Source organism: Achromobacter sp. 10T422 (assembly GCF_056394065.1).
Window position 1 is genome coordinate 112,459 of the sequence record NZ_JBFTHD010000006.1, and the last position, 55,443, is coordinate 167,901.

Annotated in this window: 55 protein-coding genes and 1 tRNA gene (2 of these 56 cut by a window edge); 25 read left to right on the forward strand and 31 right to left on the reverse strand. The window is 64.6% G+C overall.

Annotated elements, in window-relative coordinates; all coding sequences use genetic code 11:
• On the reverse strand, positions 1-848 hold the 5' portion of the coding sequence (locus AC1DB0_RS16945; protein ID WP_054422469.1) for an MFS transporter. It extends 364 nt beyond the left edge of the window; the window shows 848 of its 1,212 coding nt (coding positions 1-848); it begins with the start codon at positions 846-848; its stop codon lies beyond the left edge, outside the window.
• A gap of 280 nt (positions 849-1,128) precedes the next feature.
• Here AC1DB0_RS16945 and AC1DB0_RS16950 point away from each other — a divergent pair, with 280 nt between their 5' ends.
• From AC1DB0_RS16950 to AC1DB0_RS16965, 4 genes are read left to right on the forward strand one after another with little or no spacing between them, the layout of a single operon-like run.
• The gene (locus tag AC1DB0_RS16950; RefSeq protein WP_054422470.1) at positions 1,129-1,440 is read left to right on the forward strand and encodes a DUF485 domain-containing protein; all 312 of its coding nucleotides are present in this window, start codon (positions 1,129-1,131) and stop codon (positions 1,438-1,440) included.
• Positions 1,437-3,113 carry a cation/acetate symporter ActP gene (gene actP / locus AC1DB0_RS16955; protein ID WP_054422471.1) on the forward strand — a complete coding sequence of 559 codons (1,677 nt, stop codon included), beginning with the start codon at positions 1,437-1,439 and terminating at the stop codon, positions 3,111-3,113. The genes AC1DB0_RS16950 and actP overlap by 4 nt, the downstream gene beginning before the upstream one ends.
• A gap of 18 nt (positions 3,114-3,131) precedes the next feature.
• A complete protein-coding gene (gene acs, locus AC1DB0_RS16960) occupies positions 3,132-5,087 on the forward strand; it encodes an acetate--CoA ligase (RefSeq protein WP_476758021.1) in 1,956 nt (651 codons plus the stop codon).
• Between the two features lie 7 nt (positions 5,088-5,094).
• Positions 5,095-5,769: a response regulator gene (locus AC1DB0_RS16965; protein WP_476758020.1), complete on the forward strand. Its 675-nt coding sequence runs from the start codon at positions 5,095-5,097 to the stop codon at positions 5,767-5,769.
• On the opposite strand, the gene AC1DB0_RS16970 is transcribed toward AC1DB0_RS16965, so the two are convergent.
• A complete protein-coding gene (locus AC1DB0_RS16970) occupies positions 5,751-7,340 on the reverse strand; it encodes a hybrid sensor histidine kinase/response regulator (protein ID WP_054422473.1) in 1,590 nt (529 codons plus the stop codon). The genes AC1DB0_RS16965 and AC1DB0_RS16970 overlap by 19 nt on opposite strands.
• Positions 7,341-7,622: 282 nt before the next feature.
• Between AC1DB0_RS16970 and AC1DB0_RS16975 the strand changes: the two genes are divergently transcribed.
• Positions 7,623-7,697 (forward strand) — tRNA-Arg (locus AC1DB0_RS16975).
• 310 nt (positions 7,698-8,007) lie between these two features.
• Positions 8,008-9,210 carry a D-alanyl-D-alanine endopeptidase gene (gene pbpG / locus AC1DB0_RS16980; protein ID WP_476758710.1) on the forward strand — a complete coding sequence of 401 codons (1,203 nt, stop codon included), beginning with the start codon at positions 8,008-8,010 and terminating at the stop codon, positions 9,208-9,210.
• A 115-nt stretch (positions 9,211-9,325) separates the two neighbouring features.
• Here pbpG and AC1DB0_RS16985 read toward each other — a convergent pair whose 3' ends face one another.
• Positions 9,326-9,715, reverse strand: coding sequence for a ribbon-helix-helix domain-containing protein (locus tag AC1DB0_RS16985; RefSeq protein ID WP_054422475.1), 390 nt, complete (start codon positions 9,713-9,715; stop codon positions 9,326-9,328).
• A gap of 336 nt (positions 9,716-10,051) precedes the next feature.
• Here AC1DB0_RS16985 and adhP point away from each other — a divergent pair, with 336 nt between their 5' ends.
• Entirely contained in the window at positions 10,052-11,077 is a 1,026-nt protein-coding gene (gene adhP, locus AC1DB0_RS16990) for an alcohol dehydrogenase AdhP (protein WP_054422476.1), read from the forward strand.
• Positions 11,078-11,219: 142 nt separating this feature from the next.
• Here the strand turns inward: adhP and AC1DB0_RS16995 are convergent, their stop codons facing one another.
• The 4 genes from AC1DB0_RS16995 to AC1DB0_RS17010 form a co-directional block, all read right to left on the reverse strand.
• Complete coding sequence (locus AC1DB0_RS16995) at positions 11,220-11,798, reverse strand: DJ-1/PfpI family protein (RefSeq protein WP_054422477.1); 579 nt, start codon at positions 11,796-11,798, stop codon at positions 11,220-11,222.
• Positions 11,799-11,960: 162 nt separating this feature from the next.
• Positions 11,961-12,449 carry a Cys-tRNA(Pro) deacylase gene (gene ybaK / locus AC1DB0_RS17000; RefSeq protein WP_054422478.1) on the reverse strand — a complete coding sequence of 163 codons (489 nt, stop codon included), beginning with the start codon at positions 12,447-12,449 and terminating at the stop codon, positions 11,961-11,963.
• A 60-nt stretch (positions 12,450-12,509) separates the two neighbouring features.
• A complete protein-coding gene (gene xerD, locus AC1DB0_RS17005; RefSeq protein WP_346550960.1) occupies positions 12,510-13,493 on the reverse strand; it encodes a site-specific tyrosine recombinase XerD in 984 nt (327 codons plus the stop codon).
• A gap of 8 nt (positions 13,494-13,501) precedes the next feature.
• Entirely contained in the window at positions 13,502-14,416 is a 915-nt protein-coding gene (locus tag AC1DB0_RS17010; RefSeq protein WP_054422480.1) for a LysR substrate-binding domain-containing protein, read from the reverse strand.
• Between the two features lie 182 nt (positions 14,417-14,598).
• Here AC1DB0_RS17010 and AC1DB0_RS17015 point away from each other — a divergent pair, with 182 nt between their 5' ends.
• Together AC1DB0_RS17015 and AC1DB0_RS17020 are read left to right on the forward strand one after the other, a co-directional pair.
• Positions 14,599-16,281 carry a thiamine pyrophosphate-binding protein gene (locus AC1DB0_RS17015; RefSeq protein ID WP_054422481.1) on the forward strand — a complete coding sequence of 561 codons (1,683 nt, stop codon included), beginning with the start codon at positions 14,599-14,601 and terminating at the stop codon, positions 16,279-16,281.
• A gap of 133 nt (positions 16,282-16,414) precedes the next feature.
• Positions 16,415-17,608, forward strand: a complete 1,194-nt coding sequence (locus AC1DB0_RS17020; protein ID WP_054422482.1) for an acyl-CoA dehydrogenase — start codon at positions 16,415-16,417, stop codon at positions 17,606-17,608.
• 185 nt (positions 17,609-17,793) lie between these two features.
• On the opposite strand, the gene AC1DB0_RS17025 is transcribed toward AC1DB0_RS17020, so the two are convergent.
• The 5 genes from AC1DB0_RS17025 to AC1DB0_RS17045 all read right to left on the reverse strand — a co-directional run bounded on the left by AC1DB0_RS17025 (position 17,794) and on the right by AC1DB0_RS17045 (position 23,858).
• The gene (locus tag AC1DB0_RS17025; protein WP_054423280.1) at positions 17,794-18,237 is read right to left on the reverse strand and encodes a MaoC family dehydratase; all 444 of its coding nucleotides are present in this window, start codon (positions 18,235-18,237) and stop codon (positions 17,794-17,796) included.
• A 75-nt stretch (positions 18,238-18,312) separates the two neighbouring features.
• Positions 18,313-19,602: a benzoyl-CoA 2,3-epoxidase subunit BoxA gene (gene boxA, locus AC1DB0_RS17030; RefSeq protein WP_476758018.1), complete on the reverse strand. Its 1,290-nt coding sequence runs from the start codon at positions 19,600-19,602 to the stop codon at positions 18,313-18,315.
• 57 nt (positions 19,603-19,659) lie between these two features.
• Positions 19,660-21,087 (reverse strand): benzoyl-CoA 2,3-epoxidase subunit BoxB, encoded by a 1,428-nt coding sequence (gene boxB, locus AC1DB0_RS17035; RefSeq protein ID WP_175171454.1) that lies wholly within the window; start codon positions 21,085-21,087, stop codon positions 19,660-19,662.
• Positions 21,088-21,107: 20 nt separating this feature from the next.
• The gene (boxC, locus tag AC1DB0_RS17040; RefSeq protein ID WP_476758017.1) at positions 21,108-22,832 is read right to left on the reverse strand and encodes a 2,3-epoxybenzoyl-CoA dihydrolase; all 1,725 of its coding nucleotides are present in this window, start codon (positions 22,830-22,832) and stop codon (positions 21,108-21,110) included.
• A gap of 117 nt (positions 22,833-22,949) precedes the next feature.
• Entirely contained in the window at positions 22,950-23,858 is a 909-nt protein-coding gene (locus tag AC1DB0_RS17045) for a helix-turn-helix transcriptional regulator (protein WP_013395643.1), read from the reverse strand.
• A gap of 179 nt (positions 23,859-24,037) precedes the next feature.
• Here AC1DB0_RS17045 and AC1DB0_RS17050 point away from each other — a divergent pair, with 179 nt between their 5' ends.
• From AC1DB0_RS17050 to AC1DB0_RS17085, 8 genes are all read left to right on the forward strand, one after another.
• A complete protein-coding gene (locus AC1DB0_RS17050; RefSeq protein WP_054422486.1) occupies positions 24,038-24,514 on the forward strand; it encodes a DUF4863 family protein in 477 nt (158 codons plus the stop codon).
• Positions 24,515-24,586: 72 nt separating this feature from the next.
• The gene (locus AC1DB0_RS17055; RefSeq protein WP_476758016.1) at positions 24,587-26,206 is read left to right on the forward strand and encodes a benzoate-CoA ligase family protein; all 1,620 of its coding nucleotides are present in this window, start codon (positions 24,587-24,589) and stop codon (positions 26,204-26,206) included.
• A 26-nt stretch (positions 26,207-26,232) separates the two neighbouring features.
• Positions 26,233-27,069 (forward strand): alpha/beta fold hydrolase, encoded by an 837-nt coding sequence (locus AC1DB0_RS17060; protein ID WP_476758055.1) that lies wholly within the window; start codon positions 26,233-26,235, stop codon positions 27,067-27,069.
• Positions 27,070-27,119: 50 nt separating this feature from the next.
• A complete protein-coding gene (locus AC1DB0_RS17065) occupies positions 27,120-28,280 on the forward strand; it encodes an ABC transporter substrate-binding protein (protein ID WP_391566120.1) in 1,161 nt (386 codons plus the stop codon).
• Positions 28,281-28,305: 25 nt separating this feature from the next.
• Positions 28,306-29,187, forward strand: a complete 882-nt coding sequence (locus AC1DB0_RS17070) for a branched-chain amino acid ABC transporter permease (protein WP_346550972.1) — start codon at positions 28,306-28,308, stop codon at positions 29,185-29,187.
• A 2-nt stretch (positions 29,188-29,189) separates the two neighbouring features.
• Positions 29,190-30,254, forward strand: coding sequence for a branched-chain amino acid ABC transporter permease (locus AC1DB0_RS17075; protein WP_476758015.1), 1,065 nt, complete (start codon positions 29,190-29,192; stop codon positions 30,252-30,254).
• Entirely contained in the window at positions 30,247-31,032 is a 786-nt protein-coding gene (locus tag AC1DB0_RS17080; protein WP_175171449.1) for an ABC transporter ATP-binding protein, read from the forward strand. The genes AC1DB0_RS17075 and AC1DB0_RS17080 overlap by 8 nt, the downstream gene beginning before the upstream one ends.
• Positions 31,020-31,730: an ABC transporter ATP-binding protein gene (locus AC1DB0_RS17085; protein ID WP_054422492.1), complete on the forward strand. Its 711-nt coding sequence runs from the start codon at positions 31,020-31,022 to the stop codon at positions 31,728-31,730. Before AC1DB0_RS17080 ends, AC1DB0_RS17085 begins: the two co-directional genes overlap by 13 nt.
• A 15-nt stretch (positions 31,731-31,745) precedes the next feature.
• Here the strand turns inward: AC1DB0_RS17085 and AC1DB0_RS17090 are convergent, their stop codons facing one another.
• Both AC1DB0_RS17090 and AC1DB0_RS17095 read right to left on the reverse strand, forming a co-directional pair.
• On the reverse strand, positions 31,746-33,305 hold the full coding sequence (locus tag AC1DB0_RS17090) for an acetolactate synthase large subunit (protein ID WP_054422493.1): 1,560 nt from the start codon (positions 33,303-33,305) through the stop codon (positions 31,746-31,748).
• A gap of 201 nt (positions 33,306-33,506) precedes the next feature.
• Positions 33,507-34,529 (reverse strand): amino acid ABC transporter substrate-binding protein, encoded by a 1,023-nt coding sequence (locus AC1DB0_RS17095; RefSeq protein ID WP_054422494.1) that lies wholly within the window; start codon positions 34,527-34,529, stop codon positions 33,507-33,509.
• Between the two features lie 379 nt (positions 34,530-34,908).
• Here AC1DB0_RS17095 and AC1DB0_RS17100 point away from each other — a divergent pair, with 379 nt between their 5' ends.
• The 4 genes from AC1DB0_RS17100 (at position 34,909) to AC1DB0_RS17115 (ending at position 38,205) form a co-directional block, all read left to right on the forward strand.
• On the forward strand, positions 34,909-35,937 hold the full coding sequence (locus AC1DB0_RS17100; RefSeq protein ID WP_342067021.1) for a Bug family tripartite tricarboxylate transporter substrate binding protein: 1,029 nt from the start codon (positions 34,909-34,911) through the stop codon (positions 35,935-35,937).
• Between the two features lie 63 nt (positions 35,938-36,000).
• The gene (locus AC1DB0_RS17105) at positions 36,001-36,681 is read left to right on the forward strand and encodes a 3-oxoacid CoA-transferase subunit A (RefSeq protein WP_054422496.1); all 681 of its coding nucleotides are present in this window, start codon (positions 36,001-36,003) and stop codon (positions 36,679-36,681) included.
• A 10-nt stretch (positions 36,682-36,691) separates the two neighbouring features.
• Complete coding sequence (locus tag AC1DB0_RS17110; RefSeq protein ID WP_054422497.1) at positions 36,692-37,378, forward strand: 3-oxoacid CoA-transferase subunit B; 687 nt, start codon at positions 36,692-36,694, stop codon at positions 37,376-37,378.
• Positions 37,378-38,205, forward strand: coding sequence for an IclR family transcriptional regulator domain-containing protein (locus AC1DB0_RS17115; protein ID WP_476758014.1), 828 nt, complete (start codon positions 37,378-37,380; stop codon positions 38,203-38,205). The genes AC1DB0_RS17110 and AC1DB0_RS17115 overlap by 1 nt, the downstream gene beginning before the upstream one ends.
• 103 nt (positions 38,206-38,308) lie before the next feature.
• Here the strand turns inward: AC1DB0_RS17115 and AC1DB0_RS17120 are convergent, their stop codons facing one another.
• From AC1DB0_RS17120 to AC1DB0_RS17145, 6 genes are all read right to left on the reverse strand, one after another.
• Positions 38,309-39,361, reverse strand: coding sequence for an L-threonylcarbamoyladenylate synthase (locus AC1DB0_RS17120; RefSeq protein ID WP_342067022.1), 1,053 nt, complete (start codon positions 39,359-39,361; stop codon positions 38,309-38,311).
• Positions 39,362-39,376: 15 nt separating this feature from the next.
• A complete protein-coding gene (locus AC1DB0_RS17125) occupies positions 39,377-40,567 on the reverse strand; it encodes a 5-(carboxyamino)imidazole ribonucleotide synthase (protein WP_054422500.1) in 1,191 nt (396 codons plus the stop codon).
• 5 nt (positions 40,568-40,572) lie between these two features.
• The gene (purE, locus tag AC1DB0_RS17130) at positions 40,573-41,094 is read right to left on the reverse strand and encodes a 5-(carboxyamino)imidazole ribonucleotide mutase (protein ID WP_476758013.1); all 522 of its coding nucleotides are present in this window, start codon (positions 41,092-41,094) and stop codon (positions 40,573-40,575) included.
• 105 nt (positions 41,095-41,199) lie between these two features.
• A complete protein-coding gene (locus AC1DB0_RS17135) occupies positions 41,200-41,772 on the reverse strand; it encodes a disulfide bond formation protein B (protein WP_054422502.1) in 573 nt (190 codons plus the stop codon).
• 10 nt (positions 41,773-41,782) lie between these two features.
• Entirely contained in the window at positions 41,783-41,941 is a 159-nt protein-coding gene (locus tag AC1DB0_RS17140; RefSeq protein WP_175171445.1) for a DUF5993 family protein, read from the reverse strand.
• 188 nt (positions 41,942-42,129) lie between these two features.
• Positions 42,130-43,011: a phosphoribosylaminoimidazolesuccinocarboxamide synthase gene (locus tag AC1DB0_RS17145; RefSeq protein WP_054422503.1), complete on the reverse strand. Its 882-nt coding sequence runs from the start codon at positions 43,009-43,011 to the stop codon at positions 42,130-42,132.
• Between the two features lie 250 nt (positions 43,012-43,261).
• On the opposite strand from AC1DB0_RS17145, the gene AC1DB0_RS17150 reads away from it, so the two are divergent.
• Positions 43,262-43,717, forward strand: coding sequence for a GFA family protein (locus AC1DB0_RS17150; protein WP_054422504.1), 456 nt, complete (start codon positions 43,262-43,264; stop codon positions 43,715-43,717).
• 176 nt (positions 43,718-43,893) lie between these two features.
• Here the strand turns inward: AC1DB0_RS17150 and fba are convergent, their stop codons facing one another.
• Positions 43,894-44,958, reverse strand: a complete 1,065-nt coding sequence (fba, locus tag AC1DB0_RS17155) for a class II fructose-bisphosphate aldolase (protein WP_054422505.1) — start codon at positions 44,956-44,958, stop codon at positions 43,894-43,896.
• Positions 44,959-45,163: 205 nt separating this feature from the next.
• Positions 45,164-46,063, reverse strand: a complete 900-nt coding sequence (locus tag AC1DB0_RS17160) for an SMP-30/gluconolactonase/LRE family protein (protein WP_054422506.1) — start codon at positions 46,061-46,063, stop codon at positions 45,164-45,166.
• Positions 46,064-46,427: 364 nt separating this feature from the next.
• On the opposite strand from AC1DB0_RS17160, the gene AC1DB0_RS17165 reads away from it, so the two are divergent.
• Together AC1DB0_RS17165 and AC1DB0_RS17170 are read left to right on the forward strand one after the other, a co-directional pair.
• Positions 46,428-47,738: a dicarboxylate/amino acid:cation symporter gene (locus AC1DB0_RS17165; RefSeq protein WP_175171443.1), complete on the forward strand. Its 1,311-nt coding sequence runs from the start codon at positions 46,428-46,430 to the stop codon at positions 47,736-47,738.
• A gap of 88 nt (positions 47,739-47,826) precedes the next feature.
• A complete protein-coding gene (locus AC1DB0_RS17170) occupies positions 47,827-48,204 on the forward strand; it encodes a hypothetical protein (protein WP_175171442.1) in 378 nt (125 codons plus the stop codon).
• Positions 48,205-48,237: 33 nt separating this feature from the next.
• Here the strand turns inward: AC1DB0_RS17170 and AC1DB0_RS17175 are convergent, their stop codons facing one another.
• The 9 genes from AC1DB0_RS17175 to phnG all read right to left on the reverse strand — a co-directional run bounded on the left by AC1DB0_RS17175 (position 48,238) and on the right by phnG (position 55,245).
• Positions 48,238-48,672, reverse strand: a complete 435-nt coding sequence (locus AC1DB0_RS17175; protein ID WP_054422507.1) for a hypothetical protein — start codon at positions 48,670-48,672, stop codon at positions 48,238-48,240.
• A gap of 126 nt (positions 48,673-48,798) precedes the next feature.
• Positions 48,799-49,341 carry an MOSC domain-containing protein gene (locus AC1DB0_RS17180; protein ID WP_054422508.1) on the reverse strand — a complete coding sequence of 181 codons (543 nt, stop codon included), beginning with the start codon at positions 49,339-49,341 and terminating at the stop codon, positions 48,799-48,801.
• Positions 49,342-49,382: 41 nt separating this feature from the next.
• On the reverse strand, positions 49,383-50,582 hold the full coding sequence (locus AC1DB0_RS17185) for an alpha-D-ribose 1-methylphosphonate 5-triphosphate diphosphatase (RefSeq protein ID WP_454669605.1): 1,200 nt from the start codon (positions 50,580-50,582) through the stop codon (positions 49,383-49,385).
• Positions 50,583-50,584: 2 nt separating this feature from the next.
• Positions 50,585-51,304 carry a phosphonate C-P lyase system protein PhnL gene (phnL, locus tag AC1DB0_RS17190; RefSeq protein ID WP_175171440.1) on the reverse strand — a complete coding sequence of 240 codons (720 nt, stop codon included), beginning with the start codon at positions 51,302-51,304 and terminating at the stop codon, positions 50,585-50,587.
• 2 nt (positions 51,305-51,306) lie between these two features.
• A complete protein-coding gene (phnK, locus tag AC1DB0_RS17195; protein ID WP_054422511.1) occupies positions 51,307-52,083 on the reverse strand; it encodes a phosphonate C-P lyase system protein PhnK in 777 nt (258 codons plus the stop codon).
• Positions 52,080-53,042 (reverse strand): alpha-D-ribose 1-methylphosphonate 5-phosphate C-P-lyase PhnJ, encoded by a 963-nt coding sequence (locus tag AC1DB0_RS17200; protein ID WP_454669607.1) that lies wholly within the window; start codon positions 53,040-53,042, stop codon positions 52,080-52,082. Before AC1DB0_RS17200 ends, phnK begins: the two co-directional genes overlap by 4 nt.
• The gene (locus tag AC1DB0_RS17205) at positions 53,039-54,154 is read right to left on the reverse strand and encodes a carbon-phosphorus lyase complex subunit (protein ID WP_054422513.1); all 1,116 of its coding nucleotides are present in this window, start codon (positions 54,152-54,154) and stop codon (positions 53,039-53,041) included. Before AC1DB0_RS17205 ends, AC1DB0_RS17200 begins: the two co-directional genes overlap by 4 nt.
• A 1-nt stretch (position 54,155) precedes the next feature.
• Positions 54,156-54,773 (reverse strand): phosphonate C-P lyase system protein PhnH, encoded by a 618-nt coding sequence (gene phnH, locus AC1DB0_RS17210; protein ID WP_476758012.1) that lies wholly within the window; start codon positions 54,771-54,773, stop codon positions 54,156-54,158.
• Between the two features lies 1 nt (position 54,774).
• Positions 54,775-55,245 carry a phosphonate C-P lyase system protein PhnG gene (gene phnG, locus AC1DB0_RS17215; RefSeq protein ID WP_342067027.1) on the reverse strand — a complete coding sequence of 157 codons (471 nt, stop codon included), beginning with the start codon at positions 55,243-55,245 and terminating at the stop codon, positions 54,775-54,777.
• 185 nt (positions 55,246-55,430) lie between these two features.
• Between phnG and phnF the strand changes: the two genes are divergently transcribed.
• Positions 55,431-55,443, forward strand: partial view of a phosphonate metabolism transcriptional regulator PhnF gene (phnF, locus tag AC1DB0_RS17220; protein WP_447982407.1) — the 5' portion only. 710 nt of this gene lie beyond the right edge of the window; the window shows 13 of its 723 coding nt (coding positions 1-13); the start codon lies at positions 55,431-55,433; its stop codon lies off the right edge, out of view.

The window sequence follows — 55,443 nt, forward strand, 5'->3', positions numbered from 1 at the left end:
ACCAGCGCCAACAGCCGCTTCTTGCTGTGCTTGCCGCCCAGCTTGCCCGCGTAGAACGACCCCACCACGTTGAACAGCCCGATCAGCGCCACGGCGGTTGCGCCCTGCCCCGGCGTCAGGCCGCCATCGGTGACGTAGGCCGGCAAGTGCAAGGTGATGAAGGCGGTGTGGAAGCCACAGACGAAGTAGCTCCAGAACAGAAAGTGGAACGACGGATGGCGCACCGCTTGCCGCACGGCCGAGGCCAGCGACTGTTGCGGCCCCGACTGCGCATGCGGACGGCCGCGCAGGAAATAGGCCAGCGGCGCGGCGCAGGCCACGAATAGTGACAGCACCCACAACGCGCCCGGCCAATCCATGCCGGTGATCAGCGCCTGGCCGGTTGGCACCACGGCGAACTGGCCCAACGATCCGCCCGCGCTGGCGATGCCCATCGCAGTGCTGCGGTAGGCCGGCGGCACCGCGCGCGCCACCACCGGCAAGATCACCGGGAACGTGGTGCCCGCCTGCCCTAGCCCGACCAGCACGCCCGCAGTCAGGTACAGCGTGGTTTCGTCGGTGGCGAAGCGCGTGCCGATCATGCCCAACATGTACAGCACCGCACCCAGCGCGATCGTGCGGCCCGAGCCGTAGCGGTCGGCCAGAATGCCCATGAAGATACAGGCCACGCCCCAGACCAGGTTCTGCAAGGCGAACGCCATGGAAAAGACGTCGCGGCCCCAGCCATGCGCCAGGCCCATCGGCTGCATGAAAAGACCAAAAGTGGCGCGCACGCCCATGGCAAGCAGCACCACCAGAGTGCCCAGGATGAGGGTGCGCGTGGAAATCGAATCGGTTTGGCTAGACATGAAACCCGTGTCTCGTTGTTGTGTGGGTCTGTGTCCCCTCCTCGGGACAGCTTTCGACATCTTATACAAATCGCCTTGGGCGAACCGGCAATAGCCATGCTGGCGCATCCCACATTTCCGACGGCGTGCGCCCCTGATCCCTAGGGCGGACCCCTACGACTAAGGTCGTGTGTCCGGCGAAGCGATGCGTCTCTATATTGGGCAGAGGCCCGCCGGGCATCACCGAGCGGGCCGCCCCGGACTTGCATGCCGTCCGGCAATAACAACAAGGAGACCCCACATGCCCTCCCCCGACACCACAGTCGCCGCCGTCCTCCGGCATCCCAAATATCAGGAATTACTGCGCCGCCGCAGCCGGACCAGCCTGCTGTTCTTCGCCATCGCCAGCGTCATCTACGCGGGCTTCATCCTGACCCTTGCATTCGACCCGGTCTTCTTCGCACGCCCCATGCCGGGCATGACGATGAGCATCGGCGTGCTGACCGGCACGCTCGTCGTGTGCAGCGCCGTGGTGCTGATCTCGGCCTACGTCCATATCTCCAACACCGTCTTCGACCCTCTGCTGGCCGCCATCATCAAGGACGTGTCATGAAAAACAAGAAATTGGGCGCCGCATTGATCTTCGTACTGGGCTGTGCGCTGGCAGGCGCCGCGCGCGCCGCCACGAACGCGCAAACCAGCACCTCCGCCATCGTCATGTTCCTGGTGTTCATTGCGGGCACCATGGGCATCACCTACTGGGCGGCCAAGCGCACGCACACCACCTCTGACTTCTACACAGCGGGCGGCGGCTTGTCGGGCTTTCAAAACGGCCTGGCCATTGCGGGCGACTATCTTTCCGCAGCCTCGTTCCTGGGCATTGCGGGCATGGTCTATGTCAGCGGCTTTGACGGCATGATCTACGCCATCGGCTTTCTGTTCGGCTGGCCGGTCGTGATGTTCCTGATTGCCGAACGCCTGCGTAATCTGGGCCGCTACAACTTTGCGGACGTGACGTCGTTCCGGCTGGCGCAGACGCCAATGCGCGTGCTGGCCGCCAGCGCGTCGTTGCTGATCATCGCGCTCTACCTGATCGCGCAGATGGTGGGCGCGGGCAAGCTCATCGTGCTGCTGTTCGGGCTGGACTACAACATCGCCGTGCTGATCGTGGGCTCGCTGATGATGATCTACGTCGCCTTTGGCGGCATGACGGCCACGACCTGGGTGCAGATCATCAAGGCCGTGCTGATGCTGTTTGGCGCCACGCTGATGACGGTGCTGGTGATGGCCGCCTTTGAATACAGCCCCGACGCGCTGTTGGCCGAAGCCGCGCGTGTGCATCCGTCGGGCATGGAACTGTTGGCGCCGGGCGCGGAAGTCAGCAGCAATCCGCTCAATGCTTTGTCGCTGGGCATCGCGCTGGCGTTCGGCACCGCCGGGCTGCCGCACATCCTGATGCGTTTTTTCACCGTGTCCAACGCCAAGGAAGCGCGCAAGTCGGTCATCTACGCCAGCTCCTTCATCGGCTACTTCTACCTGCTCACCTTCATCATCGGCTTTGGCGCCGTGGCATTGCTGGTGCGGCATCCTGAGTATTACGTGACGGGCGCGGACGGCAGCTTCGACATGATGAAAAGTCTGATCGGCGGCACCAACATGGTGGCCGTGCATCTGGCCAACGCCGTGGGCGGCAACCTGTTGCTGGGCTTCCTGGCGGCCGTCACCTTCGCCACCATCGTCGCGGTGGTGGCGGGGCTGGCGCTGGCGGGCGCGGCGGCCATCTCGCATGACCTGTACGCCAACGTCATCGCCCGTGGCCGCGCCACCGAGCACCAGCAAATGCGCATATCGCGCTTGTCCACCATCGCCCTGGGCATCCTGGCCATTCTGCTGGGCATCGTGTTCGAAAACCAGAACGTGGCCTTCATGGTGGGACTGGCCTTCGCCATTGCCGCCAGCGCCAACTTCCCCGTGCTGGTGCTGTCGATTTCATGGCGCGGCTGCACCACGCGCGGCGCCACCATCGGCGGCTTTCTTGGCTTGGCCTCGGCCACGATCTGGGTCGTGCTGAGCACGACCGTGTGGGTGGACGTGTTCGGCTTCGCCACCCCCATCACGCCGTTTCCCAACCCGGGAATCCTGTCCATCCCGCTTGCCTTCTTCTCGATCTGGCTGTTCTCCAAGCTGGACCACAGCCCACGCGCTCAGCAAGAAGCCGCGGCATTTGACGCCCTGACCGTCCGCAGCCAGACGGGCATCGGCGCCACCACCGCCGTCGCCCATTAACCCCACACAGGAGCCACCATGGAACCCATCCGCGATTTCTATCCCGTGCCTCAGGGCTTTGCCGGGCCGGACACGGTGACGCAGGATCAATACCGCGCGTGCTATGCCGCGTCGCTCGCCGATCCCGATGCCTTCTGGGCGAACGCCGCACAGCGCGTGCAGTGGTATCGCAACCCCACTCAAATTCGCGACGTCAACCTTGATGCTGACGACTTCCGCATCCGCTGGTATGCCGATGGCGAATTGAATGTCAGCGTGAATTGCCTGGATCGGCATCTGGAAAAACGCGGCGACAAGGCCGCGCTGATCTGGGAGTCTGACGACCCTGACGAGCCCGCCCAACGCATCACGTACCGCGCGCTGCACGCCAAGGTCTGCAAGATGGGCAACGCGCTGCGCCGGCTGGGCATCGGCCGGGGCGACCGTGTCACGATCTACCTGCCCATGATTGTCGAGACCGTTGCCGCGATGCTGGCCTGCGCGCGCATCGGCGCCGTGCACAACGTGGTGTTCGGCGGATTCGCGCCCGCTTCCATTGCCGACCGCGTGCGCAACTGCGGCGCCAAAGCCATCATCACCGCCGACGAAGGCCGCCGCGCGGGCCGCCCCATTCCCTTGAAGGCCAACGTGGACGCCGCGCTCGACATGCCGGGCATGGAAGGCGTGCGCACGGTGCTGGTCGTGAAGCACACGGGCGCATCCATCCCGATGAAGGCCGAACGCGATTACTGGCTCGACCGCCTGATGGACCGCGAGCCGGACGAGTGCATTCCCGAACGCATGAACGCCGAAGACCCGCTCTTCATCCTCTACACGTCCGGCAGCACCGGCAAGCCCAAGGGCATGCTGCACACGACGGGCGGCTACCTGGTGTATGCGTCCTATACGCACGCCGCCATTTTCGACATCCGCGACAGCGACGTGTTCTGGTGCACGGCCGACGTGGGCTGGATCACCGGCCACAGCTATCTGGTGTATGGGCCGCTGGCCAACGGCGCCACGTCGTTGATGTTCGAAGGCGTGCCCAGCTACCCGGACGCCTCGCGCTTCTGGCAAGTGATCGACAAACATCAGGTCACCATCTTCTACACCGCCCCCACCGCCATCCGCGCGCTGATGCGCGAAGGCGCCGAGCCCGTGCGGCGCACGTCGCGCGAGTCGTTGCGCTTGCTGGGCAGCGTGGGCGAACCCATCAACCCCGAAGCGTGGCGCTGGTATCACGACGTGGTGGGCGAAGGCCGCTGCCCCATCGTCGATACCTGGTGGCAGACGGAAACCGGCGGCATCCTGATTTCACCGTTGCCGGGCGCCACGGCGTGCAAGCCGGGCGCGGCCAGCATGCCGTTCTTCGGCATCCAGCCCGAGTTGGTCGATGTGAAAACCGGCACGGTGATTCAAGGGCCGGGCGAAGGCAACCTGTTCATCCGCGGTTCGTGGCCCGGGCAAGCGCGGTCGGTGTATGGCGACGAGCAGCGCTACATCCAGGGCTGCTTCAAGGACTATCCCGGCATGTACTTCACCGGCGACAGCTGCCGCCGCGATGAAGACGGCGACTACTGGATCACTGGCCGCGTGGACGACGTGTTGAACGTCAGCGGCCACCGCATCGGCACGGCCGAATTGGAAAGCGCGCTGGTGTCGCATCCGAAGGTAGCGGAAGCGGCAGTCGTGGGCTTCGCGCACGACATCAAGGGCCAGGGCATCTACGTGTATGTCACGTTGAAAACCGGCACGTCGCAGTCTGACAGCTTGCGCCAGGAACTGGTGGCGCACGTGCGCCGCGAGATCGGGCCCATCGCCACGCCCGACCATCTGCAATGGGCGCCCAGCCTGCCCAAGACGCGCTCGGGCAAGATCATGCGGCGCATTCTGCGCAAGATCGCCGAAAACACCATCGACGACTTGGGCGACATCACCACGCTGGCTGATCCGTCCGTCGTGCAAGCGCTGGTGCGCGAACGGCGTGTGGCATGATCGGCCGATGCCTGTTCTGCTTATTGCCGACGATCACCCACTGTTCCGCGACGCCCTGCGAGGGGTGATTGATCGGGTGATGCCCGGCGCCATCATCCATGAAGCCGACCAGATCAGCGCGCTTTACGATCTGGTCGACTCCTGCCCCGATGCCGACCTGCTGCTGCTGGATCTGGACATGCCCGGGTCGTCCGGCCTGGGCCCGCTGATTCATCTGCGCGGCCAGCAGCCGCAACTGCCGATCGTCATCGTGTCGGCGCATGAAGATCCGCTCTTGATACGCCGGGCGCTGGCGCATGGTGTGATGGGCTTCATCCCGAAATCTTCCGATGCCGATACCTTGGGCACGGCGCTGTTGCATGTGCTGGACGGCGGCACCTGGCAGCCCGAGACCGGCTACGGCGCCACCGGGCCAGCCCGCACAACCGCCGCGCCTTCGCCGGAAAAGTCATTGGCGGCCAGCGTGCGGGAACTGACGCCGCAGCAGTTCCGTGTGCTGCAAATGGTGGGTGCGGGCTTGTTGAACAAGCAGATCGCCCACGAGCTGCGCGTGTCTGAAGCCACCATCAAAGCGCACATGACTTCCATCATGCGCAAGCTCGGCGTCACCAACCGCACGCAGGCGGTGTTGATTGCGGGCCGGCTGGGCTTGAACACGTGGCGCTACGGCGCCAAGTTCTGATCGCGCAACTGCGCGGATAAAAACGCGCGCAGCGACGCCGGTTTGATCGGCTTGGCCAACACCCGGTAGCCGCGCAATCGCGCAGCGTGCTTCAAGGCGTCGCCGCCGTCGGTTGACAACAATGCGCCGCGCACGCCGGGCGTAGCCGCCCGCAAGACGTCCAGGCTGTTCAGCCCGTCCAGCCGATCACAGAGGTGATAGTCAACCAGCAGCACATCGGGTTCATGGCGCATCAGCGCCAGCGCGTCGTTCAAGTGGGTGGCACACAGCACGCTGGCCTGCCAGCGTTCCAGCAAGGCCTGCAAGCCGCTTAAATGATGGGGATCATTGTCCAGGCACAACACACGCAAGCCTTGCAAGGACGCCGGCGGCAAAGGCGTAAGCGGCATCGCTGCCCGGCCTGACCAGGGCGCAGGCACGCGCGGCACGCGAATCGAGAACACACTGCCGCGATGCATTTCAGACCGGACATCCAGCGCGTGCTCCAGCAGCATCGCAAAGCGCCGGCAGATGGACAGGCCCAGCCCAAAGCCCCGGCCGCCGCGGCTCAAGGGCTGCTCATAGCGGTGGAACTCGTCATAGATCCAGCGCAGCTGATGCGCCGGAATGCCCGGCCCCGTGTCCCACACCTGCAACGCGACCTCACCGCCACGAGGCCTGGCGCACAGCAGGATGCGGCCGCTGTGGGTGTAGCGCAGCGCATTGGCCAGCAGGTTCTGCAACATGCGCCACAGCAGACGCGGATCGCTGCGTATATAAAGTGGGCCGCGTGCATGCAGGCGCAGTTGCAGGCCGGCGCGCAACGCCAGTTCGCCGTACTGGTCAGCCAGCTGGTGCAACATCGGTTGCACATCGAAGTCGCTGAGCGCCGGCTTGAGTGCCCCGGCATTCAAGCGGGAAATATCCAGCAGGCCGTCCAACAGTTCTTCGGCCGCGCGCAGTGACGTATTGATCCGCTCGGCCAGATGACGTTGCTCTTCGGGCTTGTCCTCGTCATGCAAGGCCGAGGCGAACAGGCGCGCGGCGTTGATGGGTTGCAGCACGTCATGGCTCACCGCCATCAGGAACTGGGTGCGCGAGCGTTGCGCAAGCTCGGCCTCGCGCTCGGTGCGTTTGAAATCCGTGATGTCGCTGTAGCTGGTGACATACCCGCCACGGGGCAAGGGCCGCCCATGCCACTCCACCACCCGGCCCGACCGCAGCGTGCGCTGGTGGCGGTAGGCAGACCCGGCCTGCATGAACGCGATACGCCTGCGAACCAGTCTTTCAATATCCAGCCCCGGCCCCGCGCCGAATTTGCCGCGCCGCGCATTGAAGCGGATGACATCGGCCACGGGACGCCCCACCCGCAGCAGCCCCTCGGGGTAATCGAAGAAGCGCTGGTATTGCCGGTTCCATGCCACCAGCCGCATCTTTGCATCGACCACGCTGACGCCTTGCTCCAGATGTTCCAGCGCGGCCAGCACATCGGGCGCCCGGCCGCCTGCGCGCAGGCTGGGCGCCAGCCGGACAGCGGCCAGCCCCAGCGCGGCGAAGGTCAACAAGGCAAGCGCAAGCCAGCCCAGCATCATGGCGCGTGTCTCCTGCGTTCAGGGAGGGTGCCGCGGGCAGTTCGTTTTTCTGATCGTGGGCCGGCGGCGCTGCGGGCATTATGCCGTCGGCACGGCCACGCGGACGGCCTTCGCCCAATTTTCAGACTGGTCCTAAATTTGGCGCAGGAATCGTGCCCTGATTTGGGGCTTGCTGCGGCTGCTGATAGACTTGCGTCCTGCTCAGACTGCCGCGCCCGCAGTGATAAACTCTGGCCCGGAAGATTCTCTGCAATATCAAAACGTTAGTGTCGTTTTGACTGTCTCGCCGTAGTTAAATGGATATAACCGGCCCCTCCTAAGGGTCAATTGGTGGTTCGATTCCACCCGGCGAGGCCATCCTCCGGCCTCGATCCCGACGCCTGCCCCCCCAAAATTTTCCGCACGTTCAGCCAGATGAGGGTTAATCCGGGCTACGCTCACGCGCCTTGCGCCGTTAGCTTCTCATGTCGCGCCTTGTGACGAATTGAAGCGACGTCAATACGTCACCGATATTTTTTTCAGTCATCATTGCGAATCGCCTTGCGTACAACTTAATGTGCTGTTTAAATTCGACGCGTAAGCCCCTAATTCATCTGGACTTTTCCTGAACCGACGTCCCGCCGGCTTAAGAAATACTTCTTCACAGACTGACAAGCCTGCTCAAACCATGGCATTTTCCTGGAAACGTGCAATTGCGAACGCGGTAGCGCCGGCGGCGCTGGCGCTGTGCGCGCTCCTGCCCCCTGCCGCGCAAGCCGCAAAGAATTCCGACCCTTGCAAGACGAACGCCAAATCGGCGGCCTGCAAGGCGCAACAAGCCAAGAAAGCTCCCGCTCCGAAAGCCGCCTCTGGCAAGAGCTCGGCCGGCAAACAAGCCGCCCCTGCCGCCAAAAAGGCCGCCCCGCCCAAGTCTTCGTCCACCGCCAAGAAGGCGGCCCCGCCCAAGGGCGGCAAGCAAGCGGCCGGCAAGGCCACGCCCCCCAAGAAGACGGCCGCCGCCTCGGGCAAGAACGGCAAACCGAATAAACCCGCTGCCGGCCGTGGCCGCTCGGGCGCAGCCGCGTCCGCCGCCATGCCGCCGCCCGCGGCATCGGTGCGCGCCGAAGCCGCCGCGCTGCGTTCCAGCACTGCCTATGTGCAAGACCTGGAAACGTCGACCGTCCTGTTCGCCAAGAATGAAAACGTCGTGCGTMCCATCGCTTCGATCTCGAAGCTGATGACCGCGGTGGTTGTGGTCGACGCCAACCTGCCGATGGATGAAATGCTTGAAATCACCGACGACGATGTCGATGGTCTGAAGCACACCACCTCGCGGCTGCGCGTGGGCACGAAGCTGTCGCGCGGCGACATGCTGCATCTGGCGCTGATGTCGTCCGAGAACCGCGCCGCCAACGCGCTGGGCCGCCACTATCCGGGCGGCTTGCCCGCTTTTGTCGCGGCGATGAACGCCAAGGCGCAGTCGCTGGGCATGACCAGCACGCGCTTCATTGAGCCGACCGGCCTGTCGAGCAACAACGTGTCGTCGCCGCATGATCTGGCCCGCCTGCTGCGCGCCGCCTCGCAGCGTCCGCTGATCCATCGCTACTCGACCGACACCGAGTACGACGTCGAGATCAACAACCGCACGCAGACCTTCCGCAACACCAACCTGCTGGTGCGCAAGCCCGACTGGGACATCAAGGTCTCCAAGACGGGCTACATCAACGAAGCCGGCGAATGCTTGGTGATGCTGGCCCGCATCAATGGCCGCGATCTGGCGATCGTGCTGCTGGACTCGCAAGGCAAGCTGTCGCGCATCGGAGATGCCGTGCGCATCCGCCGCATTGTGCAAAACGAAGTCGCGCTGGCGTCGATTCAGCCGGGCGGTTGAACCCCGCTGCTTAACCCGGCTGTTACGCCCCCGGCGCTTCTCGCCACAAAAAAAGGCCCGATCTTCATCGGGCCTTTTTCATGCGCACGCGGGCGGACTCGAGGGCGGACTCGAACTACGCCGCCACGGGCCGCTTGCTGCGCAAGGGTTTGGCGTCATACATCGAGGCAGGCAGCCCTTCCAGCACGGCCTGCGCGTTTAGCGACCGGATCGGCACCGCCGCATCCGGCGGAATGCGCCCATCGGCCTGCAACAGCTGATAGCGCAGACAACATACCCGCAGGAAAGAGGTGAAGTTGGCGGCCTCGCCGCGGTACTCGGTGAGTTCGTCGTATAGGCGTTCGATCAGCTGCGTGACGCGCATGCCGTCACGCCCGGCGATTTCTTCCAGCACCTGCCAGAACAACTGCTCCAGCCGCAAGCTGGTTGCCACGCCATGCAGGCGCAGCGAACGGGTTTCGGGCGCGTAGGACTGTTCGCTCGCGCGGATGAAGATTTCACACATGAGAGCTCCTGAAGCGGGGCCGGCGACGCGCTGGGGTGGCGCCGCTGGACAACGCGCTTGGATGGTCACGCTTGGATGGTCACGCTTGGATGGTCACTCTTGGATGGTCACTCTTGGACGTAGCGCTGAGCCGCGCGTCGCCGGTGGGTCACTGTACGACGTTTGCCGCGCAGCCTGCAAGACGCGGCGCGCCCTAGGCCGTTCGGGCCGAGCCCCGCCATTCTGCAACGACACGTTTCCTGACAGTCATCCATTCCGGCTCGGTTGATATAAATCATGGACTCGACAGTGCGAGCGTTCGAGCATAGTGAAACTGATCAGACTTCGGAGGCAGAGATGGAAAAGACCATGAAGGCCGCAGTTGCACGAGCATTTGGCAAACCCCTGGTAATCGAAGAAGTCGCAGTGCCCCGCCCCGGTCCGGGTGAACTGCTGGTGAAGATCGAAGCCTGCGGCGTGTGTCATACCGACTTGCACGCCGTCCAAGGCGACTGGCCCGTCAAACCCAATCCCCCCTTCATTCCCGGCCACGAAGGCGTGGGCCACGTTGTGGCGGTGGGCGCGGGCGTGACGCACGTCAAGGAAGGCGACCGCGTGGGCATCCCGTGGCTGTATTCCGCCTGCGGCCATTGCGAGCACTGCCTGGGCGGCTGGGAAACCCTGTGTGAACAGCAGCAAAACGCCGGCTACTCCGTCAACGGCGGCTTTGCCGAATACGCGCTGGCGGCCGCCGATTATGTGGGGCTGCTGCCGAAAAACGTGGGCTTCGTCGACATCGCCCCCGTGCTGTGCGCGGGCGTCACCGTCTACAAGGGCCTGAAGATGACGGACACCCGCCCGGGCAACTGGGTGGTGATTTCGGGGATAGGCGGGCTGGGCCATATGGCGGTGCAATACGCCAAGGCCATGGGCCTGAACGTAGCCGCCGTCGACATCGACGACACGAAGCTGGACCTGGCGCGCCGCCTGGGCGCGGAAGTGACCGTCAACGCCAAGACCACCGACCCCGCCGCGTACCTGAAGCGCGAAATTGGCGGCGCGCATGGGGCGCTGATTACGGCCGTATCGCCCAAGGCGTTCGAACAGGCGATGGGCATGGTGCGGCGCGGCGGAACCGTGGCGCTCAATGGCCTGCCTCCCGGCGACTTCCCGCTGTCGATCTTCGACATGGTGTTGAACGGCGTTACCGTGCGCGGCTCCATCGTGGGGTCGCGGCTGGACTTGCAGGAATCGCTGCAATTCGCCGAGGAAGGCAAGGTGCACGCCACCGTCGCCACGGAACGCCTGGAGAACATCAACAGTGTGTTTGACCGCATGAAACAAGGGCAGATCGAAGGCCGGATCGTGCTGGACTTTGCCTGAGCCGCCTTAGCGCGACCGCTGACATGCAAAGGCTCCCGGGGCGTGGATGCCCCGGGAGCCTTGTTCGCTTCCGCAAACGGGAGCGGCGCTGCGGATAGCGGATCAGCGCATCGCGCCGTCACGCAATCACCAGATCGTCGCGTCAGTGCGTGATCTTCGTGCCCAACACCACCAGGAACTGCGACAGCCATGCCGGGTGCGCGGGCCAGGCCGGGGCGGTCACCAGGTTGCCATCGGTATAGGCTTGGTCGATGCCGATTTCGGCATAGGTGCCGCCGGCCAAACGCACTTCGGGTGCGCAAGCCGGGTACGCCGAGCACGTGCGGCCTTTGAGGATGCCGGCGGCGGCCAACAGTTGCGCGCCGTGGCAAACGGCCGCGATCGGCTTACCGGCCTGATCGAAATAACGCACGATATCCAGCACCTTTTCGTTCAAGCGCAGGTATTCCGGTGCGCGGCCGCCCGGAATCACCAGACCGTCGTAGGACGCGGGCTCGACGCGAGCGAAATCAAAATTCAGCGCAAAGTTGTGCCCGCGCTTTTCGCTGTAGGTCTGGTCGCCTTCAAAATCGTGAATGGCGGTGGCGATGGTGTCGCCGGCTTTCTTGTCCGGGCAGACCGCATGCACCGTATGCCCCACGGCCAGCAGCGTCTGGAACGGCACCATGGTTTCGTAGTCTTCGGCGTAATCGCCGACCAGCATCAATAGTCTCTTGCTCATGAATGTCTCCTTGGGAGGGGGGATGGCGGCGCCGGTTGCACACCCGTCAGGCCGGGCTCCGGTTCTTGATGTTCTGCGTCCATTGTGCCTGCTGCTGATTCGCCGCTGGTGGTAGTGGGATACCACGCCGGGTCACGAACGCCGCCCCAAGGCTGACCCGCTCTACTCCAGCGCCACCGACACGGGTTTTGCGCCCAGCACCGTGACAAGCGCCTGGGGATCAATCCCCACCAGATACCCGCGCCGCCCGCCGTTGATATACACGACGGGGTATTCCAGCACCTCGGCTTCGACCCACACAGGCATTTTCTTGCGCGTGCCAAACGGCGAGGTGCCGCCGACCTGATACCCGGAATGCCGCTGCGCGACTTCAGGCTTGCAGGGTTCGACTTTCTTCAGCCCTGCCTGACGCGCCAGATTCTTCGTGGAGACCTCGCGGTCGCCATGCATGACCACGATCAGCGGCTTGGCGGATTCGTCTTCCATGACCAGCGTCTTCACCACCGCATGCGGGTCCAGGCCCAGCTGGCGCGCGGCCTCGCCTGCGCCGCCGTGATCCACATAGTCATAGGTGTGTTCCGTGTAGGCCACCTTGTTCTGCTTCAGCATTTGGGTGGCGGGCGTTTCGGAGACGTGGCGGGCTTTGCTCATGGGTAGGCCGGGTGAAAAAAGGAAAAGTGTAAGACAGGGTGAACAATGACGGTTCGCGCGTCAGCCGCGCGGATGGTGGGCCGCATGCAGCGCCTTCAAGCGTTCGCGGGCGACGTGGGTGTAGATCTGGGTCGTGGAAATATCCGCGTGACCCAGCAGCATCTGCACAACCCGCAAGTCGGCGCCGTGGTTCAACAAGTGGGTCGCGAACGCATGGCGCAACACGTGAGGCGACAGCGGCGCATGGATGTCGGCCAGCAGCGCGTACTTCTTCACCAACTGCCAGAAGGCTTGGCGCGACATCGCTTCGGCGCGGCCGGTGATGAAGAGCGCATCGCTTTGACGGCCCGCCGCCAGCTCGGGCCGGGCGGTCTTCAGGTACTGATCAATCCAGTGCGCGGCCTCGGCGCCCAGCGGCACCAGGCGGTCCTTGCCGCCCTTGCCCAGCACCACGCGCACGACACCTTCATTCAGGCTGACGTCCAGCGCGCGCACGCCCACCAGTTCAGACACGCGCAAACCGGTGGCGTATAGCGTTTCCAGCATGGCGCGGTCGCGCAGGCCGCGCGGCTGGGTAAGGTCGGGCGCGCGCAGCAAGGCGTCCACTTGTGATTCCGACAGCGTCTTGGGCAGGCGTGGCGGCTGCTTGGCGGCGATCAAGGTCAGGCAAGGGTCGCGTTCGGCGCGGTGTTCGCGCAAGGCCCAGGCGTAGAAGCGGCGCAGCGCGGCCAGCCGGCGGTTGGCGGTGGTGGCGCGCGTTTCGTCGTGGCGGAAGGCGAACCAGGCTTCGATGTCGGCTTTGCCGGCGTCGCAGAGCGTCTTGGCGGGGCCGACGGGCAACGCATGCGCCGAGGCGGCGTCGCCATAGCGGTCGGCCATTTCGCGGGCATAGGCTTCGGGGTCTTCCAGCCAGCGGGCAAAGCCGGTCAGGTCGCGGCGGTAGGCGGCCAGGGTGTTGGCTGACAGGCCGTCTTCCAGCCAGACGGCGTCGATGAAGGCGTCGATATCGCCTTGGGAAGCCAGGGGCGCTTTAAGGATGGACATATTGCGGGTTACCTCTCGCCCACGCCGGCGGCTGCCGACTTCAGCCAGGTTTCAAACAGTTTGAGCGCATCAGACCGTTCGCTGCGCTGCGGGTAGCCGAAGTAATAGCCCTGGCTAACGGTCAGCGATTGCGGCACCGGCATCGTCAACGTGCCAAGGTCTAGCGCCGGCTGCGCCAGGAAGCGCGGCATCAGGCCCACGCCCAGCCCTGCCTGCACGGCCGCCATCACCATGGTGAAGAGTTCATAGCGCGGGCCGCCCGCCGCCTGCGGGCCGTACAGATGGTTATTGGCGGCATACCACTGCCGCCACGCGTCAGGCCGCGACGCCAGGTGCAGGTGCGTCATGCCGGCCAAGGCGCTTACGCCCGCGTCCGTCTGCTGCGCCACACGCGCCGCCAGTTGCGGCGCGCATACCGGCACCAATTCGCGTTCGGGGAACAGCAGCACGCCCTGCGTGCCGGGCCACAGGCCGTCGCCATGGTAAAGCGCGCCATCAAAGGGCTGATCCTTGAACTGGAACGGCAAGGTGCGCACCGACAGGCTGACGGTGATGTCGGCGTGTTCCGCTTGAAAATCCGCCAGACGCGGAATCAGCCAGGTGGTGGCCAACGTGGGCACGACGGCAATGTGGATGCTGCGGCCCATGCCCGTCCGGCTGACCAGGCCAAAGGTGTCTTTTTCGATCTGGTCCAAATGGTGACGAATCCGCCCGGCGTATTCCGCCCCGTGGTCCGTCAGCACGATGCGGCGGCGCACGCGGGTGAACAACTGCACGCCCAGCCGCGACTCCAGGCTGGCCACCTGCCGGTAAACCGCGCTGTGCGTCAGGGACAGTTCCTCGGCCGCGCGGGAAAAACTGCCCAGCCGGGCCGATGCTTCGAACGCCTGGAGCGCGCTCAGATTGGGAATGCCGTTTCTCATGGAGCGGAGTATTTGCCTGAAATCGGCCTGAAATCGGCCTGAGACCCGTCGAAACCGGTCGCGGCGCAACGAGACACTACGTGCCGGGGGATCACTAGATTGTGCAATTTTATCAATTGCGTTGTGCACTCAAGACACATATCCTCAAGAGTCTTATCCTCGGCTACCCACGACACCCCACCATGTCTCAGCAAGATTCCCGCCTTGGCGGTCACATTCTGGTCGACCAACTGGTCGCCCAGGGCGTCAAACACGTTTTCTGCGTTCCCGGCGAGAGCTATCTGGCGGTGCTGGACGGCCTGCACGATGCGGATATCAAGGTTACCGTCTGCCGCCAGGAAGGCGGCGCGGCGATGATGGCTGACGCCCACGGCAAACTGACCGGCGAACCCGGCATCTGCATGGTGACCCGTGGCCCGGGCGCGTCCAACGCGCTGGCCGGCGTACACATCGCCAAGCAGGACTCCACCCCGCTGATCCTGTTCGTGGGCCAGATCGAACGCGGCATGCGCGAGCGTGAAGCCTTCCAGGAAATGGACTACCGCGCCGTGTTCGGCACGCAGGCCAAGTGGGTCACCGAGATCGACCAGGTCGAACGCATTCCCGAACTGATTTCGCGCGCTTTCCACATTGCCACGTCCGGCCGCCCCGGCCCCGTCGTGATCGCCTTGCCGGAAGACATGCTGGTTGAAGCCGCCAAGGTGGCCGACGCCCCGCGCTACGAACTGATCGACTCCGCCCCCACGGCCGGCCAGCTGGCCGACCTGGAAAAGCTGCTGGCCGACGCCAAGAACCCCGTCGCCATCCTGGGCGGCACGCGCTGGGATGCCCGCGCCGTGCAACAGTTTGCCGACTTCGCGCAGCGCCACGCGCTGCCTACGGCCGTGTCGTTCCGCCGCCAGATGCTGTTCCCCGCCGACCACCCCTGCTTCATCGGTGACGTGGGCCTGGGCATCAACCCGGCGCTGCTCAAGCGCGTGGCCGACGCCGACCTGATTCTGCTGGTGGGCGGCCGCATGTCCGAGAACCCCAGCCAGGCCTACACGCTGCTGGACATTCCGGTTCCGAAGCAAAAGCTGGTGCATGTGCATCCCGACACCGCCGAACTCGGCCGCGTCTACCGCGCTACGCTGGCCATCAACACGTCGCCGGCCGCATTTGCGGAATCGCTGGCTGGCCTGAAGGCCCCCGCCAAGCCCGTGTGGGCCGAAGGCACCCAGGCCATGCGCGAGTCGTACCTGAAGTGGAGCGACCCGGAAACCATCACCACGCCGGGCGCGCTGCAAATGGGCCAGGTGATGGCCTACCTGGAAAAGTCGTTGCCGGCGGACGCCATCATGACCAACGGCGCGGGCAACTACGCCACCTGGCTGCACCGCTTCCACCGCTTCACGCGCTTTGGCACGCAGCTGGCGCCCACGTCGGGTTCCATGGGCTACGGCCTGCCGGCCGCCGTAGGCGCCAAGCGCGTCTGGCCTGACAAAACCGTTGTCTGCTTTGCGGGCGACGGCTGCTTCCTGATGCACGGCCAGGAATTCGCCACCGCCGTCCAGTACGACCTGCCCATCATCGTGGTGCTGGTCGACAACGGCATGTACGGCACCATCCGCATGCACCAGGAAAAGCACTACCCCGGCCGCGTGTCGGCAACCGAACTCAAGAACCCGGACTTCGCCGACTATGCGCGCGCCTTCGGCGGCCACGGCGAACGCGTCGAGACCACCGACCAATTCGGCCCGGCCTTCGAACGCGCGCTGGCCAGCGGCAAGCCGGCCATCCTGCACTGCTTCATCGACCCTGAAACCATCACCCCGTCGACGACCTTGGAAAAGATCCGCGACGCGGCATTGAAAGCCCAGCACTGAATCCCGATCAGGCGGTAATTTCCGGCGGCGCGCTCAGGCGCGCTGCCCGCGCAAACCCCAACTTGCCGCCCGAATTATTTTAGGTTTAAACTTTTAAAATTCCGAATACGGAAATCCATAGCGGAGACCCAGCATGTCCTCGAATCCTTCTTTTCAATGGCAAGATCCCCTGTTGCTGGACCAGCAACTGACCGAAGAAGAACGCATGGTGCGCGATGCCGCCTATGCCTATTCGCAGGACAAGCTTGCCCCCCGCGTGCTGAACGCCTTCCGCAACGAGAAGACCGATCCGGAAATCTTCTCGGAAATGGGCGAACTCGGCCTGCTCGGCGCCACCATTCCTGAAGAATACGGCGGCGCTGGCCTGAACTACGTCAGCTACGGCCTGATCGCCCGCGAAGTCGAACGCATCGACTCCGGCTACCGCTCGATGATGAGCGTGCAGTCGTCGCTGGTGATGGTGCCCATCAACGAATTCGGCAGCGAAGCGCAAAAGCAGAAGTACCTGCCCAAGCTGGCTCGCGGCGAATGGATCGGCTGCTTCGGCCTGACCGAACCCAACCACGGTTCCGACCCCGGCGGCATGGAAACCCGCGCCGTCAAGACGTCCGACGGCTACAAGATTTCCGGCAACAAGATGTGGATCACCAACTCGCCCATCGCTGATGTGTTCGTGGTGTGGGCCAAGTGCGTCGGCGGCGACTTCGAYGGCAAGATCCGCGGCTTCATCCTGGACAAGGGCATGAAGGGCCTGTCGGCTCCGGCCATTCACGGCAAGGTCGGCCTGCGCGCCTCGATCACCGGCGAAATCGTCATGGACGAAGTCGAAGTGTCGGCAGACCAGATGATGCCCGGCGTGTCCGGCCTGAAGGGTCCGTTCACGTGCTTGAACTCCGCCCGCTACGGCATCGCCTGGGGTGCTGTCGGCGCCGCTGAAGCGTGCTGGCACACTGCCCGCCAGTACACGCTGGACCGCAAGCAATTCGGCCGCCCGCTGGCCGCCAACCAGCTGATCCAGAAGAAGCTGGCCGACATGCAAACCGAAATCACGCTGGCCCTGCAAGGCTGCCTGCGTTTGGGCCGCATGAAGGACGAAGGCACCGCCGCCGTCGAAATCACCTCCATCATGAAGCGCAATTCTTGCGGCAAGGCGCTGGACATCGCCCGCCTGGCGCGCGACATGCTCGGCGGCAACGGCATCTCGGATGAATTCGGCGTGGCCCGCCACCTGGTGAACCTGGAAGTGGTCAACACGTACGAAGGCACCCACGACGTGCACGCCCTGATTCTGGGCCGCGCACAAACGGGCATCCAGGCGTTCTATTGATCGCTTGCTTGGCTTGAATGGCCTGAATGGCCTGAATGAAAAAACCGCCTTCAATTTTGAAGGCGGTTTTTCTTTGGCGCTCCGCACTTGATAGAAAATGCTTGATGCCCCGCGCTTGATACCTCGCACTTGATACCCCGCGCTGGATACCCAATGCTTGAAACAAGCACTTTGATGCGAAGCGCCTAGTTCTCGCCCGACAGATCAAACAAGCTTGTCGCGTCCAATTCCAGCACGCCTTCGTCGTGCTGGTTGATGACGGTCCATGCCCACGTGATGATGCCCAGGTCGGGGCGCGACGACGAGGTGCGCGCGCCTTGCACACGCGCTTCCAGACGCAGCGTGTCGCCCGGACGCACCGGCGTGCGCCAGCGCACTTCACCCAGCCCCGGGGAACCGAAAGATTCGGAGTCATGCAGCGCCGCATCCACCGCCATGCGCATGGCCAGTGCGCACGTGTGCCAGCCGCTGGCGATCAGTCCGCCCCAGCGCCCTTCTGCGGCGCGTTGCGGGTCGGTGTGAAACCACTGCGGGTCGAACTTGCGTGCAAATTCCACGATCTCGGCCTCGGTGATGGTGACCGGGCCTGCCTTGATCATCATGCCGTCTTTGAATTCGGCGAACTTCATATTTTCCCCCTGCAAACGCAAACGGCGCGCCATGGCGCGCCGTTTTTCACGTGTGTCACGCGTTGGTTTTAGGACTTAATACGTCTCGAAATGCAGCCGCCCTTCGCGACGCAGCACATCGTGCAGGATAGACCAATCCTGCCCCGATTGCATCGTCACCTCGCGCAGCGCGTCCAGCACGCCGACTTCCATTCCCTTCAGCCCGCAAACATAGATGCAGGTGTTGCGGTCCGACAGCAACTCGCGTACCTGCCCCGCGCGTTCGCGGATCAAGTCCTGCACATAGCGCTTGGGCTGGCCGGGTTCGCGCGACAGCGCAAGATTGATGTCGATGAAGTCGCGCGGCAGCTTCATCAGCGGCCCGAAGTACGGCAGCTCGCGTTCGGTGCGGGCGCCAAAGAACAGCATCAAGCGGCCGTTGTCGCCTGTGTCGATGCGGCGGCGGTAGCGCTCGGTCATCGCGCGCATCGGCGCGGAACCTGTCCCCGTGCAAATCATGATGAGGTTCGCGCGCGGATGGTTCGGCATCAGGAAGGTATGGCCGAACGGGCCGATGACCTGCACCGTGTCGTTCTTGGCCAGATCGCACAGGTAGTTCGAACACACGCCATGCGCCGCCGCGCCGCCATGGTCTTCGGTGACGCGCTTCACCGTCAAAGACAGGTTGTTGTAGCCCGCGCGTTCGCCATCACGCGGGCTGGCCAGCGAATACTGGCGCGCGTGATGCGGCCGGCCTTGGGCATCGACACCGGGGGGCAGAATGCCGATGGACTGCCCTTCCAGCACGGGAAACGGCAGCTCGCCAAAGTCCAGCACGATGTGATGAATATCGCTTTCGGTATCGGCGCCCGTCACGCGGTAATTGCCGACGACGGTGGCCGTCATTGGCGCCTTGTGCGTGTACAGATTGACGTAGGGGTGGGCGGCGGACCACGGCGGGACGGAGGCGCCGGGCAGGCTGAATGCGGGGGCGGCGGCAGACGCCGCGCCAGTCATCACGCCAGGTGCATCGGCCGCCGCGGTGCCGACCGCCGCGGTATCGACCGCCGCAGCATCGCCCCCCGCATCCACGGCCGCCGTTTCCGGCAACGCCTTTTCCTTCGGCAATTCTTCCCAGCCGAACTGATCCTGCACCGAGTACGCCTCGTTGCGCAGCATCAGCCGCCAGTTGTCGATCGACCCCGTTGGGCATGGCGGCACACAGGCCATGCAGCCATTACAGATGTCGGGGTCCACCACGTAGTTATTGGAATCGTGGGTGATCGCGTCGACCGGACAGGTTTCTTCGCACGTGTTGCAGCGGATGCAGATCTCGGGATCGATCAGATGCTGCTTCAGCACTTCTACGGGTAAGGGGGCGTTCATCGCAATCTTCCCAATGCGCTGGCGGGGCGGCGCACAAACGCGCCGCCCCTTCTCGCCTTAGTTGAAACGGACGTAGTCGAAATTCACCGGCTGGCGGTTGATGCCCATGACGGGCGGCGCAATCCAGTTGGCGAACTTGCCGGGTTCTGTCACCCGGCCCATCAGTGACGCGACAAACGCGCGGTCCTCAGGCGTGGGCAGCCATTTGTGGCTGTTGGCCTGCCATTGCGATTCCGACAGGATCTCGCCTTCAGGCGACATGCGTATGCCGGCCAGCGTGCCGATCTGGCGGTTGAACGCCTTGTGCGGCACGTGCAGCCGGAACGGGATGCCGCTCTTTTCAATGACCTTGTTCCAGCGCCCGATGCCCGCCACCGAATCACGGATGAAGTCGTCGCGCAGCACTTCGTTCAACGCGTTCAGCATCGGCACTTCAATCTCGTTCAGCTTGCCGTTGTTCACGGTCAGCACGCGATAGGTGTCGTTCTTCAATTGATGGTCGTCGGTGCGCTTGGATTCTTCGTAGCGCCCCTTCAGGCCCGAGCCGTAGAAGATGGCGGCGTTGGAAGATTGGTCCGCGCCGAACAGGTCGATGGTGACGCTGTAGTGGAAGTTCAAGTAGCGCTGGATGGTGGGCAGGTCGATGACGCCGGCGGCGCGCACGCTTTCCGGGTCGTCGGTCTTCAACTGGTTCATCACTTCGCAGGTGCGCTGGATCACGCGTGAAATGCCCGATTCGCCCACGAACATATGGTGCGCTTCTTCGGTCAGCATGAACTTCGTGGTGCGGGCCAGCGGGTCGAAGCTGGACTCGGCCAACGCGCACAGCTGGAACTTGCCGTCGCGGTCAGTGAAGTACGTGAACATGTAGAAGGCCAGCCAGTCGGGCGTCTTCTCGTTGAAGGCGCCCAGAATGCGCGGGTTGTCGGAATCACCCGAGCTGCGTTGCAGCAGCGCATCGGCCTCTTCGCGGCCATCGCGGCCAAAGTAGCGATGCAGCAGATACACCATGGCCCACAAGTGGCGGCCTTCTTCGACGTTGATCTGGAACAGGTTGCGCAGGTCGTACTGCGACGGCGCGGTCAGGCCCAGATGGCGTTGCTGTTCAATCGACGCGGGTTCGGTGTCGCCCTGCGTGACGATGATGCGGCGCAGGTTGGCGCGGTGTTCACCCGGCACATCCTGCCAAACATCACGCCCCATGTTTTCGCCAAAGTGGATCTTGCGCTGCCCGTCTTGCGGCGCCAGGAAAATGCCCCAGCGGTAGTCGGGCATGCGCACGTGGTTGAAATTCGCCCAGCCATCGGGTTCCACACTGACGGCGGTGCGCAGGTACACATCAAAACCGTGCGAACCGTCGGGGCCCATGTCCTGCCACCATTGCAGGTAATTGGGCTGCCAATGTTCCAGCGCGCGTTGCAACGTGCGGTCGCCAGACAAGTTGACGTTGTTGGGGATCTTATCGGTGTAATTGATTCCAGACATTGTCTCGCTCCTTGTTTTTTTCAGACCCGGTTCCAATCGAACGCGGCTTGCTCGCCCTTGCCGTACAGCTTCAGGGCGCCCTTGTCGCCGGCCGCATTCGGACGGTTGAAGATCCAGTTCTGCCACGCGGTCAGGCGGCCGAAGATGCGGGTTTCCATCGTTTCCTTGCCGCCAAAGCGCAGGTTGGCCTCCAGCCCGGTCAAGGCGTCGGGCGACAAGGCGCGGCGCTCTTCCAGCATCATGCGAACTTCGTCGTCCCAGTCGATGCTGTCGGGCGCGAAGGTCACCAGGCCCAGCTCCAGCGCATCGGCGGCAGACAGCGCTTGCCCGGCGCGCGCGCGCACGGCTTCAAGCGGCGCGGTCTCTTCGTAGAAGCGGCGCTGCAATCGGCTTTGGCCATTCACCAGCGGATACGCGCCGAAGTTGCGTTCGCCCACGACGATCTGTGCGCGCGCGGCGGGGGTTTCCACGTTGTCCTCAACGTCCGCCTCGTTATCCAGCATGTAGCTGCGGTCGGCCGCCAGCGCCAGTTCCAGCAAGGTGCCGACAAAGCAGGAGCCCGGTTCGATCAGCGCGAACAGGCTGCGCGACGTCACATCCAGACGCGCCAGCGTGCGGCGCAGCATGCCAGCGGTTTCGCGCACGAACCAATGGCCGGCATGCCGTTCCAGCGCAGCGTCAGCGGCCAGCACGGCGGCGGGGTCGCCTTCTGTCTTCAGCACCCACGTGCCGATGTCGAGTTCGTTAGTGCGCATGGACAGGATGGCGTCGTCCAGTTCGCGCGCCATGCGCAACGGCCACCAGTTGGCGCCCGCGGCAATAATGTCGGCCAGTTCCGATTCGACCGGCCCAATCGGTGCGCGCACGGTCCAGGTGGCTTGACGTTTATCCCGGTCGAGCTGGATGTCCACGTAGCGGTACGACAGGCTGTTGGCGCCTTCGGTGCGCTCGATGGGGGTCAAGGCAATGCCCGCTTCGTTCGCCTGGCGCGTGCTGCCTTCGGCCAGCGCCAGCGCGCGTTCGCGCACCGCCGCTTCAAAACGCGCAGGCTTGACCACGTCGTCCACCAGCCGCCAGTCCTTGGCCCGTTGGCCGCGCACGCCTTCAACCAGCGTGCAGAAGATGTCGGCGTGGTCGTGGCGCACGCGGCGCTTGTCGGTCACGCGCGTCAGGCCGCCGGTGCCGGGCAAGACGCCCAAGAGCGGCACTTCGGGCAAGGCCACGGACGACGAACGGTCGTCGATCAGCAGGATTTCGTCGCAGGCCAGTGCCAGCTCGTAGCCGCCGCCTGCGCACGCGCCGTTCAGCGCGGCGATGAACTTCAAGCCGCTATGGCGGCTGGAGTCTTCGATGCCGTTGCGGGTTTCGTTGGTGAACTTGCAGAAGTTCACCTTCCAGGCATGCGAGGACAAGCCCAACATGAAGATATTGGCGCCCGAACAGAAGATGCGGTCCTTCATGCTGGTGACGACCACGCTGCGCACTTCCGGGTGTTCGAAGCGAATGCGTTGCAGGGCGTCGTGCAGTTCGATGTCTACGCCCAGGTCGTACGAGTTCAGCTTGAGCTTGTAGCCGGGGCGCAGGCCGCCGTCTTCGGCCACGTCCATGGCCAGCGTGGCGACCGGGCCGTCGAACGTCAGGCGCCAATGGCGGTACTGGTCAGGCTGGGTGCGGAAATCAACCCGGCTGTTGGCCCCATTGGCGTTGACCCCATGGGTGTTGACCCCATTGTTGGTGCTGCTCATCTTGTGTCTCCTCGTACGCCCTGCCTGGACAGGAAAAATACTGCATCACATGAATTATTGTGCAGATTAGTTCAGGCAAAAACGCACGTCAAGCGAGACATGCATAAAAGTGCAGCTTTACAGAGGCAGACCGCAGGCCTTGCGAACTTGGGTGCGCAGGCCGGCAAAGCTCTCCTGCACTTCCAGATTGCTGGTCACCCAGGTGAGATCCGCCTTGGCGTAGAAGGCTTCGCGCCCGGCCAGGATGCGTTTCAAGTCGGCCATGGCCTCGTTGTTGCCCGACATGGGGCGGAAATCGCCCTGCGCCATGACGCGGCCCATGTGCTCTTCGGGCGTGGCGCGCAGCCATACCGTGTAGCAGTGCGCCAGCAACAGGTTCAGCGTGGCGGGTTCGGACACCAGCCCGCCCGGGGTCGCCAGCACCATTTCCGGATAGATCTGCACGGCCTCTTCCAGCGCGCGGCGTTCATAGCGGCGGTAGGCGTTGGGACCATACAGGTTGTGGATTTCCAGGATGCTGCACCCGGCCACGCGTTCGATCTCGCGGTTGAGCTCCACGAACGGGTAGCCCAGATCATCGGCCAGCATCTGGCCCAACGTGGATTTGCCCGCGCCGCGCAGCCCGATCAGCGCCACACGCTGCGTGCGGTTGGGGCGTTGCGCGCCCGCCCCCACGCCGAACAGCTGGGTCAGGGCCTCGCGGGCGCGTTGCAAGTCGGATTCCGTGCGGCCACTGAGCAGCTCGCGGATCAGCAGCCAATCGGGCGATTCGGTGGTGACGTCGCCCACCAGCTCAGCCAGCGCGCAGTTGAACGCACGGGCAATCTGCAACAGCACCAGGATGGACGCGTTGCCCACCCCATGTTCCAGATTGGCCAGATGCCGTTCCGACACGCCCGTGACCTGGGACAGGCCCTTGCGCGTCATGCCGCGTATGGCTCGCAGGCGGCGCACGCGCTCGCCCAATGCCACCAGGAAAGCTTCCCGCCTGGGTTCGGATGGCGCCGCATCTAGCGCTTGATTCATGTTTTGGCTGACTCCGCAAATACCCTGATACGCCTTGTTTTATGCACTATAGTGCTTGACCCAAACCATTGGAAGCACTATTTTTCCTTCCAAGCAGTCCAAAGCCGTCACGGTGCAAAAAAGCAGCATTCAAATTCATGCCGCATCCAAAGCGCCGACAGTGTAAAGGAGGAGTCCCGGTGAGCACGCCAGATCAATTCCATGCCCTGATGCGCGAGGCCACGCGTCTGGTGTCCGGCCAGCCGTTCGATAGCGGCCTTCAAGCCCGCTTGAACCGCGAAGCCGGCCCCGGCAGCCCCCTGTACCAGAACATCTTCGCCGCCTGTAAGCAGGGCGTGGCCGATGGCTGGATGTGCAATCGCGAAGGCGGCGGCATCCGCTACGGCCGCGTCATCAAACCCGCCGACGATCTGGCCGGCTGCTCGGTGGACGTCGTCGACATGAACGACCTGGCCGGCCCCCACCACGCCCACCCCAACGGCGAGATCGATCTGATCATGCCGCTGACCGGCGACGCCCGCTTTGACGGCCACGGCGCCGGCTGGCTCGTCTACGGCCCCGGCAGCGCCCACAGCCCCACGGTCACGCAAGGCCGCGCGCTGGTGCTGTACCTGCTGCCCGGCGGCGCTATCGAATTCACGCGGCCCAGCAGCTAGCCCCGCGCCTTACGGCCAGGCGACAAAAAAAAAAGCCATGGCCCGCCCCCACCAGGACATCAGGAGACAACCGTGAACACCTGCCCCGCCGAACTGAACTTCGCCAGTTATCTGGCCGCGCTGAACGCGCCGCGCGCCGCCAAGCCGGCCTATATCGACGACACGCGTCAGCTGAGCTATGGCGAACTGGCCGAGCGGGTGGCCCGCATGGCGGGCGCGCTGCGCCAATTGGGGCTGCGGCGCGAAGAACGCATCCTGCTGCTGATGCAAGACACGGTGGATTGGCCCATCGTGTTCCTGGGTGCGTTGCATGCGGGCGTGGTGCCGGTCGCCGTGAACACCTTGCTGACGGCCGACGACTACGCCTACATCGTGTCGCACAGCCGCGTACGCGCCGCGTTCGTCTCGGGTGCGTTGCTGCCCGTCTTGCAGACCGCGCTGGCGCAAGCGCCCGGCGATATCGAGCACGTCGTGGTGGCTCAGCCCCTCGCTTCTCAGGCCGTTGCTTCTCAGGCCGTCGCATCACAGCCCGTCGCTTCACAGTCCTCCTCCGCCCTGCCCGTTCGCACCCACGAATTCGATGCCCTGCTGGCCGCCGCCCCCCTTGCCCCTGCCGTGCGCACGCTGGCCGATGAAATTGCGTTCTGGCTGTATTCATCGGGTTCCACCGGCAAGCCCAAGGGCGTCGTCCACACGCACGGCAACCTGTGGCACACGGCCGAACTCTACGCCAAGCCCGTGCTGGGCATCCGCGAAGACGACGTGGTGTTCTCCGCCGCAAAGCTGTTCTTCGCCTACGGCCTGGGCAATGGGCTGACCTTTCCGCTGTCGGTAGGCGCCACCGTCATCCTGATGGGCGAACGGCCCACGCCGCAGGCCGTGTTCCAGCGTCTGACCCGGCACCGCCCCACCGTGTTCTATGGCGTGCCCACGCTGTACGCCAGCATGCTGGCCTCGCCAGATCTGCCGCCACGCGATCAAGTGGCGATGCGCGTGTGCACCTCGGCGGGCGAAGCGTTACCGCGCGATATCGGCGAACGCTTCACGAGGCATTTCGGCTGTGAAATCCTGGACGGCATCGGTTCCACCGAGATGCTGCACATCTTTATTTCTAACCAAACCGGCCAGCTGCGCTACGGCACCACCGGCAAGCCCGTGCCCGGCTACGAAGTGCAGCTGCGCGATGACAACGGCGCACCCGTCGCGGCCGGCGCCATCGGCGACCTCTACATCAAAGGCCCCAGCGCCGCGCTCATGTACTGGAACAACCGCGACAAAACCCGCCAGTGTTTTCTGGGCGACTGGTTAAAGAGCGGCGACAAATACACCTGTGACGCCGACGGCTACTACACCTATGCCGGCCGCAGCGACGACATGATCAAGGTCAGCGGGCAGTACGTGTCGCCGGTGGAAGTTGAGAACATTCTGGTGCAGCACGAAGCCGTACTGGAAGCCGCCGTGATCGGCGTGCCGGACCACGACGGCCTGGTGAAGACGAAGGCCTACGTCGTGCTGCGCCCGGGCTTCGAGCCCGATGCGAATACCGGCGCGGCGCTGCAAAGCTATGTGAAGCAGCATCTGGCGCCGTTCAAGTATCCGCGCCAGATCAACTTCACCGAAGAACTGCCCAAGACCGCCACCGGCAAGATCCAACGCTTCCGCCTGCGTCAACTGGAAGAGTCGACGCTATGAATTCCGCGGCAGACACCTCTGATGTGATGACGCGCACAGACACGTCCGATGTGATGACGCGCACCGACATGGCCGATGTCGTCATCGGCGGCCAGGCGCGCCGACTGGAATGCCTGTGGATTGCGCCCGATCGCGCGCAGGCGCCGTTGCTCGTCTTCCTGCACGAAGGGCTGGGCTCGGTTGCCATGTGGAAGGACTTTCCGGCGCACGTGTGCGAGGCCGCCGGCTGCCGGGGGCTGGTCGTGTCGCGCTATGGCTACGGGCAGTCCACACCACGCCCGCCGCAGGAAAAATGGACGGTGGACTTCATGCACGGCGACGCGCGCGACGGGCTGCCCGCGCTGTTCACCGCACTGGGCATCGACGCGCGGCAAGACAAGCCCGTGCTGTTCGGCCATAGCGACGGCGGATCGATTGCGCTGCTGTACGCGGCCATGCACCCGGATGCCGTCGCCGGCATCGTCGTGGCGGCCCCGCACATCTTTGTTGAAGCGCAGACGGTAGCGAACATCGAGCTTGCGCGGCAGGCCTATCTGAACACTGACCTGCGCAGCCGCCTGGCCCGCTATCACGCCGACGTGGATTCCGCCTTCTGGGGCTGGAACGACATCTGGCTGAACCCTGACTTCCGCCACTGGAACATCGAAGATTATCTGCCCCGCATCGTCTGCCCCGTGCTGGCGATTCAGGGCGTGGACGACGAGTACGGAACGCTTGCGCAGATACGCGGCATACGCCGCCATGCGCCGCAAACCGCACTGCTGGAAATTCCCGGCTGCCGCCATTCGCCGCACCGGGACCAGCCCGCCATTGTTATCCAGGCCGTTGCCGATTTCATCGGCGCGTTGGACAAACCCGGCTGAGCCAGGGCCTATCCGCCCAGACCAGCCCATAACAAGCACGGAGACAAACCATGAACCACGCCCTGACCCGGGCTGCGATTGCCGCAGCCCTGACGCTCGCCGCCAGCGGCGCGCAGGCCGCAGACAAAATCAAAGTCGGCTTCATGCTGCCCTATAGCGGCACCTTCGCCGCGCTTGGCACCGCCATTGAAAACGGCTTCAAGCTGTACGTGGCCGAACAAGGCGGCAAGCTGGGCGGGCGCGAGATCGAATACTTCAAGGTGGATGACGAATCCAACCCCGCCAAGGCCGCCGAAAACGCCAACCGCCTGATCAAGCGCGATCAGGTCGACGTGCTGATCGGCACGGTGCATTCGGGCGTGGCGATGGCGCTGGCCAAGGCCGCGAAAGACAGCGACACCACGCTCATCGTCACCAACGCGGGCGCCAACGCCATCACCGGCCCGTTGTGCGGCCCCGGCATCTTCCGCACGTCGTTCACCAACTGGCAGCCCGCGTACGCCATGGGCCCCGTCGCCTACGCCAAGGGCCACAAGACCGCCGTCACCATCACCTGGAAATACGCGGCGGGCGACGAGGCCATTGGCGGCTTCAAGGAAGGCTTCGAAAAGGCAGGCGGCAAAGTCGTGAAGGAACTGAGCCTGCCGTTTCCGAACGTGGAATTCCAGTCGCTGCTGACCGAGATCGCCGCCACCAAACCCGACATGGTGTTCACCTTCTTTGCCGGCGGCGGCGCAGTGAAGTTCGTGCAGGACTATCACGCGGCGGGCCTGGACAAGACCATTCCGCTCTACGGCTCAGGCTTCCTGACCGACGGCACCTTGCAGGCCCAGGGCGCGTCCGCGCAAGGCTTGTTGACCACGCTGCATTACGCCGACGGCCTGAACACCCCGCGCGACAACGCCTTCCGCGCCGACTACGCCAAGAACTACAACGTGCAGCCTGACGTGTACGCCGTGCAAGGCTATGACGCGGCCCAGCTGATGCAGTCGGGCCTGACCGCCGTGAAGGGCGACTTCGCCAAGAAGGCCGACTTCCGCAGCGCCATGCGCGGCGCCACGGTAGACAGCCCGCGCGGCCCCTTCACGCTGTCGGCGGCGGGCAACCCGGTGCAGGACATTTACCTGCGCCGCGTCGACGGCCTGGAAAACAAGGTGGTGGAAGTTGCCGTGAAGAAGCTGGCTGATCCGGCCCGCGGCTGCAAGCTCTGACACGACGTCCGCCACGGGAGGCCCCATGGACATCAGCATCCTGCTTATTCAAAGCCTGAACGCATTCCAGTACGGCTTGCTGCTGTTCCTGGTGGCCAGCGGCCTCACGCTGATCTTCGGCATCATGGGCATCATCAACCTGGCCCATGGCAGCTTCTACATGATCGGCGCCTACATGGCGTTTGCGCTCGGGCCGGTAGTTGACCGCTGGCTGGGCGGCGGCTTCATCGCCACGCTGGCCGTGTGCGTCGCGCTGGCGGCGGTGCTCGGCTACTTTCTTGAAGCCGCCTTCTTCAGCTATCTGTATCACCGCAACCACTTGCAGCAAGTGCTGATGACGTACGGGCTGATCCTGGTGTTTGAAGAGCTGCGCAGCATCCTCGTCGGCAACGACGTGCACGGCGTGCCGCTGCCGGCGTGGCTGCAAGGCAGCATTTCGCTGGGCGGGGTGATGACGTATCCGGTGTATCGGTTGTTCATCTCGGCCGTGGGCATCGCGGTGGCCTTGCTGCTGTATTGGGTCATCACGCGCACGCGGCTGGGCATGATGCTGCGCGCGGGCGCCAGCAATCGCGAGATGACCGGGTCGCTCGGTATCGACGTCAACAAGCTGTACCGGCTGGTGTTCGCGGCCGGCGTGGCGCTGGCCGCGCTGGCGGGCACCATCGCCGCACCCGTGTCGTCCGTCTACCCGGGCATGGGCAACGGCGTGCTGATCATCTGTTTCGTGGTGGTGGTGATCGGCGGCATCGGCTCGATTCGCGGCGCGTTCCTGGCCGCGATGCTCGTGGGCGTTGTGGAAACCTTCGGACAGGTGCTGTTCCCGTCCGCGGCAGGCGTGCTGGTGTACCTGCTGATGGCCTTCATTCTTCTTTGCAAGCCCGAAGGGCTGTTCAAACAGGGCTAGCCATGCAGAAACTTCTACCCGTTGCAACGCTGCTGGCGCTGGCCGCGTTTGCCTGGAGCGGCAGCGATTACTACACCGGGCTGGCGATCAAGGTCATGATCTACGCCATCTTCGCGCTCAGCTTGCAATTGCTTGTGGGCGGCGCGGGGCTCGTCAGCCTGGGGCACGCCGCCTTCTTCGGCATTGGGGCGTATATGGCGGCATTGTTGTCGCCCGAATCCGAGGCGGCCAGCCTGTGGTGGCTGCTGCCCGCGGCGCTGTTGGCGGCGGCCGCCTATGCCGTGGTGACGGGCGCGCTGGCGCTGCGCACGCGCGGCGTGTACTTCATCATGGTCACGCTGGCCTTTGCGCAAATGGCGTACTACGTCTTCCACGACACCAAAGTCGGCGGCGGCAGCGACGGCATCTATCTGTACTTCCGGCCCGAGCTCGCCTTGGGCGGCTGGATGCCCTTCGATTTAAGCAACGCCACCACGTTCTATTTCTTTGTGCTGGCTTGCCTGGCGCTGACCTGGGGCTTTCTGGCGCTGCTGCGGCGTTCGCCCTTTGGCGCGGCGCTGGCGGGCATTCGCATCAACGAACAGCGCATGCGGGCAGCGGGGTATTCGACGTATCCCTACAAGCTGACGGCCTACGTGGTGGGCGCCACGCTGGCCAGCTTGGCGGGCTTTCTGTTCGCGCTGAAAGACGGCTTTGTCACGCCGGAATTATTGGCTTGGGAGCAATCGGGCCTGGTGTTGCTGATGGTGATTCTGGGCGGCATGGCCAGCCTGGGCGGCGCGGTGATCGGTACGGTGACGCTGGTGCTGATGCAGGAGTTGTTCCAGTCGCAGGCGCTGTTTGGCGACTATGCGCGGCATTGGCATCTGCCCTTGGGGCTGGCCATCATTGCGCTGGTGGCGTTGTTGCCCAACGGCATTGCGGGCCTGCCGGCGCAATGGCGCCAGCGGCATCAGCGTCGGACGTTGCAAAGCCCCGGCGCGCGCGCGACGCCAGCGGCAGCCGCCCCCCTGCCCGCTGCCCCCGCCGCCACCCGCCTGCCCATTCAAGGAGAGCCCCATGTCTGACGTCTTGCTTGCCGCCGCCGATGTCACGCGGCGCTTTGGCGGCCTGACCGCCGTCAACGGCGTATCGCTGGGCTTGGCGCGCGGCCAGGTGCATGCCGTGATCGGCACCAACGGTGCGGGAAAATCCACGCTGATCAACATCCTGTCGGGTGAACTGGCGCCCAGCAGCGGGCACGTGATGCTGGGCGGGCGCGACATCACCGCCTGGCGCCAGCCCGAACGCGCGCGTGCAGGGCTGGGGCGCAGCTATCAACGCTCTACCCTCTTTCCCGAACTTTCTGTGTTCGAAAACTGCCGGCTGGCCGCACAAGCTGGACGGCAGCGCTTCTGGCATTGGTGGCGCGCGGCATCCGATTGCCGGCGCAGCGCGGAATTGGCGCACCATGCGTTGGAACGCACGGGGCTGGCCGACGACGCCACGCGGCTGGCCGGGCTGCTGCCGCATGGCCGCAAGCGCCAATTGGAAATCGCCATGTGCCTGGCGGGCGAACCGCAGGTGCTGCTGCTGGACGAACCCTTGGCCGGCATGGGCCCCGAAGAAACCGACCGCATTCTGGACCTGCTGCAAACCTTGAAAGCGGGCCACGCAATCCTGTTGGTGGAACACGATATGGATGCGGTCTTTCGCATCGCCGAAACCATCACCGTGATGGTCAACGGCACCGCCATCGCCAGCGGCACGCCCGCCGACATCCGCGCCAATGCCGACGTGCGCACCGCCTACCTGGGCGAAGACACCGGCGCGTCCCACGAAGGAGCCGCAGCATGCACGCACTGATCGAAGCAGGCGGACTGCATGTGTACTACGGCGCCAGCCATGTGCTGCGTGGCGTGGACATGCACATCGCGCCGGGTGAATCGGTGGGTCTCGTCGGACGCAATGGCATGGGCAAGACGACGTTGATCCGCAGCCTGATGGGGCAAGTGAAAAGCGCGCAGGGGCAGGTGCGGGTCAGCGGCCGCGATTGCACGCGCGCGCAGCCGCACACGATAGCGCGCATGGGCTTGGCCTACGTGCCAGAGGGGCGCGGCATTTTCCCCAACCTGAATGTGCGCGAAAACCTGCAAGTGGCCGCGCGCCCCGGCGTGCGCGGCGGGCAGGACTGGACGTATGCGCGCGTGCTGGACACGTTTCCGCGCCTGCGTGAACGGCTGGGGCATGGCGGGCAACAGCTGTCGGGCGGCGAGCAACAGATGCTGGCCATCGGCCGCGCGCTGATGACCAACCCCGACCTGCTGATTCTTGACGAAGCCACCGAAGGGCTGGCCCCGCTGATCGTGGCCGAGATCTGGAAGATCATTCGGCAGATTCGCACAACGGGGATGTCCACGCTGATCGTGGACCGCAATTACCGCGCGGTGCTGGAACACACCGACCGCTGCCTGGTAATGGAAAAAGGCGTGATCGTGCAAGATGGCGATAGCGCGTCGCTGGCCCGGCAACCCGAACAGCTGACGCGCTATCTGGGCGTGTAGGGAAACACGCCCGCCTTAGATCACCGCTTCGATCAGGAACGGGCCACGGCGCTTCAGGCCGTCGGCCAGTGCGCGTGCAAAGCCTTCAACCGTATCCACGCTGACCGCCTCCACGCCCATGCCGCGCGCCAGATGCGTCCAGTCCAGATACGGTTCTTCCAGGTCGAGCATGCGGCGCGCGTTGCGGCCCGGTTCCTTCACGCCCACGTTTTTCATTTCGCCGTGCAGCGTGGCATAGGAACGGTTGGCCAGAATCACCGTCAGGCAATTCAGGTTTTCACGCGCCTGCGTCCACAAGGCTTGCAGCGTGTACATGCCGCTGCCGTCCGCCTGCAACGTGATGACCTTGCGGTCGGGGCACGCCACAGCGGCGCCGGTGGCCATGGGCAGGCCAATACCGATGGCGCCGCCCGTCAGCATCAGCCAATCGTGCGGGGCGCTGCTGGCGCTGTAGATCGGGAATTCACGGCCTTGCGTGATGGACTCATCGCACACGATGGCCTGTTCGGGCAAGGTGTGGGCGACCAGAATGTTCACGGCGGCACCCGTCAGCTTGCCGGACGACGGCACTTCATAGGCCGCGGCCGGCGTGGCCAGGCGCGGCGCGTCGGCGGCGATGCCAAGCTCATCCGCCAGCCATTCCAGCGCGTGGGCCAAGTCCTGTTCAGCAGAGGCCAGCACCACCTGGTTGCTGTCCGGCGGGGCCAGCAGGCTGGGCTTGCCGGGGTACGCGAAGAAGCCGACCGGGGCCTTCGCGCCCGCCAGCACCAGATGCTTGACGTCTTTCAGCTTGGCCACGGCCATGTCGATGGGGTACGGCAGGCGGTCAACCGGCGTGCGCGCGCCGCCGCGTTCGATGCGGCGGTTGGACGTTTCCGACATCAGGCGCACGCCGGTGGCGCGCGCGATGCGGCCCGCGGCGTTCAGCGCGCGCTCGCGCAGCGCCGCGCCGCCCAGCATCAGCACGGTGACTTCACCCGAGCGGATGGCGGCGGCGGCCGCGCGCACGGCCTCGGCAGAGGTCTGCGCCAGCGGCGCGTCTTTCACCTGCACGGGCGCGGGGGCAGTGTCAGGCAGATCGGTCCAGGCGGTATCGGCAGGCAGGATCAGCGTGGCGATGTTGCCGGGCGACTGGCGCGCGACCCCGATGGCTTCGGCGGCATCGGCGGAAACGGCGGCGGCCGTCATCGTGCGCTTGACCCAGTGCGACATCGGGCGCGCCACGCCTTCGACGTCGCTCGTCAGCGGGGCGTCGTATTGCACGTGGTACGTCGCGTGGTCGCCCACAATGTTGACCATGGGCGTGCGGGCGCGCTTGGCGTTGTGCAGATTGGCCAGGCCATTGCCCAGGCCGGGGCCCAGATGCAGCAAGGTCGCGGCGGGCTTGTCGGCCATGCGCGCGTAACCGTCGGCCGCGCCCGTCACCACACCTTCGAACAGACCCAGCACGCAACGCATCTTGGGCTTGCGATCCAAGGCCGCGACAAAGTGCATTTCAGACGTGCCGGGGTTGGCAAAGCACACGTCCACATCGTTGGCCAGCAAGGTATCGCAAAGACTGTCAGCGCCGTTCATGATTTTCCCTAGTCGTTTTCAATGGCGATGCGGGCGCATGCGCGCCCGCCTGATATGCATGATAGGTAGCGTATCCGCATCGCGATAGAGCCATTTCAGCTTGCGGACATGGAACCATTCCGCCTGTGTTCCGTCTGCCGGAATCATGCAATAAAAACGGCCCGCGTGGGGCGGGCCGTGGTGGCGGTCAAGGCAGCCCGGTCAGCGGATGGGCCACGGATACATCGCGCCGCCCTTATTCCACAGCGCGTTCGTGCCGCGTTGCAGGCCCAGCTTGCTGTCTTTGCCGACGTTGCGTTCGAACACTTCGCTGTAGTTGCCCACGGCCTTGATGGCGTTATAGGCCCACTTTTCATCCAGGCCCATGTTCTTGCCCGCGCCCGGCGTCACGCCCAGGATGCGCAAGACGTTGGGGTTGTTGCTCTTGAGCATCTCATCCACGTTCTTTTGCGTGATGCCGTATTCCTCGGCTTCCAGCAGCGCAAACAGCGTCCAGCGCACGATGCCCAGCCAGTTCTCGTCGCCCTGGCGCACCATGGGGCCCAGCGGTTCCTTCGAGAAGCGTTCGGGCAGAATTTCGAAGTCGTTCGGGTTGGCGACTTGCGTCGCGCGCACGGCGGCCAGTTGCGAGGCGTCGTCCGTGAAGGCGTCGCAGCGGCCCGACTCAAAGGCGCGGACCACTTCAGTCACCTTGTCGATCACGACGGGTTTGAATTCGATGTTATTGGAACGGAACCAATCGGCCAGATTCAGTTCGGTGGTGGTGCCCGGCTGCACGCAAACCGTGGCGCCGTTCAGTTCCTTGGCGCTTTTGACGCCCAGCTTCTTGTTCACCAGAATGCCCTGGCCGTCATAAAAGCTGGCCGCCACGGCGGACAGGCCCAACGAGGTATCGCGCGTCTGCGTCAGCGTCACGGTGCGCAGCAGCACGTCCACTTCGCCCGATTGCAGCGCGGTGAAGCGTTGCTGAGTCGACAGCGCGGTGCCTTTGAATTTGCTTGCGTCACCGAAGACGGCGGCGGCAACGGCGCGGCAGATGTCCACGTCCATGCCTTCCCATTCGCCCTTGCTGTTGGTGGCCGAGAAACCGGAGACGCCGTCGGTCAGGCCGCACTGCACGAACCCTTTTTTCTTCACCGCATCCAGCGTGGGGCCGGCCACGGCGGCCTGGGACGCGCAAGCCAGGGCCAAGGCACCGGCTGCAAACAAGATAGACCGCTTCATCGCTGCTTCTCCTGAAAGGGATGGCCGGGCGGCTTGTAAGCCGGCGCCGGCTGAAAACCGGGGCCCTGTTTTGCTGGGCCGCTCGCCAGATTAAGCGATGTCCACGGCGTGAACAACGCGATGCGGCCTAGTGAAAACCCGAGGCGTGACAAGTTGGCACGCGCACGGCATTTGTCCGGTGATCGAACTTAATCAGACTGATTCACCTCTTGGTGCGCCGCCTTGCATGCCATACTTTTTTCGCGTCGATGTCCGATATACGGCATGGGCGTCATCCCCGCGCGGCACCGCCGCAACATCTTAAAAAACGCCGAGCGCGCCACAAAAAAAAACCCGGGCGCGCATCGATATTCGGTCGATTCATGGAGGAGACAAATCCATGGCACGTGTAGTCACGCCGCAGCCTCGCCGCCACGCCGCCGCCCCGCGCCGTCTGGCCCTGAAAACCTTGTTGTGGTCCGCGCTGGCGGTAGCCGGCATGGTTGCCGGCCCCACCGGCCCCGCTAATGCGGCCGATGACTGGCCGTCCAAACCCATCAAGATCATCGTGCCGTATACGCCGGGCGGGTCTACCGACATCGTGACCCGCATCGTGATGGAAAAGCTGGGGCCGCGCTTAAAGCAGACGATCATCGTTGAAAACAAACCCGGCGCGAACAGCAGCGTGGGGTCGGCAATGGCCGCCAAGTCGGACCCCGATGGCTACACGTTCCTGTCCATCCTGCCGGCCTACATCATCAACTTCCACCTGTACAAGCTCAACTATGCGCCCGCCGACCTGACGCCGGTGGTGCAGATGGCCGACCTGCCGCTGTTCCTGTTCGTGTCCGAAGACCTGCCCGTGAAAACGGTGGCCGATCTGGTGGCCTATGGCCGCAAGCACCCCGACAAGCTGACCTACGCCTCCAGCGGCAATGGCTCCAGCGCGCACCTGACCGGCGCCGACTTCGCCTTGCAGAACAAGCTCACGATGACGCACGTGGCCTACAAGGGCAGCGCGCCGATCCTGACAGACCTGCTGGGCGGACGCGTCTCCATGGTGTTCGACCCGATCCTGGTGCCGATGCAATACGTGAAGCAGAACCGGCTGAAGGCGCTGGCGTTCACCGGCAAGGAGCGCTGGCCGACCGAACCCGGCATTCCCACCATGGAAGAAGCCGGCATGCCCGGCTTCGTGACGGGCTCGTGGGCCGGTCTGATGGCGCCGGCCGGCACGCCCAAGCCGATCATCGAACGCATGGCGCGCGAGATCAGTGAAATCGTGAAGGAACCCGACGTGAAGCAGAAGTTCGTGGATGCCGGCTTCCTGCCTGTCGGCGGCACGACGGCGCAATTCGCAGAACTGATGAAGACCGACTCGGCACGCTACGCCGAGATCATCAAGCAGGCGGGCATTACCGTGAATTGAACGCGCGGCGGGCGCTGGCGCGGCCGGAATGCCGCAGCAGCGTCGCGCCGCCTCGGAGTCATCATGATCAATAAATTCATCGACACGCCCGACGACGCGGTCGCAGATATCCACGACGGCGCCACGGTGCTGATCAGCGGCTTTGGCGGTGCGGGCATGCCCACCGAACTCATCCACGCCTTGATCGACCAGGGCGCGCGCGAACTCACGGTAGTGAGCAACAACGCCGGCAATCACGAAACGGGGCTGGCCGCGCTGATCAAGGCCGGACGCGTGCGCAAGGTGATCTGCTCGTTTCCCAAGGCGTCGCACTCCTGGGTGTTCGACGACCTTTACCGCCGCGGCGGCATCGAACTGGAATGCGTGCCGCAAGGCACCATTGCCGAACGGCTGCGCGCGGCGGGCGCCGGGCTGGGTGGCTTCTTCACGCCCACCGCCTACGGCACCGAGCTGGCGCAAGGCAAAGAAACCCGCATCATCAACGGCCGCGGCCACGTGTTTGAAACGCCGCTGCATGGTGATTTTGCGCTGGTCAAAGCCGACCAGGGCGACCGCTGGGGCAACCTGACTTATCACAAGAGCGCGCGCAACTTCGGCCCCATCATGTGCATGGCGGCCAAGACCGCCATCGTGCAGGTGCGCGCCAAAGCCGAGCTGGGCGAGCTGCCGCCCGAAGCCATCGTCACGCCGGGCATTTTCGTCAAGCGCATCACCGAGGTGGCCCACGCCGCCTTCTCCAGCTGAAGGAATCCGCATGACTCTTTCCCCGACGTCCCGCCCGCAGACTTCCAGCCCTCGGGCGTATCAACCCCTGACCCGCGAGGCCATGGCGCGCCGCCTGGCCCTGGACATTCCCGATGGCAGCTACGTCAACCTGGGCATCGGCATGCCGGTGCTGGTGGCGGCCCATCTGCCCGATGACCGCGAGATCGTGCTGCACAGCGAAAACGGCATCCTGGGCATGGGCCCGCCGCCTGCTGACGACGCCATCAATCTGGATCTCATCAACGCCGGCAAGCAGCCCGTGACCTTGCTGACCGGCGGCTCGTACTTTCATCACGCGGATTCGTTCGCGATGATGCGCGGCGGCCATCTGGACATCTGCGTAATGGGCGGCATGCAGGTCGCGGCCAATGGCGATTTGGCCAACTGGTCGCTGGCCAAACCCGGCGAAGCGCCGGCCGTGGGCGGCGCGATGGACCTGGCGGTGGGCGCGCGCAGCGTGTTCATCATGATGGAGCACAACAGCAAGAACGGCGATCCGAAGATCGTTGAACGCTGCACCTATCCGCTGACCGGCGCGGGCGTGGTGGACCGCATCTACACGGACCTTGCCGTCATCGACGTCACGCCAGAAGGCCTGGTGGTTCGGGATATGATCGACGGCATGACGCTATCCGAACTGCAATCGCGCACGGGCGCACCGCTGCACGCACGCTGATGCTGCCCAACCTGCCTCCGCCCGGCTACGCCGCGCCGCTGGCCGCGGAGGATCATCCTGATCAGTTCCGTGGCGATCCCGATTACATGCTGACCTTGGCGCGCGGCCTGCACGTGATCCGCGCATTCGGCACGCGCCGCCATCCGCAAACCGCCGCCGAACTGAGCCGGCGCGCCGGGCTGCCGCGTGCGGTGGTGCAGCGCTGCCTGCATACGCTGGTGCTGTTGGGCATTGCCGAGCAACACGGCCGGCTGTTCGTGCTGACGCCACGCATTTTGAGTTTGGGGTACGCGTACTTCTCATCCACGCCGTTCGTGTCGCTGGCCCAGCCCGTGCTGGAAGAGTTAAGCGCCACCGTCAACGAGACCTGCGCGCTGGCCATCATGGAAGGCAATGAAATGCTGTACCTGGCGCGCTCCGAAGTGAACCGCCTGCTGGCCACATCGATGGGGCTGGGCAGCCGCCTGCCCGCATACTGCACGTCAATTGGCCGTGTGCTGCTGGCGCAATTGCCCGAGCCGGCGCTGGCGCGCTACTTCGCCGCGACCGATTTGCAGCCCTATACGGAATTCACGCTGATCACCGAAGCGAAACTGCGCGTGGAACTGGAACGTATCCGCGAGCAGGACTACGCGGTCGTCGACCAGGAATTGGAATTGAATGTGCGGGCGATTTCGGTGCCCGTGCGCTCAGCCAGCGGCAAAGCCTGCGGCGCGGTGAACGTCAGCGTCAAAGCGGCCAGGGTGCCGTTGACGAGATTGACGGATGAATTCTTGCCGCCGTTGCGGCAAGCGGTGGAGAGAATCGGAGAGTTCTTGGTGGCGTGAATGCAGCGGGTGACGCGCGATGCAGGGCTTGCCGTGCGTAACGACAGGGCCACGCGACGATAGGGCCGCGCGACGACAGGTCCGCGCGACATCCAGCCTGCAATCACAAATCCGTCGTATCCAACGTAAACGCAGCGGCCGCGCGGCCGATGCGGTCGTTGACCGCGTGCCATTCGTCTGTTGCCGGCGGCGCTTGCACGATGATGCGCGCATAACCCTGTTTGTCCAGATCGCGCAGCAGGCCGTACAAGGCTTGCGCATAACGCGCCGGGTCCGCAAGCACGGCATGCCATTGCAAGCGCGGGTCCAACGATGCAGGCTTGTCCCCATACGCCACCACCACCACCTTGCCTGCCGGCAGGTTGCGGCCCTGGGTCACGTCTTGCAGGCGCGCATCGGAGGCCAGCTCCAGCGGTGTGCGCGGCGCGTAGTGCGCTTTCAGCGTGCCGGATGCGCGCGGTGCGGCGGCGTCCGGGGCAAACACCTGCACGCCCAACACCGCTTCGATTTGCGCCGCGCTGATGTGACCCGGGCGCAGCAGCACGGGGCCGGCGCCGCGATCCAGGCGCGACAGATCCAGAATGGTGGATTCGATACCCACTTCCGATGCGCCGCCTTCCAGCACGGGCATGCCGGCAGCCACTTCGTCAGGGAATTCGCTCTTCACGTGCTCGGCCCGCGTGGGTGACACCTGGCCAAACTTGTTGGCGGATGGCGCAGCCACGCCGCCCTGCCCGTTCGGCTTGCCGGCAGCAAACGCCGCCAGCAGCGCCTGCGCCACCGGATGCGATGGGCAGCGGATGCCGATGCTGTCTTGCCCGCCGCTTACCGTGTCAACGATATGCGGCGCGCGCTTCAGAATCAGCGTCAACGGACCGGGCCAGAACGCGTCGATCAGCAGACGCGCCTCGGGCGGCACTTGCGACGCCCAATACGACACATCGCCATCAGGCGCGATGTGCACGATGACGGGATGGTTCGACGGGCGGCCCTTGGCCGCGTAGATCTTCGCCACCGCCTGCGGGCTTTCCGCATCCGCACCCAGACCGTAGACGGTCTCGGTGGGAAAGGCGGCCAGCTCGCCGTCCAGCAAGCGTTGGGCGGCGCGGGCAATCTCCGCGGCGTTGGCGGACTCGGGCGGGGGCAAGGAAGACATCAGGATCGTCGCGGGTTACTCGGGGGCTTGCATGCCCAGCGCGGCCGCCACGCGGGCGGCATCGCTACGGGCTTGTTCCAGCGTGGGCGCCACGATGGTGATGTGGCCCATCTTGCGGCCACGGCGCGCCTCGCGCTTGCCGTACAGATGCAGCTTGGCCGTGGGCACCGCCAGCGCGGCGGCCCAATCGGGTTCGCGCTGCGTGGTGGCGGACTCGGACGCATACCAGATGTCGCCCAGGATGTTCAGCATGACGGCCGGCGCCATCAACGCGGCGCTGCCCAGCGGCAAGCCGGCCATGGCGCGCGCCTGTTGCTCGAACTGGCTGGTGACGCAGGCGTTCATCGTGTAGTGGCCGCTGTTGTGCGGACGCGGCGCGATCTCGTTGACGATCAGGCTGCCGTCCTTCAGCACGAAGAATTCCACGCACATCACGCCGTGGTAACCCAGGCCTTGCGCGATGGCTTTTGCCGCATCGGTGGCGCGGGCCTGCCGTTCTGCATGGGCCGCGTCCGATTCCACGGGCGCCGCGGTGGACACCGCCAGGATGCCATCGCGGTGCACGTTGCGCGCAACGGGAAACACCACCGTCGCACCATCAAAACCGCGTGCAATCACGACCGAGATTTCATAATCCAGCGGCATCAGCGCTTCCAGCACGCACGCCACGCCGCCGAACTCAGCAAACGCCGCCAGCGCTTCGTCACGCGTGTTGATGCGGGCCTGGCCCTTGCCGTCGTAACCCAGACGGGCCACTTTCAGAATGCCGGGAAACAGCGCGTCGGATGCGGCGCGCACATCGGCTTCGCTGCGGATGGCGGCGTGCGGCGCAACGGGAATGCCTTGCGAAGCAATGAAGGTTTTTTCGGCGATGCGATCCTGCACGATGGCCACGGCGTCAGCGGCCGGGCTCACGCGGCAGCGCGTGGCCAGCGTGCGCAAGCTGTCGGCAGGCACGTTCTCGAATTCGGTGGTGACGGCTTGACAGGTCTGCGCCAGCCGGGCCAGGCCGGCTTCGTCATCGTAGGCGGCCTGAATGTGCAGGTCGGCCACCATGCCGGCGGGGCATTCGTCGGCCGGGTCCAGCACCGCAACCTTGTAGCCCAGGCTTTGCGCCGCGTGGCAGAACATGCGGCCCAGTTGGCCGCCGCCCAGCAAACCCAGCCAGCCGCCGGGAGCAATCATGAAGGAAGTCGATTGAGTCATACGGATCAGGCCTCGGGCGGAACCTTCATGTCGCGCGCGGCTTGCGTCTGGCGCGCGCGGAAGGCCACCAGCTTCTTGTGCAAACCGGCATCGGTGCCCGCCAGCGTAGCGATCAGGTGCAGCGCGGCGTTGGCCGCGCCCGCTTCGCCGATGGCGAAGGTGGCCACCGGCACGCCCTTGGGCATCTGCACGATGGACAAGAGCGAGTCTTCGCCACGCAGGTATTTGGAAGGCACCGGCACGCCGAACACCGGCACTTCGGTCAGCGCCGCCATCATGCCCGGCAAGTGGGCCGCGCCACCGGCGCCGGCGATGATGCCGCGCAGGCCGCGGTCGTGGGCCGCAGCGCCGTACTCGGCCATGTCCTGCGGCATGCGGTGCGCGGAAATCACGCGCGCCTCGAAGGCCACGCCGAAGTCCTCAAGCATGGTGACCGCGTGCTTCATGACCTCCCAATCGCTGGAAGATCCCATAATCACGCCCACCACGGGGGTGGCCTCTGCCGCTGCGGAAGTCTTGGCTGTCATAACCGGTGTCAAAGAGGTAAGACCGCGGAAACCCGCCCGCGGAATGTCAAAGGACCGCGGAACGTGTCCGCGAAACCCGGTATTTTACCCGGCGCGCGCGACAGGCTACGGCGTGGCCGAAGACGGCAGCCACAGATAGGTGGTGGGATCGTCCGGGCAAGGCCCGAAACCGCACTCCAGCGTGGTGCTGCCAACGTTGGCCAGGGTCATGATGAAAAACAGGGCCATGACCACCACGCCCAGCATGGGCACCGGTTTTTTCAGCATGCTGTCGCCCCATTTGCGGTCGGCGGTCTGCATCAGGATGCTGAAAACGATGATGGCGGCGAATGCGATGAACGCCCAGGTATAGAAGTGCATGCCCAGAAAGGGCGAGCCATAGCCCGGGTCGCCCGGCGCCATGTGCAGCAGGACTTGCCGGCCAGAGGCGACCATGCCGCCCAGCGATGCGGCGATGCTCATCGCGTAGTGCATGGGCGATGGCCCCAGGCGCATGTTCAAGAGGAAGCCGACGCCGGCCAGAATGAGGGCGACGCGTTGCAGCAGGCAAAGCGGGCAAGGCAACTCGTCATAGACGATCTGCCAGGCAAACGCCATGCCAAGAATGCCGGTCACGCCCAGCAGCGCCAGGCCGTTCAAGACGCGCGAGCCGCGCGCTGGATTGCGGGAGAAGATCATGGCTTGGCCCTTACAGCGACAGCGCCAGCGGGCTGGTCATGTGGTGCTGGCACCAGGCGGCGAAGATCACCAACGTCAGCACCCAGAAGGTCACGCACGGGCGGCGTTTACCCGCCACGCCAAACCACACCGCGACCAATCCGGTCAGAAAAGGCAACATCATGATCATGCGGAAGGCTCCTGTCGTCGGACGTCCTGCGAAGGCAACCGACGAGTATAGCGTAACAATCCGACATATTTCCTATCGAAAACCCCCTATTGCCGGGGCCGGATCGGGCTGCAAGAACCGCCGGCAAGCGACGAAAAAAAACCCGCTCAACACAGGAGCGGGTTTTTGACAGCGCAGAGCTTGCCAGGTCAGGCGACCAAGCGGTCCAGCGCTTCGCGGTACTTGGCGGCGGTCTTTTCCAGCACGTCCTGCGGCAGGCGCGGTGCGGGCGGCGTCTTGTCCCAGGTTTGGGTTTCGAGCCAGTCGCGCACGAACTGCTTGTCGAACGACGGGGGGCTGATGCCCACGCGATAGCCGTCAGCCGGCCAGAAGCGCGAGGAATCGGGCGTCAGCACTTCGTCCATCAAGTGCAGCGTGCCGTTGTCGTCCAGGCCGAATTCGAACTTGGTGTCGGCAATGATGATGCCCTTGGTGGCGGCGAACTTGGCGGCTTCGGCATACAGCTTGAGCGTCACGTCGCGGATGCGCTCGGCCATTTCCTGGCCGACTTCCTTGACCACGTGCGCGAAGTCCACGTTCTCGTCGTGCATGCCGAATTCGGCCTTGGCGGCGGGCGTGAAGATGGGTTCGGGCAACTGGCTGGCCTGTTGCAGGCCGGCGGGCAGCTTGATGCCGCAGATGGCGCCGGTGGATTGGTAGTCTTTCCAGCCGGAGCCGATCAGGTAGCCGCGGGCAACCGCTTCCACCAGGATCGGCTTCAGGCGCTTGACGACGACGGCGCGGCCGCGCACCTGGTCAACTTCGTCGGGAGCCACCACGTCTTCGGGCTTCACGCCCGTGGAGTGGTTCGGCAGGATGTGGGCCAGCTTCTGCAACCAGAATTCGGTCAGCTCGGTCAGCACCTGTCCCTTGCCGGGAATGGGATCGTCAAGAATCACGTCGAAGGCGGAGATACGATCCGACGCGACGATCAGCAACTTGTCGTCGCCCACCGCGTACATATCGCGCACCTTACCGCGGCCCAGCAGCGGCAAGGACTTGATGCTGGATTGATGCAAAGCAGAAGTCACGGGAATGGCCTATGGCAAAAATGAAGATTCCCGCCTCGGGCAGCGCCAGGGCGGGAAGTAGAACGAAATTGGAAACTTCAGAGCCGACCGGGCGCTGGAAAGCGGGTCGTGCAAAGCGCATAGATTACTGCAAATAAGCCCGTCTTGCCGGGCGGCGGGCAGCAGGTTAGTCTGGCTGCGTTCCAACATGCGCGCCGACCGCGACCCGCGTTACGGCGCCCCTCAATACCCCTGGAGGAGACAACGTCGTATGCAGGATGCATCCCAAAAACGCCCGTCCCACGCCGACGCGCAGGTTCATCTGACGGGGGGATGCCAGTGCGGCGCCGTCCGTTACGCCGTCACGGATGAGCCCATCACCGCGGCCACCTGTCATTGCCGGGACTGCCAGTATTCCAGCGGCGGCGCCCCGGCCCATGCGTTGATCTTCCCCGCCGGCTCGGTCACGATGCTGCGCGGCCAGGCCAAGGAGCACCGCTACAAGGGCGATTCCGGCCACACCGTCATGCGCAGCTTCTGCGCCGCCTGTGGCACGCCGCTGTTCGGCGGCTCGGAAGGCATGGGGTACGAAGTGGTGCGCGCGGGGTCGCTGGACGACCCGGAAGCCTTCCACGCCAAGGCCAGCCTGTGGACGAGCTCGGCGCCGTCCTGGCACCACGTGGACCGCAACGTGCCGCACTTTCCCAAGAACTCGCCGGCGGGATAGTGCTATTCAGACTGCACTGCATAATTCTATTCAGACTGCACCGAATAGTTCTATTCAGACTGCATTGCATAGCTCTATTCAGACTGCATCGCGCCCGCATAAAAAAAGGGGCGGCCCCATGCGAGGCCGCCCCTTTTGCTTGCGTGCGCCGCCCCGAGGACGGCGCACGGCAGAGCTTATTGCACCACTTGCGACAGCTTGCCCGACGCGTATTGCGCGGCGATGTCGGTCAGCGGCAGCGCCTTGATCTTGCTGGCGTTGCCGGCGGTGCCGAATTCCGTGTAGCGAGCCACACAGATCGCGCGGGCGGCGGCGCGGGCGGGCTTCAGGTATTCACGCGGGTCGAACTTTTCCGGGTTCTCGGCAAAGAAGCGGCGGATCGCGCCGGTCATGGCCAGACGGATATCGGTGTCGATATTGATCTTGCGCACGCCGTACTTGATGGCTTCCTGGATTTCCTCGACCGGCACGCCGTAGGTTTCCTTCATGTTGCCGCCGAATTCACGGATCTCGGCCAGCAGTTCCTGCGGCACGCTGGAGCTGCCGTGCATCACCAGGTGGGTGTTCGGCAGGCGGGCGTGGATTTCCTTGATGCGGGAGATCGACAGGATGTCGCCCGTGGGCTTGCGCGTGAACTTGTAGGCGCCGTGGCTGGTGCCGATGGCGATCGCCAGGGCGTCCAGCTGCGTGCGGCGCACGAAGTCGGCGGCTTGTTCCGGGTCGGTCAGCAGCTGGTCCATCGTCAGCTTGCCGTCGGCGCCGTGGCCGTCTTCCTTGTCGCCTTCCATGGTTTCCAGGGAACCCAGGCAGCCGAGTTCGCCTTCAACCGTCACGCCCAGCTTGTGGGCGATGTCCACGACTTTCTTGGTGACTTCGACGTTGTAGTCGTAGTCGGCGATGGTCTTGCCGTCTTCTTTCAGCGAACCGTCCATCATCACGCTGGAGAATCCCAGGTCGATGGCGCCTTGGCAGACCTTGGGCGACTGGCCGTGATCCTGGTGCATCACGACGGGGATGTGCGGGTAGGATTCCACTGCGGCCTGGATCAGGTGCTTCAGGAAGCCTTCGCCCGCGTACTTACGCGCGCCGGCCGACGCCTGCATGATCACCGGGCTGTCGGTCTCCGCAGCGGCTTCCATGATGGCCTGGACTTGTTCCAGGTTGTTGACGTTGAAAGCCGGAATGCCGTAGCCGTTCTCGGCGGCGTGGTCGAGCAACTGGCGCATGGAGACTAGGGCCATGAGTGGTCCTCCTAAGTACTGTCTATGGAAAGATGGTTGAAGTCCTGCTGAATGGGGTGATTTTACGGGGGAATCGCTGAAAGGTCTTGCAACCGGCCGTATCCGGTCCATTCAGAGGATGGCGCGCTGCTCGGCGGCTAGGTCGCATCCCCCGGACGAGGGATGGACAAAGGGGCGACGGCCCCGTTTGGACCCTCGCCCGCGATCAAGGCCGGCCGGCGTGCGGCACATCTACCCGGGTCATCAGAATGCGCCCTTCGGGTTTGGCGCGGCGGTTGGCTTCGATGAAGTCCGGTGCTGCGGCCATGAACAATGTGCAGCCATCCGGCCCACCCAGCGCTGCGGCGAAGATGCCGAATTCGCCGGTGTCGATCTGCTCAAGAATCTGGCCGCCGCGCGCTACCCGCACGATTCGTTTGCCGATGGCGTCTGCCACCCACACCGCGCCTTCCGCGTCCAGCGCGCCGCCATCGGGGCCGATGGCCGACGCCGCGATCAGCACTGACAAGTCGTCGCTGTCGGGCAAGGCGCCGAAGTTCGCCCAGTCGCGCCGGGGGCCCAGCGCACCGTTGGCCAGGATGTCGAACTCGGAAATGCGGTTGCCGAAGGTTTCGTTGACGATCATCGTCTTGCCGTCGGGGGTAATGAACGAGCCGTTGGGAAAGCACAGCCCGTCGGCCACCACTTGCGCCACGCCGTCCGTGTCCACCTTCACCAGCGTGGTCGTCGCGACCGGCTCGCCCGCCATCAGGTCAAAGCCGAAATTGCCCACATAGGCCCGGCCTTCGGCATCCACCACCATGTCATTGATAGGGCCGCCCGTCAGCGCTGACAAGTCGGCATGCACGGCGAGCGTGCCATCCTTCTCGCGGCGCAGCACCTTGCGGTCTTTCATGGATGAGATCAGCAAGCGGCCATCGGGCAGCCAGCCCAGGCCCGAAGGCTGCTGCGGCACGCGGCAGATCTGTTCGACCTTGCCGGCCAGATCCACGGCGATCACCTGCTCGGTATAGAAATCCGACGCCCACAGGCGGTCTTCGTGCCACCGCAGCCCTTCCAGGTACGTGTACCCGGACGCCAGCACGGACAATTCACGTTTCGGCATTGCCTTGTCTCCTATTTATCGCCCCGGTCGGGGCCGGTTCTTATCGGTGCGCCCCTGGCCGTCAGAAGGCGCCGGAGCGGGCCCATTCTGGCATGGGCGGCGAGGGTTCGGGGAGCTCGGAATATTGATACGAAACGTATCCAACCCATCGCCCTGGCCCCCTGGGAATCAACACTCGATGCGTCCCCAAGCTGACAACTAACTGTCAGGTTTGCGGCGTTAACATCGCGCCCCAAGGGAAAACCCGCGCTCTCGGGGCCCCTGGCATATCCGTCTCACCGGACCCCGTCCTGCCTCGCCCCATGCCGGCGGGCCGCGCCCCGAATGCGGGCCGAGCGACAGGTCCCTCGTTTCCGTTTTGATCATGAATACAAAGAAGCTGACGCGTTACATCGGCATCGCCATGGTGTTGGGCGTCCTGGTGGGCTACCTCTGCAATAAGACGGCGCAAGACGCGAAACATGCCGCAGACATTGCGTCGTACTTCAGCCTGATCACAGACATCTTCCTGCGCATGATCAAGATGATCATCGCCCCGCTGGTGTTCGCGACGCTGGTATCCGGTCTGGCCAGCATGAGCGACGCCAATGCTGTGGGCCGCATCGGCCTGCGCGCCATGGTCTGGTTCATCTCTGCGTCGGCAATCTCGCTGCTGCTTGGGCTGATGCTGGTCAATATCTTCCAGCCCGGCGCGCACATGAACCTGGCGATTCCGGACGCGGGCATCACATCGGGTCTGAAGACGGGCGACTTCACGCTCAAGGCCTTCATTGCGCACGTGTTCCCCAAGAGCATCGCCGAAGCGATGGCCAACAACGAGATCCTGCAGATTCTGGTGTTCTCGCTGTTCTTCGGCGCGGCGCTGTCGTTCATTCGCAGCAAGGGCCACAACACGATCTACAACATGATCGACGAGCTGGCCAAGATCATGTTCCGCGTGACCGACTACGTGATGCGCTTTGCGCCGCTGGGCGTGTTCGCCGCCATGGCCGCCGCCATCACTACCGAAGGCCTGGGCGTGCTGGTCAGCTACGGCAAGCTGATCGGGGAGTTCTATCTGGGCCTGGCGCTGCTGTGGGCCATTCTGTTTGGCGTCGGCTACCTGTTCCTGGGCAAGTCCACGCGCCGCTTGGGCGGGCTGATCAAGGAACCCACCCTGCTCGCCTTCTCTACCGCCAGCAGCGAATCCGCATACCCCAAGACCATCGAAGCGCTGGAACGCTTTGGCGTGTCCAAGCGCATCTCGGGTTTTGTGCTGCCGCTGGGTTACTCGTTCAACCTGGACGGCTCGATGATGTATCAGTCGTTCGCGGTGCTGTTCATCGCGCAGGCTTACAACATCGAGATGAGCTTCTCGCAGCAGCTCACGCTGCTGCTGGTGCTGATGGTGACCAGCAAGGGCATGGCCGGTGTGGCGCGCGCCTCGCTCGTGGTGGTGGCCGCCACCCTGCCGATGTTCCACCTGCCCGAAGCCGGCCTGCTGCTGATCATGGGCATCGACCAGTTCTTCGACATGGGCCGCACGGCCACCAACGTGGTGGGCAACAGCCTGGCCACCGCCGTCATCGCCAAACTGGAAGGTGACCAGGGTGACCAGAATAATCAGGATGAGCAGGCCGCAGTGGCCAGCCCGGCCGCTCAAATGAACGTGGCCGAGGCCCGCGACAACGCTTGACCGGCGCGCAGCGGCGGGAGCAACATAGGAATCCCTGTTGCCACCCGCCGGCGCGTCGCGCCCCAGCGCCACGTGCTACCCGCATGCCATGACACCCCACCCCCTGCGCGGCATTCTCGCGGCCATCGCCGTGATGGCCGCCGCACCTGCCGCCCACGCCTGGACGCGCATCTCCTGCGACTTGAGCGGCACGGCTTCCACGCCTGCCGTCCAGATGCGTCAATACCGCACCGATGGCACGGAGCTGTCTCAAACCACGTTCAAGTTGAAGGTCAAGTCGGCCGACATTCCGGACGGCGCGCGCGCCGATACCGATTGCACCGAATTTGTGGACCGCGAGATTGATGTGTCGCTGGACAACACGCCGCCCGGCCAGATCCGCAAGGGCCGCCCGATCACGCTGCGTTATCGCTACGATGAGTCGCTGGGGCAAAGCCTGGCGACGAAATTCGAGCTGGTCCGTTAAGACCAGCTCGATGCCGCGTGGCGGCAGATTTGCTTAGTCGTTGACCGAGCAGGACACCGGTGCGCCGTCTTCGAATTCGACGTCGTAGGTATGGACCGGGTCCCAGGGCAACGTGAACCACAGTTCGTAGCCGTCGCCGTCTTCGTCGAACAGCCACAACGCGCGCAGCACGGCTTTTTCCGCCATGGCTTCCGCCGTTTCTTCCTGCAGCAGCTGGTCGTCTTCGATGCCCAGCTTCTTGCAGTGCTCGTACGAATAGTTATCCAGCAGGAACTCGGCCGCTGCCAGGATGTGATCGTCCAGATTGTCGATGATGCCCTTGACCACCTTGGATGCGCCGCTATCGGGCTCTTCGCCATCCGTCTGGATCATGACGTGAATGGGAGGACGCCCATCGCCGGCAGGCACGTTTTCGGCCGCCCACAGATCGGGTTCTTCGGGGTCTTGGGTGAAATTGAATCGTGCCATCGCGCGCTCCGGAAGATGGGATAGCGAGCCGTGAAAGAGTCGGCTGCGCCTTAGGCCGTTACGCCATTTCGCCATTTAACCAGATGCGCGGCGGCCCGTCTGTGACTGCTGGCGATGTTTTTGCCCCTATACGCGTTCCAGCGGCCAATGCGGCAGTGCGGGCAGATCGGTGCGGATGGTGTCGCCCGGGCTGACCGCCCCGCCTTCAATCACGATTCCCATCACGCCCGCCCGGCGTTGCAGGCTGCCGTCGGGGTTGCGGCCCAGCACCGCGGCCGTCAGACCTTTCTGATAATGGTCCAGTTGCACGCAGGGGTTGCGCAGGCCGGTGATCTCGATCACGGCATCGGCGCCGATGCGCAGCCGCGCCCCACGCGGCAGGGCCAGTAAATCAATACCCCGCGTGGTGATGTTTTCGCCCATCGTGCCCTCGGCCACGTTGAACCCGGCCAGTTGCAACTCGTCATGCAACTCTGCCTGAATCAGATGCACTTGACGCAGGTTGGGCTGCGTCGGGTCGGCCCGCACGCGGGACCGGTGTTTGACGGTCACGCCCAGATGGGCATCCCCCTCCACACCCAAGCCTTCAATCAACATGATCATCGGCACAATCGGCTTGCTGAACGTGTGCGTGGCGCTTAGCGCCACGGCGGTCACGATCGGATGCATCGCGGTTCTCCAGGAAGGACGGGACGTGCGCAAAAGCGCATTCAGGCCGCCACGCGCTGCGGCTCGCGTATCGCTACCGCCGGCGTGCGCGCCGGCAGATAGTGCGTGGAGAATACCAGCCGGCCCGCCGACCACGTGTGACTGACCAACGGCAGGCCGCCCACTTGCGCCACCGCCACCAGATCCGCCCGCTGGCCGACCGCAATGCGGCCCCGATCCGTCAACCCGCAAGCGTCGGCCGGGTTTGCCGTGACAAGCGCAATCGCCTGCGGCCACGTCAGGTCCGTCTGCGCCGCCACCGCGAATGCTGCGGCAATCAGCGTGGACGGCTGGTAGTCGGAACACAGGCAGCTGGCCACGCCCGCGCGGATGGCGTCAATGGCCCGCATCGACCCGCTCTGGCTTTGCCCGCGCAACACATTGGGCGCGCCCAGAATCGTCGGCAGCCCGCAAGAGACCGCAGCACGCGCGGTATCCAGCGTGATCGGGAATTCGCTCATCGCTACGCCCAGATTGCGCATGGTGGCGATGCGGTGGATGGAGTCGTCATCGTGGCTGGCTGTGGGAATGCCGCGCGATTGCGCGTGCGACAGCAAGGTCTCCACCCGCGTCACCGCGCCGTCTTTCGAACGCGTCTTGGCGTTGGCGGCTTCTTCCGCCTGCTCGCGGCTCATCGCGTGGTTCCCCATCATGTATTGCAGATAGGATTCCAGCGTTTTGAACTGCCCCTGCCCCGGCGAATGGTCCATGACCGACAACAGGTCTACCGCGCCCTCGTCCATCAAGGCGCAGAGCACCTCCACCGAAGTCTCGTCGGTGACTTCGTAGCGGCAATGCACGCGGTTGTCCACCAGGCTGTGCTGACGAAACGCGCGCAACGTGCGCACCACTTCGGCCGCCGTCTTGTTGTTGCGCACGCCCCATTCATTGTTCGCAAACGACAGCGCGTGATAGGGCGTGGTGATGCCCGCTGCGGCGTTGCGGCGGTCCACCTGGGCGACCGCAAAGTCCAGCGGAAACAGCACGCGCGAACGCGGCTCGGCTTCTTTTTCGATGGCGTCGCAATGCAGGTCGATCAGGCCGGGCATCAGGGTCTGGCCTTGCAGGTCGATCACGCGGTCCGCCTGCGCGCCGTCGGGGTCGATGGCCACGATGCAACCGTCGTCGATCAGCACCGCGCTGTTTTCCAGGACGCGGTCAGGCATCAACACGCGGGCGTTCGTCAGATAAGTGCTTTGCATGGTCACTCCAGGTCGGCCGTCGCGGGCTGCGGAGGGCGCAGCGCCAGGGTTTGGGTCGCGACGGCGTCGCGCACTTCTGCATCGTGGAAGATGCCCAGCAGGCAGCGGCCTGCGGCCAGCGCTTCGTGTATCAGCGCGATCACTACGCGCCGGTTATCGGCGTCCAGCGACGCGGTGGGTTCGTCCAGCAACAGAATGGGGTGGCGGGCGATGAAGCCGCGCGCGATATTCACGCGCTGCTGTTCGCCGCCCGAAAACGTGGCGGGCGCCAGCCCCCACAGCCGCGACGGCACATTCAGCCGCTGCAACAACGCGCCCGCCTGGCTGCGCGCATCTTCCGCGTCCACCCCCGCCATGCGCAGCGGTTCGGCCACCACGTCCAGCGCCGACACGCGCGGAATGACCCGCAGGAACTGGCTGACATAACCGATCACGTCGCGTCGCAGCGCCAGGATGCGCTGCTCGGGCGCCCCCACCAGCTCGACCCAATCGCCGTGGGCACGCACGCGGATGCTGCCCTCGGTGGCCAGATAGTTGCCATACAGGCAGCGCAGCAAGGTGCTCTTGCCGGTGCCAGACGGCCCGGACAGCACCAGGCAGTCGCCCGCCGCCGCGTCGAAGTCCACCGCGTCCAGCACGGGCAGGCGGATGCCGCCCTGGTTATGCAGCGTGAACATTTTTCCGAGGCCTCGCACCTCGATCATGGGAGTGCTTGCGTGCATGGTCAGCTCTGCAAAATGGAAGACACCAGCAACTGGGTGTAGGGGTGTTGAGGGTCGTCAAGAATCTGGTCGGTCAGGCCGCTTTCCACTACGACGCCGCCACGCATCACCAAGGTGCGATGCGCCAGCAGACGCGCCACCGCCAGGTCATGCGTGACGACAATCGCGGCCAGGCCCAGGTCCGTCACCAGTTGACGCAACAGGTCCAGCAGACGCGCCTGCACCGACACGTCGAGCGACGCCGTGGGCTCGTCCATGAACACCAGACGCGGATGCGTGACAAGGTTGCGGGCGATCTGCAAGCGCTGCTGCATGCCGCCGGAAAACGAGACCGGCGTATCGTCCAGCCGGCTCACGTCGATCTCCATCTTTTGCAGCCAGTTGCCGGCCACGTCGCGCAGCTCGCCGTAGTGGCGTTCGCCCACGGCCATCAGGCGTTCGGCGATATTCGCGCCCGCGCTGACCTGCATGCGCAACCCATCCCGTGCGTTCTGGCGCACAAAGCCCCAATCGGTGCGCGCCAGCAGCCGCAGCCGGGCGCCTTGCAGCGCGGCCAGGTCGATGAAGCCCTGGTCGCGGGTGTCGTACCAGACGCTGCCCGCGTCCGGCTGGGTTTGGTACGACACGGCCGACAGCAAGGTGCTCTTGCCCGAGCCGGACTCCCCCACCACGCACAGCACTTCACCGGGGTAAAGATCGAAGCTGACGTCGCGGCAACCATGCACGCCGTCCCACGTGCGCGTCATGTTGCGCACGGATAGCAAAGGGTGGGATGTCATGCTGCGGCCTCGGGGTGGGGTTGCCCTGCGGGGTGGGCGGGATTGGAGGATTTGGCTGGATTGGCGGGTTTGGCTGGATTGGCGGGTTTGGCTTGATTCGCTTGATCGGCCTGGCGATCGTTGCAGTACTCCGTGTCCGAGCACACGAAGCGGCGCGTGCCGGCGTCGTCCAGAATGATTTCGTCCAGATAGCTGTCACGTGACCCGCACAGGTCGCAGCACTCGGACCACGTTTCGACCGTGAAGGGGTGGTCTTCGAAATCCAGGCTCTTCACCCGCGTATACGGCGGCACCGCATACACGCGCTTTTCGCGGCCCGCGCCAAACAGCATCAGCGCGGGGCTGCCGTCCAGCTTGGGGTTGTCGAACTTCGGAATCGGCGACGGCCGCATCATGTAGCGATCATTCACGATGACGGGGTAGTCATACGTCGTGGCGATGTGGCCGTGCTGCGCAATGTCTTCGTACAGCTTCACATGCATGCCGCCATACTCGGCCAGCGCGTGCATCGTGCGGGTTTCGGTTTCGCTGGGCTCCAGCCAGCGCAGCGGCTCAGGGATCGGCACCTGGAACACCATCACCTGCCCTTCGCGCAACGGCGTTTCAGGAATGCGATGGCGCGTTTGCACGATGGTGGCAGCCGGCGTGGATTCCGTCGTGGCCACGCCCGTCACGCGGCCAAAGAAGCGGCGGATGTTGATGGCGTTGGTGGTGTCGTCAGACCCTTGGTCTATCACCTTCAACACATCGTCCTGCCCGATGATGGCCGCGGTGACCTGAATGCCGCCCGTGCCCCAGCCATAGGGCAGCGGCATTTCGCGGCTGCCGAATGGCACTTGATAGCCGGGGATTGCCACCGCCTTCAGCAGCGCGCGGCGCAGCATGCGCTTGGTGGATTCATCCAGATACGCGAAGTTGTAGTGGTCGTCGCGTTCGACCGTTGCGTGGGGTGCGTTCATGAGGAAACCGCCTCGTCCATCAGATCGTTAATTGCGTCCTGCGGCGCGCGGCGGTCGGCGCGCAGGCGGCGCAGCAGTTCCAGATTGGCCTGGAAGTCCACGTAATGCGGCAGCTTCAAGTGCTGCACAAAGCCCGAGGCCTCGACGTTGTCGCTGTGATACAGCACGAACTCGTGGTCGTTGGCGGGCGAGTCGGCGCGTTCGCCCAGGTCTTTGGCTTTCAGTGCGCGGTCTACCAGCGCCATCGACATGGCCTTGCGTTCGCCGTAGCCAAACGTCAGGCCGTAGCCGCGTGTGAACTTCGGGCCTTCGGCGGCGTTGCCGGCAAACTGGCTGACCATCTGGCATTCGGTGATGTCGATTTCGCCCACGGTGACGGTGAAGCCAAGCTCTTCGATATGCATCTCGACTTCCAGCGCGCCGTAGCGGATTTCGGCCGCGAACGGGTGCGTGTTGCCGTAGCCGCGCTGCGTGGAATACCCCATCGACAACAAGAAGCCTTCATCGGCGCGCGCCAGGTTCTGCAAGCGGGCGGCGCGGCTTGCCGGAAAGTCCAGCGGCTGACGGGTCAGGTCGAAGGGTTCGGGGTCGCCTTCCGGCACGGGCTCGGCGTCGATCAGCTCATCGTGCGCCAGCAGGTCGGTCACGCGCGGCATGCTGCTGTCCAGCGCGTCGTCGCCCGCAGGCAAGGCATCGGCCTCGCGCTGCGCTTCCAGCGTGAAGTCCAGCAGGCGCTGGGTGTAGTCATAGGTGGGGCCCAGAATCTGGCCACCCGGCACGTCCTTGAACGTGGACGAGATGCGGCGCTGCAAACGCATGGCGCCCGTGTCGATCGGCTGCGTATAGCCGTAGCGCGACAAGGTCGTGCGATAGGCGCGCAGCAAAAACACCGCTTCGATCACATCGCCCGCCGCCTGCTTCAACGCCAGCGACGCCAGTTGCGGATCGTAGAGCGAGCCCTCGGCCATCACGCGCGATACCGCCAGCGGCATCTGTTCACGAATCTGGTCCAGGCTTAGCTCAGGCACCTCGCGGTCGCCGCGCCGATAGTCGTCCAGCATGCGGTAGGAATTCAGGATGGCGCGTTCGCCCCCTTTGACGGCCACATACATGTCAGTTCTCCACGCGCGTGGTGCGCGGCAATCCACACATCCGCCGGTCTTGCGTCAGGAACACGTCCACGCCCAGCGGAAACCGTTGATGATTCAAGCGCCATTCGCGCCAGAAGCCGTCGGGCAGGCCCGCCACCGATAGCGTCTGCCGCGTCTGGATACCGGGGCCGGTAAGGCTGACTGCGTCGCCCGCCGACAGCGATGTCACGTCGATCAGCAAGGTCGTGGACAGGTCGGGATAGGCCGGGTCACCGGGATGGCACGCCGACAGGGCCGGGGCTTCGCAGCCCGCCGGCACCGCCGCAAAGCGCGCCAGCGCGGGCGACGGCACGAAGGGGCAGGCGCAATGAAAACGCAGAAAGGCCAGCACATCGGCGTGCACGGTGCGCGGCAGCCACAGCGGCGTGTCCACATCCACCAGCGTCAGCAGCAGCGCCGTCATCGCGGGCGACAAGCCTTCCGGCACGCCGCTGTCAGCGGTAATTTCCTGGATACGGCCGGGGTGCGCCAAGGCTTGCAAGGCGCTGCGAAAGGTGGTTTGCGCATCGCGCACGGGGTCAGCGAACCCGGGGAGCAGACCACGGCTGGCGGCCGGGGCAGTGAAAGCTTGTGCTTGCATGTCAGTCCTCGCCTCGCACCATCGTGAAGAATTCCACCTTGGTCTGCGCCGCAACGCGCGCCTGGCGTTCGACCTTGTCCGCGTGCTCGCGGGCCAGCGGCTGTATCAGTTGCGTCTGTACCGTGTCGTGCCAATCAGGCAGTTGCAGCAGCGCGTCGGCCACCGCCGCCTGCTCGGCGTGGCGCAGCGACCGCCCCTGCACATAGGCCACGCCCACCACGCCGCCATCGAGCGTGACGGCGCAACGTGTCACGGTCATTTCGCCCAGGTTGAAGCGCGCGCCCGTGCCGCCGCTGCGCGCCCGCACCATGGCCATGCCGGTCTGCGCCGGCCGCAACGTCTGGTGGCCAGGCAGTTGCCCCAAGGCGCTGAACGCGCCTTCCAGCGCAGCCGGGCTGGCCAGCGACAACACGCGCATCCAGGCGGCGCGCTGGGCGTTGGCCGCTTCCTGTCCTGCTTGTGAGTGATCCATTATTTCCTCTACACGTCTAGACGACTGGATGAAGTATGATCGCTGGCAATTCGAAGTTCAACAGGCTGGCGTGAATTTTTGATGACAGTTGCGGCATCCGTACACCGCCTATCCGGCGGGGGCCGCATGGTGCACAATCACAGCCATTCTTCATGAAGCTGTTGTGACAGCACGAGCGCACCCCTATGGTTGAACGAG

Excerpts from the sequence above, each read along its gene's own strand:
- AC1DB0_RS16950 (WP_054422470.1), top strand. The coding sequence starts at position 1,129 with ATGCCCTCCCCCGACACCACAGTCGCCGCCGTCCTCCGGCATCCCAAA.
- AC1DB0_RS17165 (WP_175171443.1), top strand. The coding sequence starts at position 46,428 with ATGAATACAAAGAAGCTGACGCGTTACATCGGCATCGCCATGGTGTTG.
- AC1DB0_RS17115 (WP_476758014.1), top strand. The coding sequence starts at position 37,378 with ATGCTGCCCAACCTGCCTCCGCCCGGCTACGCCGCGCCGCTGGCCGCG.
- acs (WP_476758021.1), top strand. The coding sequence starts at position 3,132 with ATGGAACCCATCCGCGATTTCTATCCCGTGCCTCAGGGCTTTGCCGGG.
- AC1DB0_RS17090 (WP_054422493.1), bottom strand. The coding sequence starts at position 33,305 with ATGAACGGCGCTGACAGTCTTTGCGATACCTTGCTGGCCAACGATGTG.
- boxA (WP_476758018.1), bottom strand. The coding sequence starts at position 19,602 with ATGAACGCCCCCTTACCCGTAGAAGTGCTGAAGCAGCATCTGATCGAT.
- AC1DB0_RS17060 (WP_476758055.1), top strand. The coding sequence starts at position 26,233 with ATGACGCGCACAGACACGTCCGATGTGATGACGCGCACCGACATGGCC.
- AC1DB0_RS17085 (WP_054422492.1), top strand. The coding sequence starts at position 31,020 with ATGCACGCACTGATCGAAGCAGGCGGACTGCATGTGTACTACGGCGCC.
- AC1DB0_RS16970 (WP_054422473.1), bottom strand. The coding sequence starts at position 7,340 with ATGATGCTGGGCTGGCTTGCGCTTGCCTTGTTGACCTTCGCCGCGCTG.
- AC1DB0_RS17080 (WP_175171449.1), top strand. The coding sequence starts at position 30,247 with ATGTCTGACGTCTTGCTTGCCGCCGCCGATGTCACGCGGCGCTTTGGC.
- actP (WP_054422471.1), top strand. The coding sequence starts at position 1,437 with ATGAAAAACAAGAAATTGGGCGCCGCATTGATCTTCGTACTGGGCTGT.
- AC1DB0_RS17205 (WP_054422513.1), bottom strand. The coding sequence starts at position 54,154 with ATGTATGTGGCCGTCAAAGGGGGCGAACGCGCCATCCTGAATTCCTAC.
- AC1DB0_RS17070 (WP_346550972.1), top strand. The coding sequence starts at position 28,306 with ATGGACATCAGCATCCTGCTTATTCAAAGCCTGAACGCATTCCAGTAC.
- AC1DB0_RS17095 (WP_054422494.1), bottom strand. The coding sequence starts at position 34,529 with ATGAAGCGGTCTATCTTGTTTGCAGCCGGTGCCTTGGCCCTGGCTTGC.
- AC1DB0_RS17185 (WP_454669605.1), bottom strand. The coding sequence starts at position 50,582 with ATGCAAAGCACTTATCTGACGAACGCCCGCGTGTTGATGCCTGACCGC.
- boxB (WP_175171454.1), bottom strand. The coding sequence starts at position 21,087 with ATGTCTGGAATCAATTACACCGATAAGATCCCCAACAACGTCAACTTG.
- purE (WP_476758013.1), bottom strand. The coding sequence starts at position 41,094 with ATGACAGCCAAGACTTCCGCAGCGGCAGAGGCCACCCCCGTGGTGGGC.
- xerD (WP_346550960.1), bottom strand. The coding sequence starts at position 13,493 with ATGTCCATCCTTAAAGCGCCCCTGGCTTCCCAAGGCGATATCGACGCC.
- AC1DB0_RS17170 (WP_175171442.1), top strand. The coding sequence starts at position 47,827 with ATGACACCCCACCCCCTGCGCGGCATTCTCGCGGCCATCGCCGTGATG.
- AC1DB0_RS17100 (WP_342067021.1), top strand. The coding sequence starts at position 34,909 with ATGGCACGTGTAGTCACGCCGCAGCCTCGCCGCCACGCCGCCGCCCCG.
- phnK (WP_054422511.1), bottom strand. The coding sequence starts at position 52,083 with ATGACATCCCACCCTTTGCTATCCGTGCGCAACATGACGCGCACGTGG.
- AC1DB0_RS17120 (WP_342067022.1), bottom strand. The coding sequence starts at position 39,361 with ATGTCTTCCTTGCCCCCGCCCGAGTCCGCCAACGCCGCGGAGATTGCC.
- phnL (WP_175171440.1), bottom strand. The coding sequence starts at position 51,304 with ATGCACGCAAGCACTCCCATGATCGAGGTGCGAGGCCTCGGAAAAATG.
- ybaK (WP_054422478.1), bottom strand. The coding sequence starts at position 12,449 with ATGAGCAAAGCCCGCCACGTCTCCGAAACGCCCGCCACCCAAATGCTG.
- AC1DB0_RS16985 (WP_054422475.1), bottom strand. The coding sequence starts at position 9,715 with ATGTGTGAAATCTTCATCCGCGCGAGCGAACAGTCCTACGCGCCCGAA.
- AC1DB0_RS16995 (WP_054422477.1), bottom strand. The coding sequence starts at position 11,798 with ATGAGCAAGAGACTATTGATGCTGGTCGGCGATTACGCCGAAGACTAC.
- AC1DB0_RS17010 (WP_054422480.1), bottom strand. The coding sequence starts at position 14,416 with ATGAGAAACGGCATTCCCAATCTGAGCGCGCTCCAGGCGTTCGAAGCA.
- AC1DB0_RS17045 (WP_013395643.1), bottom strand. The coding sequence starts at position 23,858 with ATGAATCAAGCGCTAGATGCGGCGCCATCCGAACCCAGGCGGGAAGCT.
- AC1DB0_RS17160 (WP_054422506.1), bottom strand. The coding sequence starts at position 46,063 with ATGCCGAAACGTGAATTGTCCGTGCTGGCGTCCGGGTACACGTACCTG.
- phnG (WP_342067027.1), bottom strand. The coding sequence starts at position 55,245 with ATGGATCACTCACAAGCAGGACAGGAAGCGGCCAACGCCCAGCGCGCC.
- AC1DB0_RS17200 (WP_454669607.1), bottom strand. The coding sequence starts at position 53,042 with ATGAACGCACCCCACGCAACGGTCGAACGCGACGACCACTACAACTTC.
- AC1DB0_RS17105 (WP_054422496.1), top strand. The coding sequence starts at position 36,001 with ATGATCAATAAATTCATCGACACGCCCGACGACGCGGTCGCAGATATC.
- AC1DB0_RS17135 (WP_054422502.1), bottom strand. The coding sequence starts at position 41,772 with ATGATCTTCTCCCGCAATCCAGCGCGCGGCTCGCGCGTCTTGAACGGC.
- AC1DB0_RS17125 (WP_054422500.1), bottom strand. The coding sequence starts at position 40,567 with ATGACTCAATCGACTTCCTTCATGATTGCTCCCGGCGGCTGGCTGGGT.
- fba (WP_054422505.1), bottom strand. The coding sequence starts at position 44,958 with ATGGCCCTAGTCTCCATGCGCCAGTTGCTCGACCACGCCGCCGAGAAC.
- AC1DB0_RS17140 (WP_175171445.1), bottom strand. The coding sequence starts at position 41,941 with ATGATCATGATGTTGCCTTTTCTGACCGGATTGGTCGCGGTGTGGTTT.
- AC1DB0_RS17150 (WP_054422504.1), top strand. The coding sequence starts at position 43,262 with ATGCAGGATGCATCCCAAAAACGCCCGTCCCACGCCGACGCGCAGGTT.
- AC1DB0_RS17065 (WP_391566120.1), top strand. The coding sequence starts at position 27,120 with ATGAACCACGCCCTGACCCGGGCTGCGATTGCCGCAGCCCTGACGCTC.
- AC1DB0_RS17180 (WP_054422508.1), bottom strand. The coding sequence starts at position 49,341 with ATGCATCCGATCGTGACCGCCGTGGCGCTAAGCGCCACGCACACGTTC.
- phnH (WP_476758012.1), bottom strand. The coding sequence starts at position 54,773 with ATGCAAGCACAAGCTTTCACTGCCCCGGCCGCCAGCCGTGGTCTGCTC.
- AC1DB0_RS16965 (WP_476758020.1), top strand. The coding sequence starts at position 5,095 with ATGCCTGTTCTGCTTATTGCCGACGATCACCCACTGTTCCGCGACGCC.
- AC1DB0_RS17075 (WP_476758015.1), top strand. The coding sequence starts at position 29,190 with ATGCAGAAACTTCTACCCGTTGCAACGCTGCTGGCGCTGGCCGCGTTT.
- boxC (WP_476758017.1), bottom strand. The coding sequence starts at position 22,832 with ATGAGCAGCACCAACAATGGGGTCAACACCCATGGGGTCAACGCCAAT.
- AC1DB0_RS17015 (WP_054422481.1), top strand. The coding sequence starts at position 14,599 with ATGTCTCAGCAAGATTCCCGCCTTGGCGGTCACATTCTGGTCGACCAA.
- AC1DB0_RS17175 (WP_054422507.1), bottom strand. The coding sequence starts at position 48,672 with ATGGCACGATTCAATTTCACCCAAGACCCCGAAGAACCCGATCTGTGG.
- adhP (WP_054422476.1), top strand. The coding sequence starts at position 10,052 with ATGGAAAAGACCATGAAGGCCGCAGTTGCACGAGCATTTGGCAAACCC.
- AC1DB0_RS17025 (WP_054423280.1), bottom strand. The coding sequence starts at position 18,237 with ATGAAGTTCGCCGAATTCAAAGACGGCATGATGATCAAGGCAGGCCCG.
- AC1DB0_RS17110 (WP_054422497.1), top strand. The coding sequence starts at position 36,692 with ATGACTCTTTCCCCGACGTCCCGCCCGCAGACTTCCAGCCCTCGGGCG.